This is a genomic window from Planomonospora antibiotica (genome assembly GCF_014647955.1).
GTDB lineage: Bacteria > Actinomycetota > Actinomycetes > Streptosporangiales > Streptosporangiaceae > Planomonospora > Planomonospora parontospora.
Genome location: NZ_BMQE01000022.1, coordinates 55,044 through 109,264, shown reverse-complemented (window position 1 = coordinate 109,264; position 54,221 = coordinate 55,044). Strand labels below are relative to the sequence as shown.

The window sequence follows — 54,221 nt, the reverse complement described above, 5'->3', positions numbered from 1 at the left end:
ATCCTCACCCCGCGCATCCAGCAGACGCTGAACGAGCGGACCGAGGCGATCGAGGGCGGGATCCAGAAGGCCCAGGACGCCCAGGCCGAGGCCCAGGCGCTGCTCGCGCAGTACAAGGAGCAGCTCGCCGAGGCGCGGCACGAGGCGTCCCGCCTGCGCGAGGAGGCTCGCGAGCAGGGCGCGCAGATCAAGGCCGAGCTCCGCGAGGAGGCGCAGGCCGAGGCCCGCCGCCTCATCGAGGCCGCGCACGTCCAGATCGAGGCCGACCGCCAGCAGGCGTTCGCCCAGCTCCGCGCCGAGCTCGGTCGCCTGTCGATCGACCTCGCGGGCCGCATCGTCGGTGAGTCCCTCGAGGACGAGGCGCGCCAGCGCCGCACCGTCGACCGGTTCCTGGAGGAGCTCGAGTCGAGCAACGCGGCGGTCCGCTGATGAGAGGGCTGAGCAGGGCCTCGCTCGCCGAGGTCGAGGAGCACTTCAACGCGGTGGCGGGAAGCGCGGACCTCGGCACGCTGGCCGATGAGCTCTTCGCGATCGCCGACCTGTTCGACCGCGAGCACGGGCTCCGCCGGACCATGTCCGACGCCGCCCGCCCGGCGGCGCAGAAGGCCCAGACCCTCCGGATCCTTCTGGAGGGCAAGGTCGGCGCCGCCGCGCTGGAGACGGCCGTCGGGGCGGTCTCCGCCCGGTGGGCGCGCGCCGGCGACCTGGCCGACGCGCTGGAGCGGCTCGGCGTCATCGCCGCTGCGGCCGAGGCCGAGGCGCAGGGCAGGCTCGACGAGGTCGAGGACGAGCTGTTCCGGTTCGGGCGCATCATCGCCTCGAACCTCGCGCTGCACCGGGCGCTGGCCGATCCGGCCGCGCCCGCGCAGGGCAAGCGGGAACTGCTCGGCTCACTCCTCGGCGGCAAGGCCACCCCCACCACCATCCGCCTGGTCACCCAACTCGCGGTGCATCCGCGAGGACGTAGCCTGGATGGTGGACTGGAGGACGTCGGTCATCTGGTCGCCGCACAGCGGCAGCGTCTCGTCGCGGTGGTGCACAGCGCCGTCGCGCTCTCCGAAGAGCAGAAGCGGCGTCTGGCCACCTGGCTGCGCGCCTCCTACGGCCGCGACGTTCACCTGAACGTCGAGGTGGATCCGCGAGTGCTCGGTGGGTTCTCCGTTCGCATCGGGGACGACCTCATCGACACCACCATCGCGGGACGAATCGAAGAAGTCCGCCGCCGGTTGGCCGGCTAGGCGAATAGGGAGACAGAAGAGAGATGGCGGAGCTTACGATCCGGCCGGATGAGATCCGGGACGCGCTTGAGCGCTTCGTCCAGGCGTACGAGCCGGAAGGCGCCGCGCGCGAGGAGATCGGGACCGTCGTCGACTGCGGCGACGGCATCGCCCATGTCTCCGGCCTTCCCTCGGCGATGGCGAACGAGCTGCTCGAGTTCGAGGACGGCACGCGTGGTCTGGCACTGAACCTGGACACCCGGGAGATCGGTGCCGTTATCCTGGGCGACTTCAGCAAGATCGAGGAGGGCCAGTCGGTCCGCAGGACGGGCGAGGTCCTGTCCGTGCCGGTCGGCAACGCCTTCCTCGGCCGTGTGGTCGACCCGCTGGGCAACCCCCTGGACGGCAAGGGCCCCATCGAGTCCGAGGCGCTGCGCGCCCTCGAACTCCAGGCACCCTCGGTGGTCCAGCGCCAGCCGGTGAAGGAGCCGCTGGCCACCGGCATCAAGGCGATCGACGCCATGACCGCCATCGGCCGGGGCCAGCGCCAGCTGATCATCGGCGACCGCGGCACCGGCAAGACCGCCATCGCCGTGGACACCATCCTCAACCAGCGGGAGAACTGGCTCTCCGGCGACCCGGCCAAGCAGGTCCTCTGCGTCTACGTCGCGGTCGGCCAGAAGGGCTCGACGATCGCCCAGGTCAAGGGCCGCCTCGAGGAGGCGGGCGCGATGGAGTACACCACCATCGTCGCCTCCCCGGCGTCCGACCCGGCCGGTTTCAAGTACCTGGCGCCCTACACCGGCTCGGCCATCGGCCAGCACTGGATGTACCAGGGCAAGCACGTCCTCATCGTCTTCGACGACCTGACCAAGCAGGCCGACGCCTACCGCGCGGTCTCCCTGCTGCTGCGCCGCCCGCCGGGCCGTGAGGCCTACCCCGGCGACGTCTTCTACCTGCACTCCCGTCTGCTGGAGCGCTGCGCCAAGCTCTCCAACGACATGGGCGCGGGCTCGATGACCGGTCTGCCGATCATCGAGACGAAGGGCAACGACGTCTCGGCGTTCATCCCGACCAACGTCATCTCCATCACCGACGGCCAGGTCTTCCTGGAGACCGACCTGTTCAACGCGGGTGTGCGGCCGGCCATCAACGTCGGTGTCTCCGTCTCCCGGGTCGGCGGCTCGGCGCAGACCAAGGCGATGCGGAAGGTCGCCGGCACGCTGCGCCTGTCCCTGTCCCAGTACCGCGACCTGGAGGCATTCGCCTCCTTCGCCTCCGACCTGGACGCGGCCTCCAAGGCTCAGCTGGAGCGCGGCCAGCGCCTGGTCGAGCTGCTCAAGCAGCCGCAGTACAGCCCGTTCTCGCTGGAGCGGGAGGTCGTGTCGATCTGGGCCGGCACCACCGGCGAGCTCGACGAGGTCCCGGTCGAGGACATCCGCCGCTTCGAGACGGAGTTCCTGGACTACCTGGGCCGCGACCACAAGGGCGTCTTCGACGCCATCCGCGAGACCAAGGAACTGTCGGACGACACGGTCACGGCCCTGAAGGACGCGATCACCCAGTTCAAGAAGGGCTTCGAGACCTCGGCGGGCGAGTTGCTGGTCAACGACGAGCCGGTCGCGGCGCTCGGCGCCGACCGGGTCGGCCAGGAGAAGATCATCAAGCACGTCAGTGACGAGAAGAAGTAGCCGATGGGTGCCCAGCTAAGACTGCTGCGGCGGCGGATCAAGTCGGTAAAGTCCACCGCCAAGATCACGCGCGCCCAGGAGCTCATCGCCTCGTCGCGCATCGTGAAGGCGCAGCAGCGGATGCAGGCGGCCGTGCCGTACGAGCGCGAGATCACGCGCGCCGTCACGGGCGTCGTCAGCAACACCACCAGCGTCGACCACCCGCTCACCACGGCGAAGGAGCAGCCCCGCCGGGCCGCAGTGCTCATCGTCACCAGTGACCGCGGGTTCTGCGGCGGCTTCAACGCGAACATCCTGCGTGAGGCCGAGGCCCTCGGCGGCCTGCTGCGGAGCAGGGGCGTCGAGCCCGTGCCCTACGTGGTGGGGCGCAAGGGCATCACCTGGCACAGCTTCCGCGGCCGGGCGATGGGCGGCCAGTGGGGCGGGTTCTCCGACAGCCCCTCCTACGGCAACGCCAAGGAGATCGCGGGTGCGCTCATCGCGGCGTTCTCGGACGAGAACGGGATCGACGAGATCCACGTCGTCTCGACCGAGTTCGTCTCCATGCTGACGCAGGAGGTGGCGGTGAAGCGGATCCTGCCGCTCGAGGTCGTGGAGACCACCGAGAAGCCGGAGACGCCGCTGCCGTACTTCGAGTTCGAGCCCACCGCGGCCGACGTACTCGACTCGTTGCTGCCGCGGTACGTGGAGTCGCGCATCTTCAGCACGCTGCTCCAGTCCGCCGCCTCGGAGCACGCCGCGCGCCGCCGGGCCATGAAGTCGGCGACCGACAACGCCAACGAGCTCATCCGCGTGTTCACCATGCAGATGAACCAGGCTCGTCAGGCCGAGATCACCCAGGAAATCAGCGAGATCGTCGGTGGCGCCAACGCGCTGGCTGACGCCGCAGCGGGGAAAGAGTGAAATGACTGCAGAGACTGTGGAGAACGTCGCGACCGGTGTGGGCCGCGTCGCCCGAGTCACCGGTCCCGTCGTCGACGTGGAGTTCCCCGTCGAGGCGATGCCCGACATCTACAACGCCCTGAACGTCGACGTCACCGTCGGCGGCGAGACCAAGACCCTGACCATGGAGGTCGCCCAGCACCTGGGTGACAACCTGGTCCGGGCCGTCTCGATGCAGCCCACCGACGGCCTGGTCCGCGGTGCGGCGGTCTCCGACTCCGGCGCGCCGATCTCGGTGCCGGTCGGCGACGTCGTCAAGGGTCACGTGTGGAACGCGCTCGGCGAGTCCCTGGACGTGCCGACCGCCTCCCTGAAGGTCACCGAGAAGTGGGGCATCCACCGCCCCTCCCCGGCCTTCGACACCCTCGAGTCGCGCACCGAGATGCTGCCCACCGGCATCAAGGTCATCGACCTGCTCACGCCGTACGTCAAGGGCGGCAAGATCGGTCTGTTCGGCGGCGCGGGCGTCGGCAAGACCGTGCTGATCCAGGAGATGATCCGTCGCGTCGCGCTGAAGTTCTCCGGAACCTCGTGCTTCGCGGGCGTCGGCGAGCGCACCCGTGAGGGCAACGACCTCTGGCTGGAGATGGAGGAGGCGGGCGTCCTCAAGGACACCGCCCTCGTCTTCGGCCAGATGGACGAGCCGCCGGGCACGCGTCTGCGCGTCGCGCTCTCCGCCCTCACCATGGCGGAGTACTTCCGGGACGTGCAGAAGCAGGACGTTCTGCTGTTCATCGACAACATCTTCCGGTTCACCCAGGCCGGCTCCGAGGTGTCCACCCTGCTCGGCCGCATGCCGTCCGCAGTGGGCTACCAGCCGACCCTGGCCGACGAGATGGGCGTGCTCCAGGAGCGCATCACCTCGACCCGCGGCCACTCGATCACCTCGATGCAGGCGATCTACGTCCCCGCGGACGACATCACCGACCCGGCCCCGCACAACGCGTTCGCGCACCTCGACGCGCAGACCGTGCTCTCGCGGCCGATCTCGGAGAAGGGCATCTACCCCGCGGTGGACCCGCTCGACTCCAGCTCCCGGATCCTCGACCCGCAGATCATCGGCGAGGAGCACTACCGGGTGGCCCAGGAGACCAAGCGGATCCTGCAGAAGTACAAGGAGCTGCAGGACATCATCGCGATCCTCGGCATCGACGAGCTCTCCGAGGAGGACCGGGTCACGGTCAACCGGGCCCGCCGCATCGAGCGCTTCCTCTCCCACCCGATGTACGCCGCCGAGGCGTTCACCGGCCAGCCGGGTGAGTTCGTGCCGCTGGACGAGACCATCGCGTCCTTCAAGGGGCTGTGCGCCGGCGAGTACGACCACCTGCCCGAGCAGGCGTTCTTCATGGTCGGTGGCATCGAGCAGGCCATCGCCAAGGCCAAGGAACTCGCCCGCTAGTCGCCTTAGGCGTCGGTACGGCCCTGCGCCGTACCGGCGCCTGGTTCGAAAGGAACTGAGGAGAAAGTGGCGAAGCTGCGAGTAGGGGTCGTCTCACCGGAGCGGGAGATCTGGTCCGGCGAGGCCGACATGGTGATCGCCAAGACCGTCGACGGCGAGATCGGCATCATGCCCAGGCACACGCCGGTGCTCGGCGTCCTCGTCGAGGGCGGCGTGCTGAAGGTGAAGCGCGGCGGTGGCGAGCCCGACCTCGTCGCCGCGGTCCACGGAGGGTTCCTCTCGGTGGCGGACGACGAGGTCTCGGTCCTGGCCGAGGTGGCCGAGCTCGGTTCCGAGGTCGACGTCGCCAGGGCCAAGAACGCCCTGGACCGCGCCCAGGCCTCGGTCGAGGCCGACATGGAGGCGGCGGACGCCGCCGCGCTGAAGCGAGCCCGGGCCCGGTTGCGCGCGGCAGGCGAGGAAGTCGGATAAGTTCTGCTTCTGAGCGGTGCTGGTTCTGGGGGCGGCGGACATGATGGCGCGTGACGTACTCATCGTGGCGGCGCTGATCGTCGCCCTCCTGCTCGTCCGGGTCCTGATCCTGGTCCGCTCCCGGGGCTCGGTGCTGTGCTGCCTGCGCCCGATGCCGGGGGAGCGGGGCTGGCGGGTGGGAGTCGCCCGCTACGCGGAAGGCCGCCTCAAGTGGATTCCGCTCATAGGTCTGCTGCCGAGGCCGCGCCACGTGATCGTGAGGCGCGGCCTCGTGGTTTCCGGACGCCGGAAGGTCGGCTCCGGTGAGTTCTTCGGGTTCCTGGAGGGTGTGACGGCCCTGGAGTGCCGGAGCGGCGCGTTCAGCTTCGAGCTGGCCATGGGCTACCGGGCGCTGACCGGGTTCGTCGCCTGGCTGGAGTCCGCTCCGCCCGGCGCCCACCTCGACGTCGTCTGACGCACGCCGGCCTGACCGGTCCCGGCGCCCGCCCCGACCCCGCCCCTGGCCGCTCCCGCCGGTACGGCCCGGCGCGCGCCTCGGCGCCGCCCGGCCCGCACCGGAAGGTCAGCGGGTGCCGCCGGGCTTCCAGAGGATCTCGTCGCCGCCCGCCGCGATGCGGCAGAGGATGAACATCAGGTCGCTGAGCCGGTTGAGGTACGTCGCGGTGAGCGGGTTGACGTCCTCGTGGGCCTCCAGGGCCGACCAGACGGTGCGCTCGGCCCGCCGGACGACGGTCCGGGCGACGTGCAGCTGGGCGACGGCGGGTGTGCCGCCGGGGAGGATGAAGCTGCGCAGCGGCTTGAGGCGCTCGTTGAACTCGTCGCAGCGGGCCTCCAGCCACTCGACGTAGGACGCCTCGACGCGCAGCGGGGGGAACTCGGGGTCCTCCGTGACCGGGGTGCACAGGTCGGCGCCGACGTCGAACAGCTCGTTCTGGATCCGGGCGAGGACCGCGGCGACGTCGTCGTCGAGCGCTCCGTACGACAGGGCCACGCCCAGCGCCGCGTTGGCCTCCTCCACGTCCGCGTAGGCGGCCAGGCGGGGATCGGTCTTGCGGGTGCGGCTCATGTCGCCGAGCGCGGTGGTGCCGTCGTCTCCGGTACGGGTGTAGATCTTGGACAGCACCACGGGATTGTCTCTGTCGGCTCGCGTCATGGACGCCAGCGTATCGGGCAGAAAAACCCCATGTTCTGTTGCATAGCGGACAATATGATTTAGCGATGTCTTCTGGTTCTTACCTGCGATTTCCCCATCTGTCCGGCGAGCTGCTGACGTTCGTCGCCGACGACGACGTCTGGGCGGCCCCCGCGGACGGCGGCCGGGCGTGGCGCCTCTCCTCCGACCGGGCCCCGGCAGGACATCCCCGCCTCTCGCCCGACGCCACGAAGGTCGCCTGGACGAGCGTCCGCGACGGGGATCCGGAGGTGTTCCTGGCCGACCTGGAGACCGGCTCCGCCGAGCGGCTGACCTACTGGGGCGACGTCCGGACCCGCACCCGCGGCTGGACCCCGGACGGCAGGGTCCTGGTGATCAGCTCGACCGGCCAGCCGTTCGCCTCGCAGACCTGGGCCTACACGCTGGACGGAGGGCGGGCCGAGCGACTGCCGTACGGCCCGGTCACCGACCTGGCGATCAGCGGAGACCCCGGCGGCGCGGGCGCCGGGAGCACCGGAGACACGGTGGCGCTGCTCACCGCGGCGCTGGCCCGCGACCCGGGGACCTGGAAGCGCTACCGCGGCGGTACGGCGGGCCGCCTGTGGATCCGGCGCGGGGACGGCGACTTCACCCGGCTGCTCGCCGACGTGGACGGCCACTTCGCGAACCCGATGCTCGTCGGCGGGCGCCTGGTCTTCCTCTCCGACCACGAGGGCGTCGGGAACCTCTACTCGGTGGCGGCGGACGGCACCGGCCTGCGCCGGCACACCGACCACGACGTCTTCTACGCCCGGCACGCCACCACCGACGGGACCCGGATCGTCTACCAGAACGCCGGGGACCTCTACGTCCTGGACGGCCTGGACGCCGAGACCCGCAGGCTCGACGTCCGGCTCGCCTCCCCGGCCCGGGGACGACAGCCGCGGACGCTGAACGCCCGGCGGCTGCAGGACCTGGCCGTGGACGCGACCGGGCGGGCCAGCGCGGTGGAGATCCGGGGCACGGTGCACTGGGTGACCCACCGGGACGGCCCGGCCCGGCAGCTCAGCTCCTCGCTCGCGGCGGGCAGGCCCCGGATCCTGGGCACCGGCCAGGTGGTCTGGGTCTTCGACGACGGCGGGACGCAGGGCCTGGAGATCGGCCCGGCCGGTGGCGGGGAGAGCCGCAGGATCGCCGCGGGCAAGCTGGGCGAGGTCGGCGACCTGGCCGTCGCGCCCGACGGCCGCACGATCGCGGCGGCGGCCAGGGACGGCCGGCTGCTCCTGGTCGACGTGGCCTCCGGAGAGGTCGTCGAGCTGGCCCGGGCCAACGGGGAGATCGACGGCATGGCCTGGTCGCCGGACTCGGCCTGGCTCGCCTGGTCGCACCCGGAGGCCACGCCGCTGCGCCGGATCCGGCTGGCCCGGGTGGTGGACCGGGCCGTGCACGACGTGACCGACGGCCGCTTCGTGGACGTCTCGCCCGCCTTCACCGGCGACCACCTGGCGTTCCTGTCGCGCCGGGGGTTCGACCCGGTCTACGACGCGCACTCCTTCGACATGTCCTTCCCGTACGGTTACCGCCCCTACCTGGTGCCGCTGGCGGCCTCCACCCCGTCGCCGTTCGCGCCCAGCGTGGACGGGCGGCCGACGGCCGAGCCGGAGGACGACGACAAGAAGGAGGAGGCCGCCGTCACCGTGGACGTGGAGGGGATCGCCGCCCGGGTGGTCCAGGTGCCGGTGCCCGAGGGGCGCTACTCGGCGCTGCGCGCGGTCAAGGGCGGATTCGTCTGGCTGCGCGAGCCGCTGGCCGGGGAGCTCGGCGAGGACCGGGGGGACCTCGACGGCGAACCCCCCAGGCCCGCGCTGGACCGCTACGACCTGGCCAAGCGCACGTGCGAGGAGATCGTCGACAAGCTCGACTGGTACCGGGTGAGCGGCGACGGCACCCGCCTCGTCGTCTCCGACAAGGGCACGCTCACGGTCCGCCCGGTCGACGGCAAGGGCGACGAGGCGACCGTGGACCTGTCGCGGATCCGGGTCACCGTCGACCCGGTGGCCTACCGCCGGCACGCCTACGCCCAGCTGGGCCGCCGGATGCGGGCGGACTTCTGGGTGGAGGACATGGCGGACGTCGACTGGGAGGGCGTGCTGGAGGAGTACCGGCCGCTGGTGGACCGGGTCTCCACCGACGACGACTTCGCCGACCTGCTCTGGGAGGTGGTCGGGGAGCTCGGCAGCTCGCACGCGTACGTCATGCCCGCGCCCTGGGGGGCTGCGGCCGCCGGGCCGGTCGGCCTGCTCGGTGCGGACCTGTCCAGGAACGCCGAGGGCCGCTGGCAGGTGGACCGGGTGCTGCCCGGCGAGTCGTCGGACGTGCACGCCCGCTCCCCGCTGGCCGCGCCGGGCGTGGGGGTGCAGCCGGGGGAGACGCTGCTGGCGGTCGACGGCCGCCCGGTGCCGCCGGAGGGGCCGGACCGGCTCCTGGTGGGCGCCGCGGACAAGCCGGTCGAGCTGACGCTGGGCGGCGGCCGGCGGGTGGCGGTCACCCCGCTCCTCGACGACCGGCGGCTGCGCTACCAGGACTGGGTGGCGGGCCGGCGGGCGCACGTGCGCGAGCTGGGCGGCGGGCGGCTGGGCTACCTGCACATCCCGGACATGGTCGCCGAGGGCTGGGCGCAGTTCCACCGCGACCTGCGCCGGGAGATGGCCTTCGAGGGGCTCGTGGTGGACGTGCGGGGCAACCGCGGCGGCCACACCTCCGAGCTGGTCATCGAGAAGCTGCTGCGCCGGGTGATCGGCTGGGACATGCCCCGGGGCCTGGCACCGATCACCTACCCCGAGGAGGCCCCGCGCGGGCCGCTCGTCGCGGTCACCGACCACAACGCCGGATCCGACGGGGACATCGTCACCGCGGCCTTCAAGATCCACAAGCTCGGCCCGGTGGTCGGCACCCGGACCTGGGGCGGCGTCATCGGCATCGAGGACGACCACCGCCTGGTCGACGGGACCTCCGTCACCGTGCCCCGGTACTCGTTCTGGTTCGAAGGGCTCGGCTGGGGCGTGGAGAACCACGGCGTGGACCCGGACGTCGAGGTGGACATCACCCCGGACGACTGGGCGGCCGGGCGGGACCCGCAGCTCGAGGAGGCCGTACGGCTGGCGCTGGCCGCCCTGGCCGAGCGCCCCGCGGCGACCCCGCCCGACGTCGCGGCCCGTCCCTCGCGGCGCCGCCCCGCCCTGCCGCCCCGGCCGTAGGGTCCGGCCCCGCCCGCCGCCGGACATGACATCTGTCATGCGGATCATCCGTGAGATCCATACTCCTCCGGTGATATCGGCGACTGCACGGGAATCCGCCGGTGGAAGAGGATTTTCCGCATGAGGACACCACAGCTTGCGGACACGGCCGGAGCCGCCCCCCACGGCCTCGACGACGTGATCGAGGTCGGCGGCCTGCGGCAGAAGTACGGCGACTTCGAGGCCGTGCGCGGGATCTCCTTCACCGTCCCCCGGGGGGAGGTCTTCGCCCTGCTCGGCACCAACGGCGCCGGGAAGACCACCACGATGGAGGTCCTGGAGGGCTTCAGGCCGGCCACCGACGGCACTGTGCGGGTCCTCGGCCTCGACCCGGTGCGGCAGCAGCGCGAGCTCCGGCCCCGGGTGGGCATCATGCTGCAGGAGGGCGGGTTCCTCGGCGACCTCACCGTCGCCGAGACGGTGGGCCTGTGGAAGGGGCTGAGCGAGGACGCCGGCCGCCCGGTCACCCTGTCCGGCGGCGCCGAGCTGCCCGGCCGCCTCACCCTCATGGGCCGGGTGCGCGGGGTGGACCGGGCGACCATGGGCGCGCTGGAGCTGGTGGGGCTGGAGAGCAAGGCGCGGGTCAAGGTCAAGCAGCTCTCCGGCGGGCAGAAGCGCCGGCTGGACCTCGCGCTCGCGGTGCTCTCGGCGCCCGAGGTGCTCTTCCTGGACGAGCCGACCACCGGGATGGACCCCGAGGCGCGCCGGACCACGTGGAAGGTGATCCAGGACCTGCGGGACGCGGGCACCTCCGTGCTGCTGACCACGCACTACCTGGAGGAGGCCGAGCGCCTCGCCACCCGGCTCGCGATCATGCACGAGGGCCGGATCCACACCCACGGCACGGTCGAGGAGGTGGTGGCCACCTCCGGCGACCGCATCGCCTTCCGGCTCCCCGGCACCGCCTGGACCTTCGGCGACCTGCCGGTGCTGGACGGCGTCACCCCGGTGCTCACCTACGCCGGCGGCGGCGACGGAACGGCCGCCCGGCCCGTCACCGCACCCTCCGCCGCACCCTCCACCGGGCCCTTCACCGAGGTCGTCTACACCCTGACCGGCGCCGACACCGAGACCCGCGCGCACGCCGCGCTCCGCCCGCTGATGGCCTGGGCCGACGGCCGGGGCGCGGCCCTGGAGCGGCTGGCCGTGCGCCGGGGGACCCTGGAGGACGTCTTCATGCGGGTGGTCGGGGAGCAGCGGTGAGCGCAACGGGCGAGGGACGAGTGGTTCACGTGACGACGAGGAGTGGTGAGTGAGATGAAGACCGACGTTCTGCACGCCGTACGGCTGGCGAGGCTCGACCTGACCCTGGTGGCCAGGAACACCACCGTCCTGTTCAACGTGCTGCTGCTCCCGCTCCTGATGGCCTGGATGTTCACCGGGGCGCAGGGCGGCGCGGAGGTCGCCGGGGTGCCGGGCGGGGCCTTCGTCCTGACCGGGGTGCCCGGCCTGATGCTGGGCTTCGCGGTCTTCATCAACCTGGTGAACTCCTTCACCGCCCGCCGGGAGGAGCTGGTGCTCAAGCGGCTGCGCGGGGGCCAGCCGTCCGCCCTGGCGGTCATGGCGGGCAGCGGGCTCGGGGCGCTGGCGCTCCTCCTCGGCCAGATGGTGCTGCTGGGGATCTGGCTGCACCGGACCGAGGGGGTCCTGCCGGCCAACGTGCCGCTGATCCTGTTCGCCGCGGTCCTGGGCGTCACCGTGTTCGGCCTGCTCGCCGCGGCCTTCTCCGGCCTGACGCCGAACGCCGAGATGGCCCAGATCACCGTGCTGCCGGTGCTGATGGTCATGCTGCTGGGCGCGCCGATCGCCTTCCCGCTCGACGTGCTGCCCGGCCCGCTGGGCACGGTGTCCGGCCTGCTCCCGGTGACCCCGGTCGTGGAGATGATGCGCACCGGCTTCCTGGGCGCGGACCACTTCTCCAGCGGCGGCGAGGCGCTGACCATGGCCGGGCAGTGGGTGGCCGCGCTGCCCTCGATCGGGATCATGGTCGTCTGGATCGGGGTGACCGGGCTGCTGGCCAGGTGGCTGTTCCGGTGGGAACCCCGGCACGGCTAGCCTTGGTCGCCGGATGACGACGAATACGACGGAAGAACAGGGGACGGGGCGCGTGAGGCGCCTCGTCCCCGCGGCGTGGCCCCGGCGCCGCACGCGCTCCCAGGTCGAACGGCTCCGCCGGCTGACCGCCTGGATGCTCGGCATCGGGATCTTCCTGGCCTGGATCGGCCCGCTCGGCTGGTTCGCCGGCGGCACCCGGCCGCTCCCGATCCTGCCCTGGGCCCTCGGCCTGCTGGGGCTGGTGGCCTTCACCGTGCTCCAGGTCCGGGTGATCAGGGCCGCCCTGGAGGGCACCACCGCCCACCGGGAGGTCGCCGCCTCGGGAGCGGTGGCGCTGGCCGTGCTGCTGGTCCAGGACGGGCACCTGCTGGCCTGGGGGCTGATCGCCCCGGCCTGGGCGTCGGGCGCGGCGCTGGTGCTGAACCGGTCCGCCACGTTCGCGGCCACCGTCGTGGCGACGGTGGCCGGGGTGTTCTTCCTGTGGCCGGAGGTGGTCCTGTCCGTCTACCCGGGCGAGGAGGCGTTCGGCGGCGCGATCGGCGGTTACGTGGGAGCGTCCCTGACCGTGCCGTGGATGAACCGGTTCCAGCTCTGGTTCTGGGAGGTGGTCCGGGCCGCGGAGGCCGGCAAGGCGGCGCAGGCGCAGCTGGCCGTGACCGAGGAGCGGCTCCGCTTCGCCCGCGACCTGCACGACCTGGTCGGCCACAGCCTCTCCGCGATCGCGGTCAAGAGCGAGGTGGCGGCCAAGCTGGCCGGCAGCGACACCGGCCGGGCCGCGGCCGAGATGGACGCGGTGCGGGGGCTGGCCCGGGAGGCGCTGAAGGAGATCCGCACGGCGGTGCGCGGCTACCGGACGGTCGACTTCGAGGCCGAGCTGCGCAGCATGGTCGCGGTGCTGGAGGCGGGGGGCGTCCGCTGCACCCTGGAGACGCCGCCGGACGGCGTGCCGGAGGAGGGCGCCGGCCTGCTGGCCTGGGTGGCCCGCGAGGGCACCACCAACGTGCTGCGGCACAGCTCGGCGACCCGCTGCCGGATCTCCGTCGCGGTGCACGGCGGCACGGCGGTGCTGGAGATGGTCAACGACGGCGTGACCGGGACGGACGCCCGCGGCGGCACGGGCCTGATCGGCCTGTCGGAGCGGCTGGCCCCCTCGGGCGGCACGGTCACCGCCGGATCCGGGAGACCCGGGGAGTTCAGGCTGCGGGCGACGGTCCCGCTGGAGGGAGCACGATGATCCGGGTCCTGCTGGCCGACGACGAGCACCTGATCCGGGAGGCGATCGCCACGCTGCTCGGGCTGGAGCCGGACATCGAGGTGGTGGCCCAGGTGGCCAGGGGCGACCACGTGGCGCAGGCCGTACGGGAGCACGCTCCCGACGTGATCGTGCTGGACATCGAGATGCCGGGCATGGACGGGCTGAGCGTGGCCGAGACGCTGCCGGGGCACTCCGTGCTGATGCTGACCAGCTTCGGCCGGCCCGGCTACCTGCGGCGGGCGCTGGCGGCGGGGGTGCGCGGCTTCGTGCCCAAGGACGCCTCCTCCGACGAGCTGGCGGCGGCGATCCGAAAGGTCTGCGCGGGAGGCCGCTACCTCGACCCGGAGATGGCCGCCTCGGCGATGATGGCGGGGGAGAGCCCGCTGACCGACCGGGAGCGGGACGCGCTGGCGCAGGCGGCGCGGGGCGCCTCGGTCGGGGAGATCGCGGCCGCGCTCCACCTCACCGAGGGCACCGTCCGCAACTACCTGTCCAGTGCGATCACCAAGCTGGGCGCCGCCAACCGGATCACCGCCATCCGGGCCGCCCAGGAGAAGGGCTGGCTCTGACCGGCGGTCCCGGGCTCGGCGACCGGCGGTCCCGGGCTCAGCCGACCAGGGACCGGCGGAAGATGTGCACGGCCGTGCCGACCAGACGGTCGACCGGGGGCGGGTCGGCGGCCAGCGTCCACTCGATGAGCAGTTCCTGGACCACGCCGAGCAGGCCGAGCACGACCAGGCGCGGCTCCACCCCGCCCCTCTCCGGCAGTTCGAAGAGGCTGGTCTCCAGGATCTGGCAGAAGGCCGCCGAGGTCTGCCGGCGGGACGCGGTGAAGCCGTCGTGGGCCCGCCGTACCTCCAGGTACATGATCCGGGCGCGGCGCCTGTCCCCGGTGATGAACCGGATGTACTCCGAGATGCCCGCCTCGATCCGGTCGGGCAGCGTGTCGGGAGCCCGATCGACGGCCTTCGCCACCGTCTCCAGGGTCTCCCGCACGCACCGGTCGTACACCACCAGCATCAGCTCGTCGCGGCTCTCGAAGCACTCGTAGAACGCGCGGTTGGAGATGCGCGCGACGGTGCAGAGCTTCTCGATCGTGGTGTCGGGGAAGCCGAGCTCGGAGTAGAGGACGTAGGCCGCCGAGATCAGGCGCTCCCGGCGTTCCGCCAACCGCTCCTCCGCCGACATTCCTCTATAGGATCGACCATTCATGCAAGCCCTCGCCGTGGGGGAGGGCTTGACAAGTCCAGGCATATTCGCTTCCACCTCATGATCTTTGCTCCCCGAACCAACTATTATGGGTGCAAGATCCTTTTCAGGGAAGAGGGAATGCGCTATCTCTTCCGGCGACCGTGCAAGAAAGTCACAACTTTCACCAGTTGGTCAAGCTCCTTCTGCCCGCGGTCGAACGAGGTGAGGTTCATCCCGGGCAGGGCGAAGCGCTGCCGGGCGATCGCCTTGGGCCGGGCGAACTCGCGCAGGCCGTCCGCGCCGTGGATCCGGCCGAAGCCGGAGTCGCCGAGACCGCCGAAGGGCAGGGCGGGCACCGAGGCGAAGGAGATGACCGAGTTGATCGCGGTCATCCCGCTGCGCATCCGGCGCGCGAGCTCCACCGCCCGCCGCGCGTCGCCCGAGAAGACCGTTCCGGCCAGGCCGTACGCGGTGGCGTTGGCCCTCTCCAGCGCCTCCTCCGCGTCGGCGACGCGCTTGACCGTCACCGTCGGGCCGAACGTCTCCTCGCGGACCGCCGGGGAGTCCTCCGGCACGTCCTCCACGATCACCGGGTCCACGTACGGCGCGCGCACCGATTCCGGCCCGCCCACCACGGCGCGGCCGCGCGCGACGGCGTCGTCGATGTGCCGCCGGATGACGTCGAGCTGTGCGGGCATGGTGATCGGGCCGTAGTCCTCACCCGCCCTGATCGCGGCGGCCCGCCCGGTCAGCTCCCGCATGAACGCGTCGTAGACCGCGTCCACCACGTAGACCCGCTCCACCCCGGCGCAGGTCTGCCCGGCGTTGGACATCGCACCCCACAGCGCCGCGTCCGCCGCCGCCCGCACGTCCGCGTCGGCGTCCACGATCAGCGCGTCCTTGCCGCCGCACTCGGCGACCAGCGGCGTCAGGTTCGCCGCGCACGCGGCCATCACCCGCTTGGCGGTGGCGGTGGAACCGGTGAACGCGATCTTCTGCACCCCCGGGTCGCCCGCGAGGGCGGCGCCCGTCTCGCCCAGGCCGGTCACCGTGCGGAACACCGGCTGCTCGGGCACGGACTCGGCGAACAGCTCGGCCAGCAGGACCCCCGTCCCCGGAGTCAGCTCGCTCGGCTTGAACACCACCGCGTTCCCGGCCGCCAGCGCGTAGGCGATCGAGCCCATCGGGGTGAACACCGGGTAGTTCCACGGCCCGATGACCCCCACGACGCCCAGTGGCTGGTATTCCAGCGTGGCCGCGAGGTTGGCGCCGACCAGGCCGGGGAAGACGCGGCGCGGGCCGAGGACCCGGCGCGCGTTGCGGGCCGCCCAGTCGAGGTGGATGACGGTCAGGATCACCTCCAGCACGGCGTCGGCCTTCGGTTTGCCCGTCTCGCGGTGGACCGTCTCGGCGATGCGGGCGAGGTCGCGGGTGACGACCGCCTTGTAGTCGAGCAGCCGCCGCCTGCGCTCGGCCCGGCTCAGCCCGCCCCACCACTGCGCGGCGCGCCCCGCCTCGGCCACGGCCGCGCGCACGGCCGCGGCGTCGTGGACCGGGTGGGTCCCGACGACGGTCCCGGTGGCGGGGTCGAGGGAGTCGAAGGTGCGCTGTCCGGTCGCCGTGGACATCACGGGCCTCCTCGCGTGCGGGGCGGACGCCCGGCGGTGGCGCGCTCCCGGGCTCCCGCACGGGCGCGGCCGGCCGCACGGGCGCGGTGGGCCCACGATAGACCGGGTCCGCCCACGGGGTAAACCATCACTTACCCCTCTTACCGGATGAGGAGTCCCAGGTCCATGGCCGTGGTGACGGCGGCGGTGCGGTCGGAGACGCCGAGCTTGCCGAAGACCCGCAGCAGGTGCGTCTTGACGGTGGTCTCGCTGATGAACAGGGCCCGGCCGATCTCGGCGTTGGTCAGCCCGCGCGCGACCAGGGAGAGCACCTCGGTCTCGCGCGGGGAGAGCGACTCGGCCGCGGGCGCCCGCATGCGCGAGACCAGCCGGGTCGCCACCGACGGCGAGAGCACCGTCTCCCCCCGGGAGGCCGAGACGACCGCGGCCAGCAGGTCGGCCCGGGAGGTGTCCTTGAGCAGGTAACCGGCGGCCCCGGCCTCGACGGCGCGCACGATGTCCTGGTCCGTCTCGTAGGTGGTCAGCACGATCACCCGGCTCCCCGGCCGGTCCGCCAGGATGCGGGGGATCGCGGCCACCCCGTCGCCGCCGGGCATGCGCAGGTCCATCAGGATCACGTCCGGCGCGAGCTCGCGCGCCCGCACGACCGCCTCGTCCCCGGACGCCGCCTCGCCGACCACGGTGAGCCGCGGGTCGGACTCCAGCATCCCGCGCAGCCCCTCCCGGACCACCGGGTGGTCGTCGACGATCATCAGACGCAGCATGCGGTCACACTCCCTGCTCTGCGGGGGCGGCGGCTTCCGGGGAAGCGCCGTCCGGTCCCGCGGTCCCGGCGGTCCCCCGGGCCGGGTCCTCCGGGGAGGACTCCGGGCCGGTGGGAACGGTCACGGCCAGGACGGTCCCCGCACCGGGCGCACCGGCCAGGGTGAGCGTCCCGCCGACCTGCTCCGCCCGGGCGCGCATCCCGCGCAGGCCGTACCCGCCGGCGGCCTCCGGATCGAGGCCGATCCCGTCGTCGCGGACCTCCAGCGTCACGGTCCCCGGCCCGTAGACCGCGCGGACGTCCACCCTGCTCGCCCCCGCGTGCTTGCGCACGTTCGCCAGGGCCTCCTGCGCGGCGCGGATGAGGACCACCTCGGCGGGCGGCGGCAGCGGGCGCGACCGCCCGCCGACGGCGGCGACGGCCTCGATCCCCGTCTCCTCGCCCAGCCGCGCGGTGAGCCTGCGCAGGGCCTCGTCCAGCGTCGAGCCGTCCAGCGGGGCGGGGGACAGGGCCGCGATCAGCCCCCGGGCCTCGGCCAGGTTCTCCCGCGCGGTCCGTACGGCCAGCGCCAGGTGCCGGGCCGGGTCCGGCTGCGCCTCGGCGGCCTGGAGCAGCATGATGATGCTGGTGAACCCCTGGGCCAGGGTGTCGTGGATCTCCCCGGCCAGCCGCTCCCGCTCGGCCAGCGCGCCGCGCTCGGCCGAGAGCCGGGCCACCTCGGCCCGCTGGTCCTCCAGCTCCGCGATGAGCGCGGCCCGCTCCTCGCTCTGCTCCATGATCCGCTCCAGCCAGACCCCGAAGACGGCGGAGAAGAAGACCACGATCGTGGTGACGGTCAGGAAGTTGAACGTCCCGGCCCAGCCGTCGTCGGACAGGGCGAAACGGAGCGCGGGCCCGAGGTTGAACACGACGACCCCCGCCACCGCGGGCCTGGCCCGCAGCACCATGAAGCACTGCGGGCACAGGCCGAAGAGCGCGAACGTGGCCGTGGGGGCGATGAGCGCGGCCGGGGTGAACAGCGCGGCGAGCAGGACGATGTAGACGAGCCCGCGGGGCCGGTCCTCCCGCACGATCGCGGGCCGGCCGAGCAGGAGGTAGACCGCCGGGACCGCGGCCAGCAGGCCCGCGGCGAGCAGGTGCTCCGGGGTGCGGGGGCCCTCCAGCACGATGAACGCGGCGGGCAGGAGCGTCGTGGCGGCGAGCAGCAGCTCCCAGCCGCGCAGCGACTCCCAGGCGTTCGGCCCGTCGGGGCCGGCGGGCCGCCGGCCCCGGCGCAGCAGCGGGAACGCGGGCCGCGCGGCCGGTCCGCGCCGGGCGGAAGCCCCGTCCGGGTCGTCGCTCATCCGTCGCGGCGGCCCTTCCAGCGGAAGGTCGTCAGGCACAGCACCAGCCCTCCGACGACCCAGGCGCCCAGGATCAGGGCGACCCGGTCGAGTTCGTATGATTTCGCCAGTTCGAGTGTGGCACCTCCGTCGCCCAGGAACACCGACCGGAAGCCCTGGCACATCCACTTGAGCGGGAAGAGCGAGGCGACCCGGGTCACCCACTCGGGGAGCTGGCTGATCGGGATGAACACGCCGGAGATGAACTGCAGGACCACGAACGGCATCGCGATCACGGCGCTCGCGCTCTTGGCCGACCGGGGCAGGCTGCTGACCGCGATGCCGAGCAGGGACGACCCGAGCACGCCGAGCACGAACACCCAGGCGAAGGTCAGCCAGTCGGAGAGCGCCGAGGGCAGCTCCAGCTCGAACATCGCCACCCCGATGGCCAGCAGGATCGCCACCTGGACGGCGGAGACGAGCAGCGTGTTCAGCGCCTTGCCGACGAAGTAGGCGGCGGGCGGCATCGGCGTCCCGGCCAGCCGCTTCAGCGTGCCGTCGTCGCGGTCCCCCGCGATGCCGATGCCGAGGTTCTGGAAGCCGGTCATGGCCGCCGAGCCGATCAGGCCGGCCACGTACAGCTGGGAGACGTTCAGGCCGGTGCCCTCCAGCTCGGCCTTGAAGATCGATCCGAAGATCACCAGCAGCACGATCGGGAAGGAGAAGGTGAAGATCACCGCGTCCTTCTCTCGGAAGAACATCCGGGTCTCGAAGGCCGCCCGGGACAGCCCCACCCTGATCACGGAGGGCGGCCCGGCGGATGCGGGCACTGGTGCGGGTGCGGGTGCGGGTGCGGGTGCGGCGGAGGAGGGGGCGACGGTCTCGCTCATGGGAATCGGTTCTCCATCGTCTGCGTACGGGGGTCGCCGGATGCGTCCGGCGGGGGAGTCTGCGGGGTGCTCGTCCGGCGGGGGAGTCTGCGGGGCGCTCGTCCGGGGAGCGGGGCGCCCGTCCGGGGAGGAGCCGGAGGTCAGCCTCCGATGAGGCTGAGGTAGACGTCCTCCAGGGACGGCCGGGTCACGGTCAGCTCCGGGACCTCGCCGTCGAACCGCTCGCTCAGCTCCCGTACGGCCCGGGTGGGGGTGTCGGTCTCCAGCGACCCGCCCGCCCAGCGGACCGTGGCCTTGGCGGTGGCCCGGCCGCCCAGGGTCGCGGGCTCGCCCTCGGCCACGATCCGGCCCCCCGCGATCACCGCCACCCGGTCGGCGAGCGCCTCGGCCTCGTCCAGGTAGTGGGTGGTCAGCACGATCGTGGTGCCCCGGTGGGCCAGGCCCCGGATCAGGTCCCAGAACCGCCGCCGCGCCTCGGGGTCGAAGCCGGTGGTCGGCTCGTCCAGGAAGAGCAGTTCCGGACGGCCGATCACGCCGAGCGCCACGTCCACCCGGCGGCGCTGGCCGCCGGAGAGCTCGCGGACCCGCCTGCCGGCCTTGTCCGTCAGGCCGACCTGCTCGATCACCTCGTCCGGGTCCTCGGGGTCCGGGTAGTAGCCGGCGAAGTGCCGGACGGTCTCCCGCACCGTGGCCTCGGTCATGTCGTTCGCCGTCTGCAGCACGATCCCGACCCGGGAGCGCCACTCGCGGGTCGGCCGGCCCGGGTCCGTCCCCAGGACGCTGACCTCGCCGGCGTCCCGCCGCCGGTGGCCCTCCAGGATCTCCACCGTGGTGGACTTCCCGGCCCCGTTGGGACCGAGGATCGCGAACACCTCACCCGCGTGGATGTCGAGGTCGACGCCCCCGACCGCCTGCACGTCGCCGTACCGCTTGGCCAGGCCGCGCACTCGCACCGCTGTCGTCGTCATGCCCCAAGCCTCGCCGGGGCAGGGGTCCGGCGGTACCGACGGCCGGTGGAACGTCGTGTCCTCCGTTCGGTGGACACGGCCGCCCGCCCGGAACGCCGTACGGTTCCCAGAGCCGGGCAGGCCGCGGACGGGGAGCACGCCGTACGGAGGAACCGGGGGACCGGCCGGGCCGTACCGGCTAGAACAGCGTCGGGTTCTCCGGCTCGATGCCGCGCAGCGCGGCGTAGTCGAGGGTGACGCAGTCGATGCCGCGGTCGGCGGCCAGCACGCGGGCCTGCGGCTTGATCTCCTGGGCGGCGAAGACGCCCCGCACCGGCGCCAGCAGCGGGTCGCGGTTGAGCAGTTCCAGGTATCTGGTGAGCTGCTCGACGCCGTCGATCTCGCCGCGCCGCTTGATCTCCACGGCCACGGTGGCGCCGCTCGCGTCACGGCAGAGGATGTCCACCGGGCCGATCGCCGTCATGTACTCCCGGCGGATCAGCGTGTAGCCCGCGCCCAGCGTGGTGATGTGCTCGGCCAGCAACTCCTGCAGGTGCGCCTCGACGCCGTCCTTGATCAGGCCGGGGTCCACGCCCAGCTCGTGGCTGGAGTCGTGGAGGATCTCCTCCATCGTCAGCACCAGCTTCTCGCCGGTCTTGCCGTGGGTGACCGTCCAGGTGCCGTCCTCCTCGCGGAGCTTGCACGGCGGGTTCATCCAGTTGAGCGGCTTGAAGGCGCGGTCGTCGGCGTGGATCGACACGCTGCTGTCCGCCTTTATGAGGATCAAACGGGGCGCCATCGGGAGATGGGCCGTCAGCTTCCCTACGTAATCCACGCTGCAACGCGCGATGACCAGCCGCATGGGCCCCAACCCTACCGGCCGGGCGGGGGCGGCCGCCCGGCGAAGCGGACGGCCGCAGGGAACCCCGGCGGACCGGCGCTCCACCGGGAGACCCGGCCACCCGGAGCGCCGCCGTACGGCCCGCAGGAGGCTCCGGCCGGTCGGAGGCGAGGTACGGCCCGCCGGGAGTCCCGGCGGGCCGTACCGCGCACGTCCTCAGGGGAAGCCGGTCAGCGCACCGAAGCCGGTCGGCGCACCACCTCCGCGAGCTTGACCCGCGCGCCCGTGCGCAGGACCGCGCGCTCGTAGATGCGGGCGCCGACGGCGAGCATGCCCGCCGTCGCGACGAGCATCAGCGCCGCCGCCAGGCCGATCTCCCAGAGCGGCACCTCGCCGCCCGCCATGCGGACCGGCATGACCATGGAGGAGAACGGCGGGACGAGCGACATGACCCGGGCCAGCGTGGTGCCGGGATCCATGGTGGCGAAGAAGGCCGCGAAGTAGGAGACCATGATCAGCATCTGCAGCGGGGTCAGGACGCTGCTCACCTCCTCCTGCCGGGAGACCAGGGAGCTCAGCGCCGCCGCCATCACCGAGAAGAAGGCGTAGCCGAGCAGGAACCAGAACAGGGTGCCCAGTACGATGCCGGCCATCCCCGGGGGCAGGTCGACGGCGAAGCCGGTCGCGGCGGCGGCGCCGAGGCCGACCACCATGATCACGACAAGGTTGGCCAGCGCGAGCACGCCCAGGCCCAGGACCTTGCCGCCGAGCAGCTGCCAGGGGCGGATGGAGGTCAGCAGGATCTCCACGATGCGGCTGCCCTTCTCCTCGACCACGCCCATGGCGACGAACATGGCCGACTGGAAGATCAGGAAGAACAGCACGAAGACCACGATGGTCGCGATGCCCGTGCGCGCGGCCGCATAGCGGGTGTCGGCGCCGACGGAGACCTGCTCCAGGGGGGCGACCTGCATCGCCTGGCCGACCTTGGCCGGGTCGAGGCCCGCGTCGGTGAGCTGCTTCTGGGTCTGCACGGTCCGGTGCGCGCTCTCCAGCAGCGCGCCGAGCTCCCGGTCGACCTCGCCGTCGGCGAGCACCCGGCGGTCGTCCACCACGGCCGCGTCCACGTCGCCGTCGAGGACCGCCTGGCGCGCGGCCGCCTCGTCGGCGAACGGCCTGGTGGTGACCTCCGTCTCCCCGGCCGCTCCGGTGAGCGCGGGCTGCAGGGCGGAGGAGCCGACGACGCCCACCGTGTAGGAGTCGGGCCCGTCGAAGACCTTGGGCAGGAAGGCGAACGCGCCGACCAGCACCGCGCTCACCACCAGCCCGGCGATGAACCCCTTCGTACGGCCGCGCGTGACGATCTCCCGCCACGCGACCAGCCACAGTCCGCTCATCAGTGCACCGTCCTCAAGTCGTCGTGGGGGAGGCTCATGCGACGGCCTCGCGGAAGATCTCGGTGAGCGAGGGCCGCTCCCAGCCGAAGTGCTCGACCCTGCCCGCCGCCGCGGCGGCCCGCAGGATCTCCTGGCCGTCGTCTTCCACGCCGGTGAAGAGCACCTCGTCGCCGTTCGCGGTGAGGTCGCCGGGCAGGCCGGCCGTCCAGCCGGGGGCGGCCTCCCGGACGACCACCTTCAGCACGCCGCGTCCCTCCCCGGCCCGCAGCTCCCCGACCGTGCCGCTGGCCACCATGCGCCCGGCGGAGATGATGCCGACCGCGTCGCACAGCCGCTCGACCAGGTCCAGCTGGTGGCTGGAGAACAGCACCGGCGCGCCGGCGCGGCGCCGCTCGACGAGCACCTCGGCGAGCGCGTCGACGGCGATGGGGTCGAGACCGGAGAAGGGCTCGTCCAGGACCAGCGCCTCGGGCTCGTGCACCAGCGCGACGGCGAGCTGGACGCGCTGCTGGTTGCCCAGGGAGAGCGCGCCCACCTCGTCGCCGGCCCGCTCGGTGAGCGAGAGCCGTTCGAGCAGGTCCGCGGTCGCCTTCCGGGCCGCGGCCGGGGCCAGGCCGTTGAGGCGGCCGAAGTACTCGACCTGCTCGGCGACCTTCATCTTCTGGTACAGCCCGCGCTCCTCCGGCATGTAGCCGAACCTGCGCCGGTCGGCGAAGGCCAGCGGCCCGCCGTTCCACCGCACCTGGCCGGAGTCGGCGGACAGCACGCCCATGAGGATGCGCATCGTGGTGGTCTTGCCCGCGCCGTTGGCGCCCACGAAACCGAACATCTCACCCGGTTTCACGGAGAAGGACACGCCCGCCAGCGCCGTCTTGTCCCCGTAGCGTTTGTGCAGGTCGTCAATCTCGATCATGAGGGGATCCTTCCACCAGCCGTCCCGGTACCGGAAGGCGGGCGCCCGTACCCGGGTTTTGGGTCGGGTCGCACCTCTCTGGGAGACTGGAGGGCACGGGGCGACCGAGCCCCGCCGGTGAGCGGTCCGCGGGCGTGATGGGGAGAGGGATGGCGAACACCTTTGAGACGGTCGGCGTGGTCGGCCTCGGCACGATGGGGGCGGGGATCGCCGAGGTGTTCGCCCGCGCCGGGATCGCGGTCGTCGGCGTGGAGACCGACCCCGGGGCGCTGGAGCGCGGCCGGGGCCACCTGGAGGGCTCCACGGGCAGGGCGCTGGAACGCGGCAGGCTGACCGAGGCCGAGCGGGCGGAGATCCTCGGCCGGGTGGCCTTCACCACCTCCCTGGAGGACCTGTCGGACTGCGACCTGGTCGTCGAGGCGATCCCCGAGGTCATGGACTTCAAGCGGGCCCTGTTCACCGACCTCGACCGGGTCTGCAAGCCGTCCGCGGTGCTCGCCACCAACACCTCCTCGCTCTCCGTCACCGCGATCGCGGCCACCACCACCCGGCCCGGCCGGGTGGTCGGCATGCACTTCTTCAACCCGGCGCCGGTCATGCGGCTGGTCGAGGTGGTCCGCACCGTGAGCACCGAGGACGGGCTGGCCGAGGAGGTGGCCGGGCTCGCGCACCGCCTCGGCAAGACGCCGGTGACCGTCGCGGACCGCGCCGGATTCGTGGTGAACCGGCTCCTGCTGCCCTACCTCAACCACGCGGCCGCGCTGCTGGAGCACGGCCTGTCCACCCGCGACGACATCGACACCGCGATGCGGCTCGGGGCGGGTTTCCCGATGGGCCCCTTCGCCCTGCTCGACCTGATCGGGCTGGACACCTCGTACGAGATCTGCGAGGCGCTGTTCCGGGAGAGCCGCGAGCGCCGCCACGCCCCGGCCCCGGTCCTGCGCGAGCTCGTCACCGCCGGGCTGCTCGGCCGCAAGTCCGGGCGCGGTTTCCACGGTGAGGAACCGCCCGCGAACCCCTCCGCCGAGGAGAAACCGTCGGCGAGCACCGTCGCGGTCGTCGGCGCGACGGCCCCGAACGGGACGGGCGCGGCGGACGGAGCCGCGGAGGCGTTCGCCGAGCGGCTCTCCGAGGCGGGCTTCAAGACCACCCCCGTCGAGGAGGCCGACCTGGTCGTCGCCGTCTCCCGCACCCCCGTGATCGAGCAGGCCGTACGGCTCCCGCACCCGGCCCGCCTGGTCGGCCTCAACCTGGTCGGCGACCAGGTCGCGGAGGTCGCCTCCACCGTGCTCACCTCGCCCGGCGCCGCCCAGGTGGCCCGGGGGCTGCTGCGCATCCTGGGCCGGACGCCCGTGTCCTGCCGGGACCGGGCCGGGTTCGTGGTCGGGGCGCTGCTCCATCCCCACCTGAACGACGCCGTGCGGATGTACGAATCGGGCTACGCCTCGATGGAGGACATCGACACGGCGATGCGGCTGGGCTGCGGCTATCCGGCCGGCCCCTTCGAGATGCTCGACCGGCTGGGCCCGGAGACCGTCCGCGACGGCCTGCGCGCCCTCTACGCCGAGTACCGCGACCCCTCCTTCGCCCCCGCGCCGCTCCTCGACCAGCTCGTCACGGCCGGTGTGCGGAGCATCCGCGACCTGTCGTCGTGAGCCCGCGCAAGGCACGGCGGATGGACCCCTTCGACCGCGGCGGAAACCGGGGCGGAGCCCGTCCCGTCGGAGGCTTCGTGCCCGGAGTCGACCAGGTGGAGGAGTGGCCGGACGGCGACTGGCACGTGCGCCGGGTCACCGGCGCGGCGGCCGGCAAGGTCTACCGGTGCCCCGGGTGCGACCAGGAGATCCGGGCGGGGCTTCCGCACCTGGTGAGCTGGCCCGCCTGGGCGGGCGGAGAGGACGAGCGCAGGCACTGGCACACCGCCTGCTGGCGCAACCGGACCAGGCGCGGCCCCGGCCGGAGCCGATACTGAGGGCCGGCGGGCGCCGGACGCGTCCCGGGTCCACCGGTCGCGGAGTCCTGCGCCCACCGGCGGTGAAGAAGGAGAACGATGGAGATCCGGGCCTCTACGGTCCTGCCCGCGCGGCGCGAGCCGATCGAGCTGCACACCGGTGACGGGCTGACCCTCGTCGGCGAGCTGGCCCTCCCGCCGGAGCGCCCTCCGGTGGCCACGCTCGTCTGCCTGCACCCGCTGCCCACGCACGGCGGCATGATGGACAGCCACCTGTACAAGAAGGCCGCCAACCGGCTGCCCGCCCTGGCGGACCTGGCGGTGCTGCGTTTCAACACCCGCGGTACGGCCTCCGAGCGGGGCACCTCCGAGGGGGCCTTCGCCGACGGGGAGGGCGAGCGGTTCGACGTCGCGGCCGCGCTGGAGTACGCCGAGTTCCACGACCTGCCCCGGCCGTGGCTGGTCGGCTGGTCCTTCGGCACCGAGCTGACGCTCAAGTGGGGGCACGACCCGGCGGTGCAGGGGGCGATCCTGCTCTCGCCGCCGCTGCACCGGGCCACCGACGCCGACCTCGACGCGTGGGCGGCGTTCGGCCGCCCGCTCACCGCCCTGGTCCCGGAGCTCGACGACTACCTCCGGCCGGAGGAGGCGCGTCGGCGCTTCGCCCGGGTCCCGCAGGCCGAGGTCGTCGGCGTGGACGGCGCCAAGCACCTGTGGGTCGGCGAGCCGTACGTGCGGATCGTGTTCGACGAGATCGTCCGCCGGGTGAACCCCGCCGCCCACCCCCTGCCCACCGAGGTCGCCGGGGCGTAGGCCCCCGCCGACCCCCCGCCTGCCGAGGCCGCCGGGGCGCGGGGCCCGCCCGCCCTCCCGTCCGGGGGCGTGCCGCGGGGCCCGTCCGTCCTCCCGTCCGGGGAGGTGCCGCGGTGGCCCCGGGCGGGTGGCCGCCGACGGCCGCCCGTGCGACCCGTCAAGCGTCAGGGGGTGCCAGAGCGGCGGTCCCGGATTACGGTGGACGGCGTGCGCCTGTACACCCGGTCGGCGGGCGAGGGACTCCCGGTCGTCCTTCTCCACGCGTTCCCGATGTCATCGACGATGTGGCTGGCCCAGCGCGAGGGCCTCGCCGCCACCTGCAAGGTGATCACTCCGGACCTGCGCGGCTTCGGCGGCTCGCCGCTCGGAGACGACGAGCCCTCGGTCGACGTGATGGCCGACGACGTCGTGCGCCTCCTCGACGAGGAGGGGATCGACCGCGCCGTCGTCGGCGGCCAGTCCATGGGCGGCTACGTCACCATGGCCCTGTGCCGACGGCATCCGGACCGGGTCCTGGGGGCGGTCCTCGCCGACACCAAGGCGACGGCCGATTCCGAGGCGGCCAGGGCGGGCCGGGAGCGCATCGCCGCCGCCGTCCTGGAGCGGGGCACCTCGGTCCTGGTGGACGAGGTGCTTCCGGGACTGGTCGGATCGACCACCCGGCAGCGCCGGGCGATGGTCTTCGGCCGGGTCCGCGGCCTGGTCCAGTCGGCCCCGCCCGCCGCGGTGGCCTGGGCCCAGCGGGCCATGGCCGCCCGCCCCGACTCCTTCGGCACCCTGCGCGGGCTCAAGGTGCCGGTGCTGGTGATCGTCGGGGAGGAGGACGGGCTCTCCCCGCGGTCCGACGCCGAGGCGATGGCGGAGGCGGTGCCGGACGGCCGCCTGGCGGTGATCGAGAAGGCCGGCCACCTCAGTGCGATCGAGCAGCCCGAGGCCTTCAACCGCGCGGTGGCGGCCTTCCTGGAGGACCGGATCCGCTGAGCGGCCCGGTCCCGCGGGAGCCGTACGGGAGGCGGAGGACAGCAGGAGAGCCTGGCGACCGCGAAGGTCGCCAGGCTCTCCCGTAGCCGTCGTCGATGCCCCGTAGCCGGGGGTGGTGCTACTCCTGCCACCACTCCGCGTCGTCCTCGGCCTTCTCGGCCTTGGCGGGGGGAGCGGGGACCGGCTTGTCGGCGCTGCCGTTGGAGGAGGCGGCGATGGCCGGCTTGACGGGGGCCGCGGTGACCGCGGGCTCCGGCTCCACGGCCGGGAGCGGCGCGCCGCCGAGCAGCTGGCGGAGCTGCGCCAGGTGGCTGGTGATGCTGTCGCGCTGACGGGTCAGCTCGTCGACCTGGCGCTGGGCGACCGAGCGGCTCCGCTCCGCCTCGGCCTTGGCCTCGGAGACGATCGACTCGGCGCTGGCCTTGGCCTCGGAGACGACCTGGTCGGCGTTCTTGCGGGCGTTGGCCAGCAGCTGCTTGGCGTGCGTGTCGGCCTCGCGGCGGGTCTGCTCGGCCTGCTGGGTGGCCTTGGTGGCGCGCTGCTCGGCGGTGGCCGCCCGCTGCTCGGCCTCGGCGACCAGCTTCTGGGTGGCGGCCTGCGCGGTGGCGTGGCGCTCGGCCTCCTGGCGCTCGGCCTCCTCTCGGCGGGCGGCGAGCTGGATCTCGAACTCGGCCTCGTCCTGGGCCCGCTTGGCCTCGGACTCCTCCAGGACCCGCTGGGCCTGGGCCCGCATCTCGTCGGCCTGGCGCTTGGCGGTGGTGAGGATCTCGTCGCGCTCGCGCTTGGTCGAGGCGCGCAGCTGGGCGACCTCGCGCTCGGTGGTGGTGCGCAGCTTGGCGATCTCGCGCTCGGCGTCGGCGCGCTTCTCGGCGACCTCGTGGTCGGCGGTGGCGCGGAGCTTGGCGACCTCGCGCTCGGTGGTGGAGGTCAGCTCGTCGGCCTCGCGGCGGGCGGTCGAGCGGATCTCCTCGGCCTCGCGCTCCGCGGTGCCGCGCATGTCGTCGGCCTCGCGGGTGGCCAGGGCGCGCTTCTCGGCCGCCTCGTTCTCGGCGGCGGCGCGCATGTCGGCGGCGTCCACCTTGGCCGCGGCCTTGATCTCGTTGGCCTCGGCGCGGGCGGCCTGGACGAGCTCCGTGGCCTGCTCCTCGGCGAGGCGGAGCAGCTGCTCGATCCGGGCGCCGAGCCCGGAGTAGGTCGGGCGCTCCTGCTCCTGGAGCTGGCGCTGGGAGTCGGCCAGATCCCGCTGCAGGCCCTGGACCTGCTCCCGGGCCTGGCGCAACTCCCCGTCGATCTGCTTCAGGTGGTCGTGGACCTGGTGCCGGTCATAGCCACGGAGCACCACGTCGAATTCCCGAGCGGGGGCGTCTTCAAAGAAGTTGTTGAGCTGGGCGTCGATGTCGGACTGCATGGAGGCTCGATCCTGGGTTGTCGAGACGGCTACACGGGCCGGACGGGGGGTTTCGGACATCCGAGGCGGGAGCCGGGGCGGGATCCACGTCCGGTGGTACGCCAGCGTACTCCGCCGCTGCCGCGTTGGCCTCCTCCTCCGACTATCTGCGTGACTTGTTACGTATGAGCCTTTCTTGTGTTCCGCGTGGTCAAGGTCGCCGCGGGCGGAGCCGCCGGGGTGCGGTCAGGGCCGCTGAGGGCGGAGCCGCCCGGGCGGGGTCAGGGCCGCCGCGGCGGGGCCTGGACGAGCTCGGTGAGCATCCCGCCCACGTCCTTGGGGTGGAGGAAGGCGATGGAGGAGCCCATGGAACCGTGGCGCGGCTTCTCGTCCAGCAGCCGGACCCCCCGGCCGCCGATCTCACCCAGGGCCGCCTCGACGTCCGGCACGCCGAACGCGACGTGGTGCACCCCCTCCCCGCGCTTGGCCAGGAACCTGCCCACGGGGGTGTCGGGGCCGAGCGGTTCGAGGAGCTGGATGTAGGAGCCGCCGCCCTCGCCGTCGGCGATGTGCAGCATCGCCTCCTTGACCCCCTGCTCCTCGTTGACCTCCCTGGCCACCACCGTGAGCTCGAAGGTCCGCTCGAAGAAAGCGATCTTCTCCTCCAGGTCGTGGCAGGCGATTCCCACATGATCGATGCGCATGAACATAGGACCATCCTCCATGGCGGGTGTCCGGGTACTCATGGGTATCGTGGCAAACGCGTCACGTCCTCCGCGAGGGCGCGCCGGTGAACGGGACCGAGGAGCCGAGATCTCCGAGGGGCCGAGCGCGGGGATCCGGCCGCTTCTCCGTCCGGGCCGTGACGCGCAGCGTCGCCATCGACACAGGAAGGCCCCTCCTATGCCTGGTTCCGTCATCGTCGCCGGAGCTCGTACCCCCATCGGCCGCCTTCTCGGCTCACTGTCCGGCCTGTCGGCCGCGGAGCTCGGAGGGATCGCGATCAAGGCCGCGCTGGAGCGCTCCGGAGTCGCCCCCGAGGCCGTGCAGTACGTGATCATGGGCCAGGTGCTCCAGGCCGGGGCGGGGCAGATCCCCTCCCGGCAGGCGGCCGTGAAGGCCGGGATCCCGATGTCCGTGCCGTCGCTGACGATCAACAAGGTCTGCCTGTCCGGGATGGACGCCATCGCCCTGGCCGACCAGCTCATCCGGGCCGGCGAGTTCGACGTCGTGGTCGCCGGCGGCATGGAGTCCATGTCGAACGCCCCGCACCTGCTGCCCGGCCTGCGCCGGGGGGTCAAGTACGGCGACGCCGGCATCGTGGACTCGATGGCGCACGACGGCCTGACCGACGCCTACGACCAGGTGTCCATGGGCGAGTCCACCGAGCGGCACAACGCCCGCCTGGGCCTGACCCGCGAGGAGCAGGACGCGTTCTCCGCCCGCTCCCACCAGCTCGCCGCCGCCGCGATCAAGAACGGCGTGTTCGACGACGAGATCGTCCCGGTCGCGATCCCGCAGCGCAAGGGCGACCCGGTGGTCTTCTCCGCCGACGAGGGCGTGCGCGGTGACACCACCGCCGAGACCCTGAGCCGGCTGCGCCCCGCCTTCAGCAAGGACGGCACGATCACCGCGGGCTCCGCCTCGCAGATCTCCGACGGCGCCTGCGCCGTGGTGGTGATGTCGAAGGCCAGGGCCGAGGAGCTGGGCCTGCCGTGGCTGGCCGAGATCGGCGCCCACGGCAACGTGGCCGGACCGGACAACTCGCTGCAGTCGCAGCCGGCCAACGCGATCAAGCACGCCCTCGGCAAGCAGGGGCTCTCGGTGGACGACCTCGACCTGCTGGAGATCAACGAGGCCTTCGCCCAGGTCGTCCTGCAGTCCGCCAAGGAGCTCGGCGTCCCCCTCGACAAGGTCAACGTCAACGGCGGCGGCATCGCCCTCGGCCACCCGATCGGGGCCTCCGGTGCCCGCATCGTCCTGGCTCTGGCCCACGAGCTCCGGCGCCGGGGCGGCGGGCTCGGCGCGGCGGGCCTGTGCGGCGGCGGCGGCCAGGGCGACGCCCTGATCATCCGCGTCCCCTCGGCCTGAGGGCCGGGATGGGAGACCGGGCGGCCGCCCCGGCCGCGCCGGCGTCAGGGCACCGCGACCGGGCGGCCGCTCCGGCGGCGTCAGGGCACCACGATCGGCGGGACGGAGGCGGCATGGATCTGGACGTCCTGGTCGAGGGCGTCCGCCAGGGGCGGCCCCGGGCGGTGGCCCGGCTGATCACCCTGGTGGAGAACGGCTCGCCGCTGCTGCGGGAGATCTCCGCCGAGCTCGTGCGGCTCTGCGCCGCCCGGCCGGAGCGGGCCCGGATCATCGGGCTCACGGGCTCGCCCGGCGTGGGCAAGTCCACCTCCACCGCGATGCTGGTCCGGACGTTCCGCGAGCGCGGCCGGAAGGTCGGCGTGCTGGCGGTCGACCCGTCCTCGCCGTTCACCGGCGGGGCGCTGCTGGGCGACCGGGTGCGGATGCAGGACCACGCCACCGACTCCGGCGTGTTCATCCGCTCCATGGCCAGCCGCGGCCACCTGGGCGGCCTGTCCTGGGCCGCGCCGCAGGCGCTGCGCGTGCTGGAGGCCGCCGGGTGCGAGGTCATCCTCGTCGAGACGGTCGGGGTCGGCCAGGCCGAGGTGGACATCGCCTCCCTGGCCGACAGCACCATCGTGCTGCTCGCCCCGGGCATGGGCGACGGAGTCCAGGCCGCCAAGGCGGGCATCCTGGAGATCGCGGACGTGTTCGTGGTCAACAAGGCCGACCGCGACGGCGCCCAGGCGACGGTCCGCGAGCTGCGCAACATGCTCGCCCTGGTCGAGCGGTCCTGGCGGCCGCCGATCGTGCCGACGGTGGCCTACCGCGGCGAGGGCGGCGAGGACGTGGCCGGCGCGCTGGACGCCCACCTGGCGCACCTGGAGGAGTCGGGGGAGCTGGAGCGCCGCCGCCGGGCCAGGGCGCGGGACGAGATCGAGGCGGTCGCCCTGGCCGCACTCCGCTCGCGCTTCGCCCACCTGCACGGGGACCGGCGCCTGGACGCGCTCGCCGCGCGCGTCCTGGACGCCGAGCTCGACCCCTACACGGCGGCGGACGAACTGCTCGCCTCACTCGGCTGACGGGCCCCGCCGGCGGACCGCCGGCGGGGCTCCGCCGCCCCCGGGGGCGGCGGTGGATCAGGGCTCGTCGGAGAACTTCACCGTGACCTTCGTGAAGCCGAGGCCGTTCAGCATGCCCTGCAGCATCGCCCTGGTGTTCTGGTCGGCGCGGTTGCGCAGGTCGCTGGCGAGGGCCGCCTCGGCGATCTTCTTCTCGGCCAGCACGTAGAGCTCCTGCTGGTCGGCCGGGGAGGAGGACAGGAACTCCCCGACCCGGTCGAACAGGCCGCGCTGCTGGTCGTAGACGTAGGAGCGCCGGTTGTCGAGGTTGGGCTTCTCCAGCTGGGAGCGCGGCAGCCGTACGGTGACCTCGGTGCGGTCGGGGGAGACGGTGAGCGCGTCCTTGGCCAGGCCGCCGAAGTCGACGTAGGCGTCGACGCCGCCCGCGCCGACGAAGAGGGTCCGGGTGCCCTTGATGGCGTCCGGCAGGAAGTCGGCGTCCTTCTCCAGGTCCACGATGACCTGGAAGTTGCCGGTGGCCGCCTCGAACCGGCTGAGGTCGTGGATGGACTGCAGCAGGGCGGGCTGGCTGCGGTCGACCGTGGTCTCGCCGAAGGGGTCCAGCCACGACCAGGCGACCCTGGCCCCCACGGCCAGGAGGACCACGGCGACGAGGAACCCGGCCAGGAAGCGCCAGCGGCGCCGGCGCGGGGCCGGGGGGGCGACCTCGGGGGGTGCTTCCGGGGGAGCGTTCACAGCCCGTGTCCTTCCCTCGGGGGCCGCTTTCTCACCTGGACCCTACGCGGATCCCGTCACCGCCGCGGCAGGCGCCCGGAGGCCGCGTCCCGCAGGCGCCACCGGAGCGCGTCGTGGACGCTCCCGAGCGGGGAGGCGTCCGCCCGCGGGCGAGGCTCACCGCCGTGGCGGTCCCCGGTCCCGCCGCCCGCGGGTCGGCGGGATCTGCCGCCGTGGTGGTCCCTGGGCCCGCCGTCCCCGCGGCCGCGCGGCTCCCCGTCCCCGGGGCCCCCGTGGCGGGGGAGGGAGCGGTCTCCGGGGGCGGGGCCGTCCGGGCCGCGCCGTCCGTGCGGCGGGGCGGGCTCCTCGGGGGCGGGTGAGACGGCCGGGCGGGCGAACAGCACGTCCTCGGGCGCCTGGTAGAGCTGGCCTGCGCGGGGCGTCCCCTCCGCGAGGCCCGTCCCCCCGAGGCCTGCGGTCTCCTCCCCGGCCCGCTCCCGCCTGGACCCGCCGTGCCCCTTCGGCTCACCGGTCCGCCGCGCGCCGGAGGTCTGGCGGTTCCCGGTCTCCCGGGGCTCCGGCGCCTCCTGCTGCGATCGGCGGGTCTGCTCGCTCTGGGCCGCCTGGGCGCCGAAGTGGGTGCTCTGCAGGCGGCAGCCGGTGAAGTCGGAGTAGTAGAGCCGCAGCCAGCCGCGCCGCTGGGCCTCGGTCAGGCCGGAGAACCAGGCGGCGGCGTACTGGTGCTCGGGCAGCGGGCCGCCGGGCAGCGGTTCGCCGCGCAGCCAGGCCGTCACGATGTCGCGGTATCCGTCCGCCACCGTGCCCTCGCACTCTTCGGCGAGGCCCTCCACGAACTCGTCGGCCGCCCGGTCGGCGAACCCGGCCGACAGGTCGTCGACGTGGACGGGGACCACGCCCGGTGGCAGGACGGCGTCGTCGCGCCGCGGGCGCTGCTCGACCCGGGAGAACTCGCCCGGCGTCCCCGCCAGCCGGGAGGCGATCTTGACGAACGCCGAGCCCAGCTCGTCCAGCCCGGCGCGCATCCCCGGATGCACGCAGACCATGATCGGCCATTCCTGGCAGCTGTAGACCACCCGCTGGATGGCGATCGGCTTCGGTTCGGAGAGCAGGCGGGCGACGCCGGTGCCGGCGGCCAGCACCGCGAGCAGCGCGGCGGCCAGCACGAGCGCCTGGCGGGTCACGATGGCGGCCCAGCCCAGCAGGAGCGCGGCGCTGACGCCCAGCAGCCAGAGGGTCTGGTCGGTGAAGGCCGCCGCGCTCAGCCCCTGGAAGAGGTCGTACGGCTCCCGCGTGGCGGGGGCGAGCCGGTCGGCCCAGGTCGAGCCGTCGGCCAGCCAGCTGAACAGGGCGTAGCAGCCGAGGCCGGCGAGCGCCGGGGTGATCGTCCAGGGCAGCAGCCACCCGGTCACCCAGCCGATGGTGACGTACAGGGCGAGCCCCGACACGCCCATGATCAGGCCGCTGGGCAGCAGCCGCCCCGCCTGCTCGCTGAGCATGGTCTTGACCGCCAGGACCAGCACCGTGGCGGTGTAGGAGCCCACGACGACCACCAGGATCGCCAGCGGGGCGCGCACCGCCTGCCACGTCGTCAGAGCCCTGCCGCCGGTCGCGCGCCGCCTGCGCACCGCCACCCAGGCGGCGAACGCGGCGGCGACCGGTCCGGTGATCCGCAGGGAGCCGATGAGCGCGACGATGATGTTCTCCCAGGCGCTGACACCGGGAATGAGGACGCTCCACGCCGCGACCACGCCGAGCACGAGCAGGACGGCGACCGCCACCAACGCGCTCTGCTGGAGTTCCTCGCGTGAAACGCCCCTGTGCTCACGCACGGGAGGGCGCGGGCCGGGCCCGCGCCGCATCCACCGCCGCGTCCACCGCGCCGGAGCCCGGACCGGAGTCCGGGCCGCAGCCGGCATGGCGTGCGAACGCCTTCGAATCGTCGTCCATCAAGCACCCCCCGTGCGGTGAATGTGCGGAGCCGGTCCCCTCGGCGTCCGGTCCCGCCCGCTTCCCCCGCGGGCCGGACTTGAGTCCCCGTCGCCACTTGGCTGCGGCCTCACCATTCGATGTGGGAACCATAACTGAGTGTGACGTTTCACGTCCGGGTTCTTGGCCAAGCCGCCAATCTGATCACTCTACGTATATGGGCGAACCGGGACGAGGCCGCGCTACCGTAGCCTGCGTGGCTACCGACCAGCTGAACCTGCCGTTCGACCCCATCGAGCGTGCCGCGGAGACATGGCGCACCCGCTTCGGGCCGTCGTCGGCGATGGCCGCGGTTACCTCGATCATGAGAGCGCACCAGATCCTGCTGTCGCAACTGGACACGCTGCTCAAGCCGTATGACTTGACCTTTGCCCGGTACGAGGCACTGGTTTTGCTCACCTTCAGCAGGGCCGGGGCGCTGCCGCTGTCGCGGATCGGCGAGCGGCTGATGGTGCACCCGACGAGCGTCACCAACACCGTGGACCGGCTGGAGCGGGCCGGGCTGGTCCGGCGCAGGCGCAACCCCAGGGACGGCCGCGGGGTGCTGGCGGAGATCACCGACCACGGCCGGGAGGTCGTGGCCCGGGCCACGGAGGCGCTGATGGGCGCCGACTTCGCCATGCCGATGTACGGCGAGGCGGAGCTGGAGCAGATGTTCGGCCTGCTCAGGACCCTCAGGGTGGCCGCTGGCGACTTCGCGGCCGATCAGGGCGCCGGGCGCGGCGCCGATCACGATGTCGATCACGGCGTCGGGCGCGAGGCCGGGCGTGCCGCTCCCGGCCTGGCGAACAAATACTAGGACGTCCTAGTATTTTCCGTAGGGCCCCTTCCGGGATCCGGCCGCCCACAGGCGGGCGCGGACCGCAGGAGGAGGGGCCGGGGCCACGAGCCGGACGGAAGAGGTGGGGCATGAACGCCGAGGAGATCGAGGCGGGCAGGGCGCGCTGGCAGGCGCGGTTCGACCGGGCCGCCAGGCGCGAGTCGGAGTTCCGGACGCTCTCCGGCATGGAGGTGGAGCCGGTCTACGGCCCGCCCGGGGACGACCCGCGCTTCGAGCGCATCGGCTGGCCCGGGGAGTACCCCTTCACCCGGGGGCTGCACGCCACCGGCTACCGCGGCAAGACGTGGACCATCCGGCAGTTCGCCGGATTCGGCAACGCCAGGCAGACCAACGAGCGCTACAAGATGATCCTGGGGGCCGGCGGCGGCGGGCTGAGCGTGGCCTTCGACATGCCGACGCTCATGGGCCGCGACTCCGACGACCCGCGCTCGCTCGGCGAGGTCGGCCACTGCGGCGTGGCGATCGACTCCGCCCAGGACATGGAGCTGCTGTTCGACGGCATCCCGCTGGGCGACATCACGACCTCCATGACGATCAGCGGTCCCGCCGTGCCGATCTTCTGCATGTACGTCGTCGCGGCCGAGCGGCAGGGGGTGCCGGTCGGCAGGCTCAACGGCACGCTGCAGACCGACATCTTCAAGGAGTACATCGCGCAGAAGGAGTGGCTGTTCGCCCCCGAGCCGCACCTGCGGCTGATCGGCGACCTGATGGAGTTCTGCGCCGCGGAGATCCCGGCCTACAAGCCGCTCAGCGTCTCCGGCTACCACATCCGCGAGGCGGGCTCCACGGCCGCGCAGGAGCTGGCGTTCACGCTGGCCGACGGCTTCGGCTACGTGGAGCTCGGCCTGTCCCGCGGCCTCGACATCGACGTCTTCGCCCCCGGCCTGTCGTTCTTCTTCGACGCGCACATCGACTTCTTCGAGGAGATCGCCAAGTTCCGGGCCGCCCGGCGGATCTGGGCCCGCTGGCTGCGCGACGTCTACGGGGCCAGGACCGACAAGGCCCAGTGGCTGCGCTTCCACACCCAGACGGCAGGGGTCTCGCTGACCGCGCAGCAGCCGTACAACAACGTGGTCCGCACCGCGGTCGAGGCGCTCGCGGCCGTGCTCGGCGGCACCAACTCGCTGCACACCAACGCGCTGGACGAGGTGCTGGCGCTGCCCACGCAGAAGGCCGCCGAGATCGCGCTGCGCACCCAGCAGGTGATCATGGAGGAGACCGAGGTCGTCAACGTCGCCGACCCGCTCGGCGGATCCTGGTACGTCGAGGCGCTCACCGACCGCATCGAGGCCGAGGCCGAGGCGATCTTCGCGAAGATCCGGGACATGGGCTCCGACGGCTCGATGACCTCGGGCATCCTGCGCGGCATCGAGGACGGCTGGTTCATGTCGGAGATCGCCGAGGCCGCCTTCGACTACCAGCGCAAGCTGGAGAAGGGCGAGAAGCGGATCGTCGGGGTGAACTGCCACACGGCCTCCGCCGAGGAGCCACTGGAGATCCTGCGGGTCAGCCACGAGGTCGAGCGGGAGCAGAACCGGGTCCTGGCCGCCCGCCGCGCCGCCCGCGACCAGGGCGCCGCCGACGCCGCGCTGGCCGCGATGGTCCGGGCCGCCGAGGGCGAGGGCAACATGATCCCGGCCATGCTCGACGCCGTCCGCGCCGAGGCCACCCTCGGTGAGATCTGCGACGCCCTGCGCGGGGTGTGGGGGGTCTACACCGAGCCCGCGCGCTTCTGACGGCGCCTCCGGCCGACTCCGGGCGCTCTCCGGCCGCGCGGAGTACGGCCGGGCCCTCCTGATGCGGCAGGATTGGAGGTATGAGCCCAGCGGATTTCACTCCTCGACCCGGATCGCTCTACGGTGCCGTCGACCTCGGCGCGCGCAAGCAGGCGCTGGAGGCGCAGGCGCGCAGGGAGACCACCGCGCAGCAGACCGGAGGCGTCCCGGCGCAGGTCATCGATGTCGACGACGCCAGCTTCGCGACGGAGGTCGTCGAACGCTCCATGAACAGCCTGGTGCTGCTGGAGCTCACCGTCACCCGGGCCGAGCAGGCCAGGGACTACAGCCTCCTGCTGGAGAAGCTGGCCGCGGAGAACGCCGGCCGGTGGGTGCTGGCCCGGGTGGACGTCGAGGTCAGCAGGCAGATCGCGCAGGCGCTCCGGGTGCAGAACGTGCCCGCCCTGTACGCCATCTTCCAGGGGCAGCCGGTGGCCGTCGTCCCGGGCATCGCCACCGAGCCGCAGCTGCGCGACTGGCTCACCCAGCTCATGGAGGCCCTCGCGCAGTACCTCCCGCCGCCCGCCGAGGGGCAGGAGGGCGAGCCCGCCTCCCAGGAGCCCCCCGTGGACCCGGACGTCCTCGCGGCGGAGCAGGCCATCGACGCCGGCGACCTCGACGGGGCGACGGCGGCCTACGAGCGGCTGCTGGCCCGCTCCCCGAACAACGAGGACGCCAAGCTGGGACTGGCCGGGCTGGGCCTGATCCGCCGGACCACCGGCGTCGACCCGGCCGACGTGGAGCGCCGCCTGGCCGACCCCGCCGACGTCGCGGCCCAGCTCCTGGCCGCCGACTTCGAGATGCTCTCCGGTGAGGTGGACGCCGCCTTCGACCGCCTCGTCGGGGTCGTCCGCCGGACCTCCGGCGACGACCGCGACAAGGCCAGGGTGCACCTGCTCGGCCTGTTCGAGACGCTCCCCGGCGACGACCCGTCCGTCGTCAAGGCCCGCAGGAACCTCGCCTCCGCGCTGTTCTGAGCCGCGCCCGGAAGCCCGCGTACACCCGATCGTGACCGTGCCCGCGGACCCCGGCAGGCGGTCCGCGGCACGGACACCCGTCCGTTGGTGGCACGATGGAGGCATCCCGAACCGGGCTTGTCGCGAAGGAGCGGATTGACCGTGGCCACCGTGCCGAGTGTGTCGTACTCCATCACCGTGCGCCTCGAGGTGCCCGCCGGCGGCAAGGCCGTCAGCCAGCTCACCCACGCCGTGGAGTCCGCCGGGGGCGTGGTCACCGCGCTCGACGTGACCACCGCCGGGCACGAGACCCTGCGCATCGACGTCACCTGCGCCGCCCGCGACACCGACCACGCGCAGGCGATCGTGGACCAGCTCGACGCCGTCGAGGGCGTCGTCCTGCACAAGGTCTCCGACCGGACCTTCCTCATGCACCTCGGCGGCAAGATCGAGATGCAGTCCAAGGTGCCGCTGCGCACCCGTGACGAGCTCTCCATGGCCTACACGCCCGGCGTCGCCCGGGTCTCCATGGCGATCGCCCGCAACCCCGAGGACGCCCGCCGCCTGACCATCAAGCGCAACAGCGTCGCGGTGGTCACCGACGGCTCGGCCGTGCTCGGCCTGGGCAACATCGGCCCGGCCGCCGCGCTCCCCGTCATGGAGGGCAAGGCCGCGCTGTTCAAGCGGTTCGCGGGCATCGACGCCTGGCCGATCTGCCTGGACACCCAGGACGTCGACGAGATCGTCCAGATCGTCCGCGCCATCGCCCCCGGCTTCGGCGGCATCAACCTGGAGGACATCTCGGCGCCGCGCTGCTTCGAGGTGGAGCGGCGGCTGCGCGACCTGCTGGACATCCCGGTCTTCCACGACGACCAGCACGGCACCGCGATCTGCGTGCTGGCCGCGCTGACCAACGCGCTGCGCGTGGTCGGCAAGGAGCTGAGCGGGGTCCGCGTCACCCTCGCCGGCGCCGGCGCCGCAGGCACGGCCGTGCTCCGCCTGCTGCTCGCGGCCGGAGTCCGCGACGTGGTCGTCTGCGACTACCTGGGCGCCGTGCACCTGGGACGCGACGACCTGGACGACTCGCTCCGCTGGATCGCCGAGCACACCAACGCCGAGGGCTACTCCGGCGACCTGCGCGGCGCGGTCAAGGGCGCGGACGTGTTCGTCGGCGTGTCGGCCCCCGGCATCCTCAACGGCGACGACATCGCCACGATGGCCGAGGACGCCGTGGTCTTCGCCCTGGCCAACCCCGAGCCCGAGGTCTCGCCCGACGACGCCCGCGAGCACGCCGCCGTGGTCGCCACCGGCCGGTCGGACTACCCCAACCAGATCAACAACGTGCTGGCCTTCCCCGGCGTCTTCCGCGGCCTGCTCGACGCGCAGGCCAGCGTGGTGACCGAGGAGATGCTGCTGGCCGCCGCCCGGGCACTGGCCGCGGTGGTCACCGACGAGGAGCTCGGCCCCAACTACATCATCCCCAGCGTCTTCCACCCGGACGTGGCGGGCACGGTCGCGGCGGCGGTGCGCGAGTCGGCCGGCGGCCGGGCGCGCACGGGCATGACCGAGGCGTAGCCCCCTCCCGGCGCCTCCGGACCCGCCCTGCCACGCCGGGCCGTACCGATCGCGCCGGCCGAGCCGTACGGCGGGCGGGACCGGAGCCGATTCCGGGCCACGGCGGGGCAAGGCGGGGGGTAAGGCGGCACGATCCGCGTCCAGCCATCATGATGGGTGTGTGACTCCTCCGCTCCCTGAAGGGAGCGGCTTCTCGCTAAGCCGCTTCCGCAGCCTCACGAAGGGCAAGCCCTGCCCTGAGGATGTTGATCGCCGCGTTCACGTCGGCGTGCGCGGCATGCCCGCACGCCGTGCACCGGAACGCGGCCTGGGTGAGGCGGTTCTCCTTCGCCACATGCCTGCATTCGGCGCACGTGCGGGAGGTGCCGGCGGGGTTCACCGCGATCAGCTCTCGACCGGCGCTTTCAGCCTTGTACGCGAGGATCGTCAGGAACACCCCCCAACCCGCGTCGAGAATCGAACGGTTCAGCCCGGATTTGGCCGCGACGTTGAGGCCGGGTGCGTCGATCGTGCCGGACGCGCTACGGGTCATGTTCGCGACCTTCAGCGCCTCGTGCACGATGACGTCATAGGCGCGGACCAGCGCCGAAGCAGCCTTGTGCGCGCCGTCGAGACGCTGCCTGCGCACCTGGGCGTGCAGCGCCGCGACCCGGGCCACGGCCTCGCGGCGGCGCCTGGAGCCGCGCTGCTTGCGGGCCAGATCCCGCTGAGCCGCCGCCAGGCGTTCGGCGGACGCGGCCAGGTGACGCGGGTTGACGACGTGCTCGCCGCCGCTCGTGGTCACCAGCGAGGCCACGCCCAGGTCGATGCCGACCTCCGCGCCCGCGGCGGGCAGCGGCTCGGCCGGTACGTCGTCGCACGACAGCACCACGTACCAGCGGCAACCCTCCCGCTTCACGCTGACCGTCTTCACCCGGCCCTTGACCGGGCGGTGCCGGTGGACCCGCACGTGCCCGATGCCGAGCAGGTGGACACGCGTCTGTGTCTCGTGCGGTACCGAATCCCACGTCGCGCCGTTCTTCAGCGCGGGCCACTCGACCGTGTCGAAGCGGCCCTTGCCCTTGAACCGCGGGAACCCCGGCGTGCGTCCGGCCGTGACGCGAGCGAAGAACGCTTTGAACGCCTTGTCCAGACGACGCAGCGTCTGCTGCTGGGATCCGGCGGACCACCGGCCCTGACCGTCCGGGTCTGCTCGACGGATCTCTTTCAGCTCCGCCGACTGGTCGCCGTAGCCGACGCTCACTTTCGCCTTGCGGTAGGCGGTGCGCCGGTGCTCCAAGGCGGCGTTGTAGAGCTGCCGGTGATCCTCCAGGCACGCCGCGAGCGCGGCGGCCTGCCTGCTGGTGGGGCGCAGCAGGAACTTGTAGGACCTACGCACGGCCACCGCACTGGGGGACGCGCTCGTCCTGCGCGATGTAGCGCTGCGCCGTCTCGGCAGGCGTCGCGATCGGCCGGCCGTGCTCGCTCGCCTCGGCGCGGATCAACTCCTCCGGGTGGGCCTTCACCTGCCCGCCGAGGACCGAGCGGCGGTCCTTCGGGCACCACACGACGTGGCATTCGAGGTCGTACGCCGCGCCGGGGGAGGTACGCGCCTGACGAGTCACCCGATCACTATGCCAATGCCGCACCTCTACCGCACGACGAACGGAGATCTCCGATGTGCAGACCAGCCAGGTCACTGCACGCTCAGGTCTGGGCGGCCCTCCCGCTCCCGATTCCCCCGTCGCCTGAAGTCGACAGTCCCCTCAGGAGGGCTTGATGGCGGAGGCGATCTATGTCGGCGGGCTGCTGGTGGCGACACCTCAGCTGGAGGATCCCAACTTCCGGCGTTCCGTGGTCCTGATCCTGGAACACGACATCGACGGGGGCACTCTCGGGGTGGTGCTCAACCGCCCGAGCGACGTCTCGGTGACGCAGGTGCTGCCCAGCTGGGACGCCCTGGTCACCGGCCCGCCCGTGCTGTTCCAGGGCGGGCCGGTGCAGACCGACAGCGCGCTGGCGCTGGCCGCGGTCCCGAGCGGGCAGGAGCCGCTGGGCTGGCGGAGGCTGCACACGGGAGCCGCCGCGGTGTCGCGGCTGGGCACCGTCGACCTCGACGCCCCGCCGGAGATCCTCGCGGGGGAGATCGCCCAGATGCGGATCTTCGCCGGTTACGCCGGGTGGACCGGCGGACAGCTGGAGGCCGAGATCGGCGAGGGCGCGTGGTACGTCGTGGACGCGGAACCCGGCGACACCTTCCACGCGGCCCCCGAGATGCTGTGGCGCGCGGTCCTGCGCCGCCAGCGCGGCGAGCTGGCCTACGTGGCGACCTGTCCCGACGACCCGTCGATGAACTGACCTGCACTGACCTGCAGGGCCGCGCGGTGGCCTGTCCCGGCGGTCCCTCGATGAACCGACCTGCGGAGCGGCCCGGCCGGACGGCCGCCGCCGGCCTCGACCGGCTCCCCGGTGCCCCCGCCGCGGTCCTTCGCCGGCCTCGGCCGGGCGCGCCGCTCAGGCCGGTGACGGGGCCTGCCGCGAGGGGCGGTCCCAGCCGGGGCGCAGGGAGCGCTCGGCCAGGGCGAGTATCTGCTCCAGGCGTTCGGTGAGGGCGCTCAGGTCATCGGCGCTCCGGGCCGTGCAGTGCTCGAGGCCGACCCGTGCCACGGTGGTGAACAGGGTGACCACGAAGTGGGGGAGGTGGACGTCGGCGGGCTCCCCCTCCCTCAGTTCGGCGACGACGGCGCGCATGGCGTGGCCGAGCGCGGTGAACGGCGGTTCCCCGGCGGGGCGCGCGGCCAGTTCCCTCAGCATCACCTCATGCCCGTCGACGGGAAGGGAGAGCGCGACGTCCTCGCCCTGCTCCGCGCGGCCTTCCCGGCCGGGAAGCTCAACATGGCGATCGGCGTCTAGGGCGCCACGATCGGCCTGTCCAGCGCGGCCGGCCCCATCGTCGGCGGCCTGCTGGTGGAGAACGTCAACTGGCAGTCGGTCTTCTTCATCAACGTCCCGGTCGGGATCATCGCGCTGGTCGTCGGCCTGCTCGTCATCAGGGAGAGCCGGGCCGACTCCCTGTCCAGGGTCGGCTGGCTCGGCGTCGTGCTGCTCTCCGGCGCCATGTTCTGCCTGATCTGGGCGATCATCAAGGCTCCGGAGGACGGCTGGGGCGACACCCGCACGCTCGCGTTCCTCGCCGGGGCCGCGGTGCTCGGCGCCTCTCCGCTGGCGGGCTCGGCGATCAGCAGGTTCGGCCCGAAGGTCCCGATCGCGGTGGGCATGCTGATCACCGCCTCCGCGATGTTCCTCCTGTCCCGCCTGGGCCTGGAGGACGGCTACGTGGCCAGCGCGATCCCGTTCGTGCTGCTCGCCGGTCATGCCTCCAGCCGCTCCCCCCGGAGCAGATGGAGCTCGTCAAGCAGGGCGCGTCCTTCGCCGAGGCCGGTGCGCCCCCCGGCGCGCCCGAGCCGGTGGTCCAGGCGATCACCGGTGTGGTGAACTCGTCCTTCCTGGACGGCATGCACCTCGGCTTCCAGGTCAGCACGGGCGTCGCGGTGCTCGCGGCCCTGCTCGCGCTGCTGGTCAAGGCCGGCCGCAAGACCGAGGGCGCCCCGGTCCACCTGGGCTGACCGCCCCGCCCGCCGTACGGCCCCCGCCCCCGGATCCGTCCCGGGACGGGGGCCGTATCCGTTGCCCGGAGGTGGCGGACGGGTTGCGGAACCCGGATCGGCGCGGGACCCGCCGGAAGGGGGACATAAAATCGACAGGGTGAGCACGAAGATCCTTCCTGAGAGCGACGTCCGGCCGAACCTGTCGCACGGCGACGGCGACCACGAGCGGTTCGCCCACTACGTCGAGAAGAACAAGATCATGGAGAGCGCGGTCACCGGGACCCCGGTGCGCGCGCTCTGCGGCAAGGTCTGGGTGCCGAACCGCGATCCCCAGAAGTTCCCGGTCTGTCCCGAGTGCAAGGAGATCTACGAAGGGCTGCCGAAGGGGGAGGACGACAGCGGCAAGGAGTGAGTGTCACTCCCGGTCGATCGCTCCCGATGAGGTTACGGTCAGGATGGCACTGGAGACCATCCGGCCAGGTCAGACCACTCATCGGGGGAGTGCATGGTTGCGCGTGCGATCGCCGTCGTTTCGGCATGCCTGTTGACGGCGGGCGCCGTTCCCGCCTCCGCCCCGCCACCGTCGCGCCTCGCGCCCGCGGCGGTACCGGACGGATGCGAGACCGGCGCGCGGACCGCGCACCCGGCGGCCCGGACTGCTCCGGCGGGCCCGGCGGCCCCCGACGTCCCGGGCCGGGGGATCGAACCGCACGCTCCCGGTCCGGAGCAGGTCGCCGAGATGCTCGCCGACCTGGACCGGCACCGGCCGGCGCAGCGCCGCGCGCCCGCGGAGACGGTCACGGTGCCCGTCTGGGTGCACGTGATCACCAGCGGCCGGTCGGGCGCGTCCGACAGCGCGGTGCGCAGCCAGATCGCCACGCTGAACGCCGCCTACGGCGGCCGGCTCGGCGGGGCCGACACCGGCATCAGGTTCCGGCTCGCCGGGATCACCAGGACGAACAACCCGGCCTGGTTCACCAACCCGATCGCCCACGAGGACTCGGTGAAGCGGCTGCGCAGGGGCGGCGCGGAGACCCTCAACCTCTACGTCGCGCAGCTCAGCCGGCTGGTGCTCGGCTACTCCACCTACCCCTACTGGTACATGAACGAGCCCCGCGCGGACGGCGTCGTCGTCGACTGGCGCAGCCTGCCCGGCGGGACGCTGCGCAACTTCGACCGGGGGTTCACCGCGGTCCACGAGATCGGCCACTGGCTCGGGCTGCTGCACACCTTCGAGAACGGCTGCCAGACGCCGGGCGACGGGGTGGCCGACACCCCGCCCCAGGCGGCGGCGACCGAGGGCTGTCCGGCGGGCAAGGACACCTGCCCCGGAGACGGGCCCGACGCGGTCCACAACTTCATGGACTACTCCTACGACACCTGCATGTCCCAGTTCACCGCGGGACAGGGGCTCAGGATGAGGGAGGCGTGGAGGCTGTACCGGGCGACGGGCCCGGACATTAACCTTGACAGGTGACAGCACCGAAGACTCTCGACACTCCGTACGCCCCTCCCCGGATCTTCGGCCCGCGCTACCGGACCGCGACCCTCGGCATCCTGCTCGTCGTCACCCTGATCGCCTTCGAGGGCATGTCCATCGGCGCGGTCATGCCCGACGTCTCGAAGGACCTCGACGCGCTCGACCTGTACGGCATGAGCTTCTCGGCGTTCCTCATCGCCGGGCTGTTCGCCAACGTGGCCGCCGGGCTCTGGTCCGACCGGCGCGGCCACGCCGTACCGTTCCTGCTCGGCGTGGCCCTGTTCGTGACCGGCATGGTGATGGCGGGCGCCGCCGGGTCGAAGGAGATCTTCATCGCGGCCCGCGCGGTCCAGGGGCTGGGCGGCGGCGCGGTCATCGTCGCGATCTACGTCATGATCGTGCGGGTCTACCCGCCGGAGGCCCGGCCCAGGGTCTTCGCCGGGCTCTCGTCGGCCTGGGTGCTGCCCGCGCTGGTCGGGCCCGGTCTCGGCGGGCTCATCGCCGACACCGTCGGCTGGCGCTGGGTCTTCTACGGGATCGTCCCGCTGGTGGTCCCGGCCCTGGTGATGCTGCTGCCCGCGCTGCGCGGCGGCGACGGCGACACCCCGCAGCCGGGCACCGGACCCCGCTCCCGGCCGCTGCGGATGACCCTCGCGGCGCTGGCGACGGCCGCCGGCGGCGGCACACTGCTCTACGGGGTGGAGCGGCTGGACACCGCCCCGCTGCCCGGCGGGGCCGCCACCGCCGCGGGACTGGTCCTGCTCGCCGCGGGGCTGCCCCGGCTGCTGCCCCCGAAGGCGCTGCGGTTCGGCCGGGGACTGCCGACCACGGTGATGATGCGCGGCGTCCTCGCCTCGGCCTTCTTCGGGGTCAACGCCTTCATCCCGCTGGTGCTCAAGGAGGAGTTCGGCTTCACCACCACCCAGGCCGGGGTCGCGCTCACCATCGGCGCCCTGGGCTGGAGCGGCGGCTCCTACCTGCAGACCCGGCGCGAGTTCGACCGGCCCACCCTGGTACGGCTCGGCGCCACGGCGGTCACCGCGGGCATCCTGCTGACGACGCTCGCCCTCGTCCCCGGCATGACCGGATGGATCATGGCGCCCGCCTGGATGGTCGCCGGGTTCGGCATGGGCATCGGCACCACCAGCGTGAGCATCACCACCATGCGCCAGTCGCCCGACGACGAGCAGGGCGCCAACTCCGCCGCGCTCCAGGTCGTCGACACCCTGGGCGGCGCGCTCACCATCGGGTTCGGCGGCGTGCTGGTGAACCTGATCGGCCACGACGACATCGCCACCGGCTACACCGCGATCATCGCCATGACGGCGGCCATCGGGGTGCTCGGCACGGCCGTCGCCGGCCGCATGCGCGACCTCCCCTGACCGGGCCGGCCCGTCCCATATCGGAGATCGCCTATGGCCGGACCGCGGCGGGCGAGGCATGGTAGGACGGAAGGCCGGGACCACCGGGAGGAGGAGGCGTGGGCGAACCCCCCCACCGGGCGTGGCCGCCGGAGGAACCCCCGCGGCGGGCCCGCGACCCCCGCCGGGCACGGCCGTACGGGGCCCCGGTGGACAGGGGCGCGCCGCCCGTGCCCCCCGCACCGCCCGACCTGGAGGCTCTGCGGCCCGGCCAGTCGCGGCCGCCCCGGCAGAGCGGGTGGAGCCCCGGCCGGCCCGGCAGCGCGGGACCGCCCGGCCCGGACGGCGAGGACCAGGACCTGCCGCCCTCGGCCCGCCGGTACGGCATGCCCGCGACGCCGTCCGGCCCCCGGATCCCGCGCCGCCTGCGACGCCTCCTGCCCGGCCTCCTCGCGCTGGCGGCCTGCGCCGTGATCACCGCGGGCGTCGTGGCGGCGGTGCTCCGGGCGCTGCCCGCCCCGGAGCCCGCCCGGGTGACGGACCGGGCCGCGGGTGTCGGCTACCCGCTGCCCGAGGGGTGGCGGACCGGAACGGCGCCCCCGGTCACCGGGTTCACCTCGGCGGCCGGAGACGGCCGGACGGCGACGGTGCTGGTCCGGCCGGGCGGCCGGGTCACCGACGCCCGTGAGGCCGCGGTCACCCTCGCCGACCTGTACGGCAGGCTCCTGCTCCACGGTGACGAGGTGAAGGTCGAGGACGACCGGGCGGTCACCGTGGGCGGGCGGACCGGGCACAGCCGGACCCTCCGGGCCGAGTACCGCGACGTGGTGAACCGTCCCGCCTACCTGCGTGTGGTGTTCCTCACGGCGAGCGCGGGCCGGCCTCCCGTGGTCGTGCTGGCGGTCGCCAAGCCGGACGGCCCCCGGACGCGTGCCGAGATCGACGCCGTGCTCGCCGGGGTCCGCTGAGCCCGGCCGGCCCGGCCGCGGCGCGGCGGGAGGACGACCGCGGGGGAGCGCTCCGGGCCCCGCCGGACGGGAGGGGGATTCCCGGCGTGTCCGCGCGGATCGGGGCCGATCGGCGCGCCCGGCCGGTGACGCAGATTAGTCTGTTGAGATTGTGAGTGAGCCAAGCGAGCGGACCATCAGACACGGCAGGCCCGTCGACGCCCCGACCGGCCGTCAGGCGAGGAGGGGCGCATGAGCACTTTCGCCGCCTCCCACCTGCCTCCCTCCTACCCCGAGAGGGCAGCCTGGGGCACCGCGCCGAAGCTCCGCGCCTGGCAGCAGGAGGCCTTCGACCTCTACCTCAGGCGCGAGCCGCGCGACTTCCTCGCGGTCGCCACGCCGGGCGCGGGCAAGACGACCTTCGCACTGCGCATCGCCAGCGACCTGCTGTCGCGGGGGATCGTCCGGGCGGTGACGATCGTCACCCCCACCGAGCACCTCAAGCAGCAGTGGGCCGACGCGGCCGGCCGGGTCGGCATCGCCATCGACCCCGAGTTCAAGAACAGCCAGGGCGCGACCTCCCGTGACTACACCGGGGTGGCCGTCACCTACGCCCAGGTCTCGATGCACCCGGCCCTGCACCGCGCTCGGACCGAGGCGCGCAAGACGCTCGTCATCTTCGACGAGATCCACCACGCGGGCGACGCCAAGTCCTGGGGCGACGGCGTGCGCGAGGCCTTCGAGCCCGCCGCCCGGCGCCTGGCCCTGACCGGCACCCCCTTTCGGTCCGACGTGAACCCGATCCCGTTCGTCACCTACGCCGAGGACGGCGAGGGCGTGCGGCGGAGCGTCTCCGACTACTCCTACGGGTACGGCCCGGCACTCGCCGACGGCGTCGTCCGGCCGGTCATCTTCCTCGCCTACGCCGGCGAGATGCGCTGGCGGACCCGCGCGGGCGACGAGATCGCCGCGACGCTCGGCACCCCCCTCACCAAGGACCAGCTCGGCCAGGCGTGGAAGGCGGCGCTCGACCCGAAGGGCGACTGGATCCGGCAGGTCCTCCAGGCCGCCGACCGGCGGCTGACCGAGGTCCGCCGGGGCGTGCCCGACGCGGGCGGCCTGGTGATCGCCACCGACCACGAGACGGCCCGCGCCTACGCCCGGCACATCCGCGCCATCACCGGCGAGGGCGCCACGGTCGTGCTCTCCGACGACCCCGAGGCGTCCAAGAAGATCAAGCAGTTCTCGGCGTCGAAGGACCGCTGGCTGGTGGCGGTCCGCATGGTCTCCGAGGGCGTCGACATCCCGCGCCTGGCCGTCGGCGTCTACGCCACCAGCACCTCGACGCCGCTGTTCTTCGCCCAGGCCGTCGGCCGCTTCGTCCGGGCCCGCAAACGCGGCGAGACGGCCTCGGTGTTCCTCCCCTCGGTGCCGACCCTGATGGGCCTGGCCGGGGAGATGGAGGCCGAGCGCGACCACGTGCTCGACCGCAAGCTGCCGGAGGAGGGGCTCGACGACTTCCTCGTCGAGGACGCCAACCGCAAGAAGGACAATCCCGACGTCCTGGGCGACGAACTGCCGTTCGAGACCCTGGAGGCGGTCGCCACCTTCGACCGGGTGCTCTTCGACGGCGGCGAGTTCGGCACGGCCGCCGAACCCGGCTCACCCGAGGAGGAGGACTTCCTCGGGCTGCCCGGCCTGCTGGAGCCCGACCAGGTGCGGACTCTGCTCAGCAAGCGTCAGTCGGAGCAGCTCAAGACCGGCCGGAGCAGGCCCGAGCCGAAGGAGCCGCAGCTCGCCCCGCACGAGCTGATCGCCAACCTCCGCAAGGAGCTCAACGGCCTGGTCGGCGCGTGGAACCACCGCACCGGGCAGCCCCACGGGGTCATCCACGCCGAACTCCGGCGTGCCTGCGGTGGCCCGGCCATCGCCCAGGCGACCGCCGAGCAGGTCCAGGCACGGATCGACAAGATCCGCCAGTGGGCCACCCAGCGGTCGCGCTAGACCGCGCCGGCGACCGTCCGACGCACGGGGCGGCCGCCCGGGGCCCGCGATGCCGGCCGGCGCGGCGCGACCGTCCGGCACCCGCGCGGGTCAGCGCAGGGCGATCGGCCGGCCGGTGCGGCCGTCGACCGCGGTGAGACCCGGCCTGCCGGGCAGCGGCGGGACGAGGCGGACCTGCATGGAGGCCGTACCGCCGGTGACGCTCACCGGGAGCGTGCGGGCGCCGGCGGGATGGTCCGGCACCGCCGTGCCCCCGTGCAGCCACACCCGGAGCGTGCCGCCGCGGCGGCGCACGACGACGGTCGCGGTGTCGCATCCGCCCGCCGGAGCCGCCCAGGAGAGCGCCACCGCGCGGAGCGCGCCCCGGCGCGTGATCAGCCGGGCCTCTTCGGGCACCAGGGGGGAGGCGGAGCAGACCGCCGGGTGCGCGATCACGTTTCCCGGCCGGGTGGGGGCCGGCGCCATGGGCCGGGGGGACGCGGTCGCGGCGGGCCGAGGGGACGGAGAGGACGTGGAGGCGGGCCGGGAGACCTCGGGCACCGCGGGCCCGGAGACCTCGGGCACCGCGGGCCGCAGAGCCGAGGGCCGGGCGGCCGGCGCCCGGGACGGGATCCCCGCGTCGAGCCAGAGGGTGGCCGCCTCCAGCGCGGCGAGTGCCAGAACGGCGGTCACCCGCGCCCAGGCCCGGCCGCGGAGCAGCAGCCATAGGCACACGGGGGCCAGGAGCAGCCACGAGACACCGAGCACGAACATGTGGTCACCACCGCGAGGTATGAGGATTTCAACTCTCCGTCATACTCCTGTCGCAACAGGTGATGGAGGTGTTTACCGCTTCCTTGCCGATCGGTGATCGTCCGCATCCGAAGCGTGAGGATTCCGATAGCGTGTCCTCGTCCTCGTCGCCACACCCCCTCCCCTGGTGGCCACTACGCTTCCCCCAGAAGGAAACATGCACATGCTGCAGCTGCAGAAAGCCCTCCGAGCCGAGATCAGGGAGTACACGGCGCCCATGTTCGAGCAGCTCATGGTGAGGATGGACGACTTCGCCACGAAGAAGGACCTGGAGCGGTTCGCCACCAAGGAGGACCTGGAGCGGTTCGCCACGAAGAAGGACCTGGAGCGGTTCGCCACCAAGGAGGACCTGGAGCGGTTCGCCACGAAGAAGGACCTGGAGCGGTTCGCCACCAAGGAGGACCTGGCCGAGGTCAAGCAGGATGTGGAGGTCCTGAAGACGGACGTGGCGGTCCTGAAGACGGACGTGGCGGTCCTGAAGACGGACGTGGCGGTCCTGAAGACGGACGTGGCCGACCTCAAGCACGACGTCGCAGGACTCAAGCAGGACGTGGCCGGGCTCAAGCACGACGTCGCAGGACTCAAGGCAGACGTGGCCGGGCTCAAGACGGACTTCCGCAGGATGGACGGGAAGATCGACCGGATCATCGACTTCCTGGGGATGCCGGCCGCCTGAGGGCGGGTCAGGGCGTGTGGACCACCGGGGCGCCGGTGAGGACCACTCCGGCCGAGTCGAGCTCGGCCAGGGCGGCCTCGGTGGTCTGGCGGGCGACCCCGGCGGTGAGGCCCAGCGGCACGTGCACGGCCAGACCGTTCTCGACGGCGTCCAGCGCCGTGGCGCGCACGCAGTGGTCGGTGGCGATGCCGACCACGTCCACCGCGTGGACGTGGCGCTCGGCGAGCCAGTCGGCCAGCCTGGTGCCGTCGGCCGAGGTCCCCTCGAAACCGCTGTAGGCGGCTGAGCGGGCGCCCTTGCTGAACACCTCCTCCACCCGCCCGGTGTCGAGGGCGGGGTGGAAGTCGGCGCCGGGGGTCCCGGCCACGCAGTGCGCCGGCCACGAGGTCACGAAATCGGGCTCCGCGGCGAAGTGGCCGCCGGGATCGACGTGGAAGTCGCGGGTGGCCACGACGTGGTCGTAGCCATGCGAGGCCGCGTGCCGGGAGATGGCGGCGGCGACCTCGGCGCCCCCGTCCACGGCGAGGCTGCCGCCCTCGCAGAAGTCGTTCTGGACATCGACGATGATCAGCGCGGTTGCCATGGAATCTAGTCAAACACGGTGGGAAGCGCGGTGTCGCCCCGGGACAGCTGGTGCGCGGTGACGGGGAGCTCGCAGAAGGCCTCGCGGTGCCTGGCGCGGGCCTCCTCCAGCTTCTCCCGCACGACGACCTCGCCGCCCCGGACCAGCGGGGTCTGCAACGGGCGCGCGCCGGGCGGCCGCCGTCCCCCGGTCGTGACCAGCTCGGCGACCGCCGTGCCCGACTCGTCGAGCTGCCGGAAGGCCTCCTTGCGCCCGCCCCGGCTGGGCTTGCCGACGGATCTCTTGGCCACCGCTTCGAGGACGCCCGCGGAGTCCTCCCGGGCGACGAGCTTGTAGACCAGGGCGGCGGTGGGTGAACCCGAACCGGTGACCAGGGAGGTCCCGACGCCGTAGCCGTCCACCGGGGCGGCGGCCAGCGCCGCGATGGCGTACTCGTCGAGGTCGCTGGTGACCAGGATCCGGGTGCCGTGCGCGCCCAGCGCGTCGAGCTGCGCGCGGACCTCGTGGGCGGCCTCGGTCAGGTCGCCCGAGTCGATGCGGACCGCTCCCAGCCCGGGACCGGCGAGCTCGACCGCGGTCCGTACGGCCCGCGCCACGTCGTAGGTGTCCACCAGCAGTGTGGTGCCCGTGCCGAGGGAGGCGAGCTGGGCGGCGAACGCCTGCTCCTCGGAGTCGTGCAGCAGCGTGAACGCGTGGGCCGCGGTCCCCGCGGTCGGCACGCCGTACACCCGGCCGGCCATCAGGTTGGAGGTGGCGGCGAACCCGCACAGGTAGGCGGCGCGGGCCGCGGCCACGGCGGACATCTCGTGGGTGCGCCGCGAGCCCATCTCGATGAGGGGCCGCGAGCCGGCGGCGCAGACCATCCGGGAGGCGGCGGTGGCGATCGCGCAGTCGTGGTTGAGGACGGACAGGATCAGCGTCTCCAGCAGCACGGCCTCGGCGAACGTGCCCTCCACGGTCATGATCGGGGAGCCGGGGAAGTAGCACTCGCCCTCGCGGTAGCCGTGCACGTCGCCGCGGAAGCGGTAACCCGCCAGGAACTCCAGGGTGGCGTCGTCCACCACCCGGTTGCCGGCCAGGAACGCGAGCTCGTCCTCGCCGAACCGGAAGTGCTCCAGTGCGTCGAGCACCCGCCCGGTCCCGGCGACCACCCCGTAGCGCCGCCCGCCCGGCAACTGCCGGGCGAACACCTCGAACACGGCGCGCCGGGAGGCCGCTCCGCTGCGCAGGGCCGCCTGCAGCATCGTCAGCTCGTAGTGATCCGTCAGCAACGCCCCGCTCATGCTCATCGTCACGAGTCGAAGACTAAGCCCGGGATAGGGCAGACTGGTGGACGTGGGTACCACAGCTCCGATGGAGGTCGAGCGTCCGTCGATCGACAGCCGGCCGGATCTGCCCTGGCTGACGATCGTCTGGAACGACCCGGTCAACCTGATGTCGTACGTCACGTACGTCTTCCAGTCCGTCTTCGGCTACTCGCGGGAGAAGGCGGAGAAACTGATGCTGGACGTGCACCACAAGGGCCGGGCGGTGGTCTCCAGCGGCACCCGCGAGGAGATGGAGCGCGACGTGCAGATCATGCACTCCTACGGCCTGTGGGCGACCGTGCAGCAGGACGCATGAGCAGTGGGTTCGCCGCGGGGCGCGGCGGCGGGGTGACCGCCCGGTTCGACGCCGCGGAGATAGCGGTGCTGCGGTCGCTGGTCTCCCAGGTCCTCGATCTGGTCGAGCCCGGCGCGACGGGCGACGACCCGCTGGAGCGCGCCCTGGGGATCGGTTCGCCCGAGGAGCCCACCGACCCGGTGCTGGCCCGGCTGTTCCCCTCGGCCTACGCCGACGACGACCTGTCGGCGGAGTTCCGCCGCTACACCGAGGCGACCCTGCGGGACGGCAAGCGCTCCGACGCGCGGACCATGCTGGAGACCGCGGCGCCCGGCCGGGTGGAGCTCACCGCGGAGCAGGCGCAGGCGTGGATGCGGGCGCTGAACGACGTGCGGCTGGCGCTCGGCACCCGGCTGGAGGTGACCGAGGAGGTGCACGACGAGATCGCCGGGATGGGTGAGGACGACCCCCGCTATCCGGCGTACGTGACCTACGACTGGCTGACCTACCTCCAGGACAGCCTGGTCCGCGCCCTTTGGTAGCTTGCCAGGCATGCTCAGGATCTCCCAGGAACTGGTCGACAAGATGATCGCGCACGCCCGGGCCGACCACCCGGACGAGGCCTGCGGTGTGATCGCGGGCCCCGAGGGCTCCGACACCCCGGCGCGCTTCGTCCCGATGGAGAACGCCGAGCGGTCGCCGACGTTCTACCGCTTCGACTCCATGGAGCAGCTGCGGGTCTGGCGCGAGATGGACGACCGCGACGAGGAGCCGGTGGTCATCTACCACTCCCACACCTCGACCGAGGCCTACCCCTCGCGCACCGACGTCTCCTACGCCGCCGAGCCGAACGCCCACTACGTGCTGGTCTCCACCCGCGAGGAGCTGGGGGAGGAGGCGGAGGTGCGCTCCTACCGCATCGTCGAGGGCGTGGTGACCGAGGAAGAGGTCGTCATCGTGGCGTCGTGACGTCCACCACGTGACACGGCCGTGGGGTCGGGCGCCCCTTTTGGGTAAACTGGACGGCATGCCGACCGTTGACCCGAGCCCCGAGGACGTCGTGCGCTCGCGTCCCGGCGTTCGCGTGCGGCATGCGGGTCTCGCGCCCGTGCAGAACTTCCTCTTCGGGCACACGCCCTTCTCCGTCGTCTACGACTGTCGCTGACCGGTCCCGCCGGAAATCCCCCCGGCCCCACCGGTGTTCCCATCCGGTGGGCGTTCCCATGACGACACGAGTTCCCACGACGACACGAGGAGACCGATTCACGATGGCCATCGAGGTCCGCATCCCCACCATCCTGCGCACGTACACCGACGGCGCCAAGGCCGTGGACGCCAAGGGCGCCACCCTGGAGGAGCTGATCGGCGACCTGGAGTCCCGGCACCCGGGCCTGCAGGCCCGCCTGGTCGACCAGGGCGCGCTGCGCCGCTTCGTCAACGTCTACCTGAACGACGAGGATGTCCGCTTCCTCGGCGGCCTGGAGACGCCGGTGGCCGACGGCGACACCGTCACCGTGCTGCCCGCCGTGGCCGGCGGCTCCCGCTGACCCGCGCCGTGCCGCCGGGACCGCCTCCGGGCCCGGCGGCACGATCCGACGTCTCTCGTCCACCGACACGGAGCGGAAACCCGCACTCATGCGTTTTGACTCGCTGATCGACTCGGTCGGCCGCACTCCCCTGGTCGGGC

57 protein-coding genes (2 of these 57 cut by a window edge) are annotated in these 54,221 nt (G+C 73.0%); 37 read left to right on the top strand and 20 right to left on the bottom strand.

All coding sequences use genetic code 11. The annotated features are described in order from the left end of the window. From IEZ06_RS20630 to IEZ06_RS20600, 7 genes are all read left to right on the top strand, one after another. Positions 1-429, top strand: partial view of a F0F1 ATP synthase subunit B gene (locus IEZ06_RS20630; protein ID WP_068894837.1) — the 3' portion only. The gene continues 117 nt to the left of window position 1, outside the view; only the last 429 of its 546 coding nucleotides appear in the window; its start codon lies beyond the left edge, outside the window; its stop codon occupies positions 427-429. Next, positions 429-1,238, top strand: a complete 810-nt coding sequence (locus tag IEZ06_RS20625) for a F0F1 ATP synthase subunit delta (RefSeq protein ID WP_189238339.1) — start codon at positions 429-431, stop codon at positions 1,236-1,238. The genes IEZ06_RS20630 and IEZ06_RS20625 overlap by 1 nt, the downstream gene beginning before the upstream one ends. 23 nt (positions 1,239-1,261) lie before the next feature. Beyond that, positions 1,262-2,908, top strand: a complete 1,647-nt coding sequence (gene atpA, locus IEZ06_RS20620; protein WP_189238338.1) for a F0F1 ATP synthase subunit alpha — start codon at positions 1,262-1,264, stop codon at positions 2,906-2,908. Positions 2,909-2,911: 3 nt separating this feature from the next. Then, entirely contained in the window at positions 2,912-3,811 is a 900-nt protein-coding gene (locus IEZ06_RS20615; RefSeq protein ID WP_189238337.1) for a F0F1 ATP synthase subunit gamma, read from the top strand. 1 nt (position 3,812) lies between these two features. Continuing rightward, positions 3,813-5,249 carry a F0F1 ATP synthase subunit beta gene (gene atpD, locus IEZ06_RS20610; protein WP_189238336.1) on the top strand — a complete coding sequence of 479 codons (1,437 nt, stop codon included), beginning with the start codon at positions 3,813-3,815 and terminating at the stop codon, positions 5,247-5,249. A gap of 66 nt (positions 5,250-5,315) precedes the next feature. Further along, the gene (locus IEZ06_RS20605) at positions 5,316-5,720 is read left to right on the top strand and encodes a F0F1 ATP synthase subunit epsilon (RefSeq protein ID WP_189238335.1); all 405 of its coding nucleotides are present in this window, start codon (positions 5,316-5,318) and stop codon (positions 5,718-5,720) included. A 16-nt stretch (positions 5,721-5,736) separates the two neighbouring features. Beyond that, positions 5,737-6,174 carry a DUF2550 domain-containing protein gene (locus IEZ06_RS20600; protein WP_229798453.1) on the top strand — a complete coding sequence of 146 codons (438 nt, stop codon included), beginning with the start codon at positions 5,737-5,739 and terminating at the stop codon, positions 6,172-6,174. A gap of 108 nt (positions 6,175-6,282) precedes the next feature. Here IEZ06_RS20600 and IEZ06_RS20595 read toward each other — a convergent pair whose 3' ends face one another. After that, a complete protein-coding gene (locus tag IEZ06_RS20595) occupies positions 6,283-6,873 on the bottom strand; it encodes a cob(I)yrinic acid a,c-diamide adenosyltransferase (RefSeq protein ID WP_189238334.1) in 591 nt (196 codons plus the stop codon). Between the two features lie 65 nt (positions 6,874-6,938). Here IEZ06_RS20595 and IEZ06_RS20590 point away from each other — a divergent pair, with 65 nt between their 5' ends. From IEZ06_RS20590 to IEZ06_RS20570, 5 genes are all read left to right on the top strand, one after another. Next, complete coding sequence (locus IEZ06_RS20590) at positions 6,939-10,109, top strand: S41 family peptidase (protein ID WP_189238333.1); 3,171 nt, start codon at positions 6,939-6,941, stop codon at positions 10,107-10,109. A 120-nt stretch (positions 10,110-10,229) separates the two neighbouring features. Continuing rightward, entirely contained in the window at positions 10,230-11,351 is a 1,122-nt protein-coding gene (locus IEZ06_RS20585; protein ID WP_189238332.1) for an ABC transporter ATP-binding protein, read from the top strand. A gap of 54 nt (positions 11,352-11,405) precedes the next feature. Continuing rightward, positions 11,406-12,203 (top strand): ABC transporter permease, encoded by a 798-nt coding sequence (locus IEZ06_RS20580; protein ID WP_189238331.1) that lies wholly within the window; start codon positions 11,406-11,408, stop codon positions 12,201-12,203. A gap of 52 nt (positions 12,204-12,255) precedes the next feature. Then, complete coding sequence (locus tag IEZ06_RS20575) at positions 12,256-13,437, top strand: sensor histidine kinase (protein WP_189238330.1); 1,182 nt, start codon at positions 12,256-12,258, stop codon at positions 13,435-13,437. Next, the gene (locus IEZ06_RS20570) at positions 13,434-14,027 is read left to right on the top strand and encodes a response regulator transcription factor (RefSeq protein WP_189238329.1); all 594 of its coding nucleotides are present in this window, start codon (positions 13,434-13,436) and stop codon (positions 14,025-14,027) included. The genes IEZ06_RS20575 and IEZ06_RS20570 overlap by 4 nt, the downstream gene beginning before the upstream one ends. 37 nt (positions 14,028-14,064) lie before the next feature. Here the strand turns inward: IEZ06_RS20570 and IEZ06_RS20565 are convergent, their stop codons facing one another. The 9 genes from IEZ06_RS20565 to IEZ06_RS20525 all read right to left on the bottom strand — a co-directional run bounded on the left by IEZ06_RS20565 (position 14,065) and on the right by IEZ06_RS20525 (position 23,350). Continuing rightward, entirely contained in the window at positions 14,065-14,628 is a 564-nt protein-coding gene (locus IEZ06_RS20565; protein ID WP_229798451.1) for a TetR/AcrR family transcriptional regulator, read from the bottom strand. Positions 14,629-14,792: 164 nt separating this feature from the next. Then, positions 14,793-16,277, bottom strand: a complete 1,485-nt coding sequence (locus IEZ06_RS20560) for an aldehyde dehydrogenase family protein (RefSeq protein ID WP_189238327.1) — start codon at positions 16,275-16,277, stop codon at positions 14,793-14,795. A gap of 140 nt (positions 16,278-16,417) precedes the next feature. Beyond that, complete coding sequence (locus tag IEZ06_RS20555) at positions 16,418-17,041, bottom strand: response regulator (RefSeq protein WP_189238326.1); 624 nt, start codon at positions 17,039-17,041, stop codon at positions 16,418-16,420. A gap of 4 nt (positions 17,042-17,045) precedes the next feature. Beyond that, on the bottom strand, positions 17,046-18,383 hold the full coding sequence (locus IEZ06_RS20550) for a sensor histidine kinase (protein WP_189238325.1): 1,338 nt from the start codon (positions 18,381-18,383) through the stop codon (positions 17,046-17,048). Further along, entirely contained in the window at positions 18,380-19,252 is an 873-nt protein-coding gene (locus tag IEZ06_RS20545) for an ABC transporter permease (RefSeq protein WP_189238324.1), read from the bottom strand. Before IEZ06_RS20545 ends, IEZ06_RS20550 begins: the two co-directional genes overlap by 4 nt. Before the next feature lie 140 nt (positions 19,253-19,392). Beyond that, positions 19,393-20,220, bottom strand: a complete 828-nt coding sequence (locus IEZ06_RS20540) for an ABC transporter ATP-binding protein (protein WP_189238323.1) — start codon at positions 20,218-20,220, stop codon at positions 19,393-19,395. A 178-nt stretch (positions 20,221-20,398) separates the two neighbouring features. Further along, on the bottom strand, positions 20,399-21,061 hold the full coding sequence (gene nucS, locus IEZ06_RS20535) for an endonuclease NucS (protein WP_189238322.1): 663 nt from the start codon (positions 21,059-21,061) through the stop codon (positions 20,399-20,401). Positions 21,062-21,270: 209 nt separating this feature from the next. Next, positions 21,271-22,437: an ABC transporter permease gene (locus IEZ06_RS20530; RefSeq protein WP_189238321.1), complete on the bottom strand. Its 1,167-nt coding sequence runs from the start codon at positions 22,435-22,437 to the stop codon at positions 21,271-21,273. Between the two features lie 34 nt (positions 22,438-22,471). After that, entirely contained in the window at positions 22,472-23,350 is an 879-nt protein-coding gene (locus tag IEZ06_RS20525; RefSeq protein WP_189238320.1) for an ABC transporter ATP-binding protein, read from the bottom strand. Positions 23,351-23,499: 149 nt separating this feature from the next. On the opposite strand from IEZ06_RS20525, the gene IEZ06_RS20520 reads away from it, so the two are divergent. The 4 genes from IEZ06_RS20520 (at position 23,500) to IEZ06_RS20505 (ending at position 27,095) form a co-directional block, all read left to right on the top strand. Then, positions 23,500-25,005: a 3-hydroxyacyl-CoA dehydrogenase family protein gene (locus tag IEZ06_RS20520; protein ID WP_189238319.1), complete on the top strand. Its 1,506-nt coding sequence runs from the start codon at positions 23,500-23,502 to the stop codon at positions 25,003-25,005. Positions 25,006-25,082: 77 nt separating this feature from the next. Next, entirely contained in the window at positions 25,083-25,322 is a 240-nt protein-coding gene (locus IEZ06_RS20515) for an Rv1322 family protein (RefSeq protein ID WP_307827350.1), read from the top strand. A 78-nt stretch (positions 25,323-25,400) separates the two neighbouring features. Next, complete coding sequence (locus tag IEZ06_RS20510; RefSeq protein WP_189238317.1) at positions 25,401-26,114, top strand: alpha/beta hydrolase; 714 nt, start codon at positions 25,401-25,403, stop codon at positions 26,112-26,114. A 207-nt stretch (positions 26,115-26,321) separates the two neighbouring features. Beyond that, positions 26,322-27,095, top strand: a complete 774-nt coding sequence (locus IEZ06_RS20505; RefSeq protein ID WP_189238316.1) for an alpha/beta fold hydrolase — start codon at positions 26,322-26,324, stop codon at positions 27,093-27,095. A 118-nt stretch (positions 27,096-27,213) separates the two neighbouring features. Here the strand turns inward: IEZ06_RS20505 and IEZ06_RS20500 are convergent, their stop codons facing one another. Next, positions 27,214-28,503, bottom strand: coding sequence for a DivIVA domain-containing protein (locus IEZ06_RS20500; protein ID WP_189238315.1), 1,290 nt, complete (start codon positions 28,501-28,503; stop codon positions 27,214-27,216). 260 nt (positions 28,504-28,763) lie between these two features. Then, complete coding sequence (gene mce, locus IEZ06_RS20495; protein ID WP_189238314.1) at positions 28,764-29,192, bottom strand: methylmalonyl-CoA epimerase; 429 nt, start codon at positions 29,190-29,192, stop codon at positions 28,764-28,766. A 193-nt stretch (positions 29,193-29,385) separates the two neighbouring features. Between mce and IEZ06_RS20490 the strand changes: the two genes are divergently transcribed. Together IEZ06_RS20490 and meaB are read left to right on the top strand one after the other, a co-directional pair. Beyond that, the gene (locus tag IEZ06_RS20490) at positions 29,386-30,573 is read left to right on the top strand and encodes an acetyl-CoA C-acetyltransferase (protein ID WP_189238313.1); all 1,188 of its coding nucleotides are present in this window, start codon (positions 29,386-29,388) and stop codon (positions 30,571-30,573) included. Positions 30,574-30,686: 113 nt separating this feature from the next. Continuing rightward, positions 30,687-31,634 carry a methylmalonyl Co-A mutase-associated GTPase MeaB gene (meaB, locus tag IEZ06_RS20485; RefSeq protein WP_189238312.1) on the top strand — a complete coding sequence of 316 codons (948 nt, stop codon included), beginning with the start codon at positions 30,687-30,689 and terminating at the stop codon, positions 31,632-31,634. A gap of 57 nt (positions 31,635-31,691) precedes the next feature. Here the strand turns inward: meaB and IEZ06_RS20480 are convergent, their stop codons facing one another. Then, positions 31,692-32,369, bottom strand: coding sequence for a DUF4230 domain-containing protein (locus IEZ06_RS20480; protein WP_189238311.1), 678 nt, complete (start codon positions 32,367-32,369; stop codon positions 31,692-31,694). A 56-nt stretch (positions 32,370-32,425) separates the two neighbouring features. Next, positions 32,426-34,198 carry a hypothetical protein gene (locus IEZ06_RS20475; RefSeq protein ID WP_189238310.1) on the bottom strand — a complete coding sequence of 591 codons (1,773 nt, stop codon included), beginning with the start codon at positions 34,196-34,198 and terminating at the stop codon, positions 32,426-32,428. A gap of 353 nt (positions 34,199-34,551) precedes the next feature. On the opposite strand from IEZ06_RS20475, the gene IEZ06_RS20470 reads away from it, so the two are divergent. The 4 genes from IEZ06_RS20470 (at position 34,552) to IEZ06_RS20455 (ending at position 39,502) form a co-directional block, all read left to right on the top strand. Continuing rightward, entirely contained in the window at positions 34,552-35,154 is a 603-nt protein-coding gene (locus IEZ06_RS20470; protein WP_373293894.1) for a MarR family winged helix-turn-helix transcriptional regulator, read from the top strand. Positions 35,155-35,264: 110 nt separating this feature from the next. Further along, entirely contained in the window at positions 35,265-36,932 is a 1,668-nt protein-coding gene (gene icmA, locus IEZ06_RS20465; protein WP_189238308.1) for a coenzyme B12-dependent isobutyryl-CoA mutase large subunit, read from the top strand. An 80-nt stretch (positions 36,933-37,012) separates the two neighbouring features. Continuing rightward, positions 37,013-37,948: a co-chaperone YbbN gene (locus IEZ06_RS20460; protein WP_189238307.1), complete on the top strand. Its 936-nt coding sequence runs from the start codon at positions 37,013-37,015 to the stop codon at positions 37,946-37,948. A gap of 141 nt (positions 37,949-38,089) precedes the next feature. Further along, positions 38,090-39,502, top strand: a complete 1,413-nt coding sequence (locus tag IEZ06_RS20455) for an NAD-dependent malic enzyme (RefSeq protein ID WP_189238306.1) — start codon at positions 38,090-38,092, stop codon at positions 39,500-39,502. Between the two features lie 196 nt (positions 39,503-39,698). Here IEZ06_RS20455 and IEZ06_RS20450 read toward each other — a convergent pair whose 3' ends face one another. Beyond that, positions 39,699-40,880 (bottom strand): RNA-guided endonuclease InsQ/TnpB family protein, encoded by a 1,182-nt coding sequence (locus IEZ06_RS20450; RefSeq protein ID WP_229798449.1) that lies wholly within the window; start codon positions 40,878-40,880, stop codon positions 39,699-39,701. Next, positions 40,873-41,106 (bottom strand): transposase, encoded by a 234-nt coding sequence (locus IEZ06_RS36490; RefSeq protein WP_229798447.1) that lies wholly within the window; start codon positions 41,104-41,106, stop codon positions 40,873-40,875. The genes IEZ06_RS20450 and IEZ06_RS36490 overlap by 8 nt, the downstream gene beginning before the upstream one ends. Before the next feature lie 154 nt (positions 41,107-41,260). Here IEZ06_RS36490 and IEZ06_RS20440 point away from each other — a divergent pair, with 154 nt between their 5' ends. Then, positions 41,261-41,839 carry a YqgE/AlgH family protein gene (locus IEZ06_RS20440; RefSeq protein WP_189238304.1) on the top strand — a complete coding sequence of 193 codons (579 nt, stop codon included), beginning with the start codon at positions 41,261-41,263 and terminating at the stop codon, positions 41,837-41,839. 156 nt (positions 41,840-41,995) lie between these two features. On the opposite strand, the gene IEZ06_RS20435 is transcribed toward IEZ06_RS20440, so the two are convergent. Continuing rightward, positions 41,996-42,295 (bottom strand): hypothetical protein, encoded by a 300-nt coding sequence (locus IEZ06_RS20435; RefSeq protein ID WP_189238303.1) that lies wholly within the window; start codon positions 42,293-42,295, stop codon positions 41,996-41,998. 153 nt (positions 42,296-42,448) lie between these two features. Between IEZ06_RS20435 and IEZ06_RS20430 the strand changes: the two genes are divergently transcribed. The 7 genes from IEZ06_RS20430 (at position 42,449) to IEZ06_RS20405 (ending at position 48,881) form a co-directional block, all read left to right on the top strand. Further along, positions 42,449-42,976, top strand: coding sequence for an MFS transporter (locus tag IEZ06_RS20430; RefSeq protein ID WP_229798445.1), 528 nt, complete (start codon positions 42,449-42,451; stop codon positions 42,974-42,976). Continuing rightward, positions 42,973-43,107, top strand: a complete 135-nt coding sequence (locus tag IEZ06_RS37250; RefSeq protein ID WP_268245616.1) for a hypothetical protein — start codon at positions 42,973-42,975, stop codon at positions 43,105-43,107. The genes IEZ06_RS20430 and IEZ06_RS37250 overlap by 4 nt, the downstream gene beginning before the upstream one ends. Before the next feature lie 139 nt (positions 43,108-43,246). Beyond that, positions 43,247-43,501 carry a DUF3039 domain-containing protein gene (locus tag IEZ06_RS20425; protein WP_068894900.1) on the top strand — a complete coding sequence of 85 codons (255 nt, stop codon included), beginning with the start codon at positions 43,247-43,249 and terminating at the stop codon, positions 43,499-43,501. Positions 43,502-43,828: 327 nt separating this feature from the next. Next, positions 43,829-44,566 (top strand): zinc metalloprotease, encoded by a 738-nt coding sequence (locus IEZ06_RS20420; RefSeq protein WP_229798443.1) that lies wholly within the window; start codon positions 43,829-43,831, stop codon positions 44,564-44,566. Further along, a complete protein-coding gene (locus IEZ06_RS20415) occupies positions 44,563-45,951 on the top strand; it encodes an MFS transporter (RefSeq protein WP_189238301.1) in 1,389 nt (462 codons plus the stop codon). The genes IEZ06_RS20420 and IEZ06_RS20415 overlap by 4 nt, the downstream gene beginning before the upstream one ends. A gap of 98 nt (positions 45,952-46,049) precedes the next feature. After that, positions 46,050-46,898: a hypothetical protein gene (locus IEZ06_RS20410; RefSeq protein ID WP_189238300.1), complete on the top strand. Its 849-nt coding sequence runs from the start codon at positions 46,050-46,052 to the stop codon at positions 46,896-46,898. Between the two features lie 231 nt (positions 46,899-47,129). After that, entirely contained in the window at positions 47,130-48,881 is a 1,752-nt protein-coding gene (locus IEZ06_RS20405) for a DEAD/DEAH box helicase (protein WP_189238299.1), read from the top strand. A gap of 90 nt (positions 48,882-48,971) precedes the next feature. Here IEZ06_RS20405 and IEZ06_RS20400 read toward each other — a convergent pair whose 3' ends face one another. Then, positions 48,972-49,634: a hypothetical protein gene (locus tag IEZ06_RS20400; RefSeq protein ID WP_189238298.1), complete on the bottom strand. Its 663-nt coding sequence runs from the start codon at positions 49,632-49,634 to the stop codon at positions 48,972-48,974. A 202-nt stretch (positions 49,635-49,836) separates the two neighbouring features. On the opposite strand from IEZ06_RS20400, the gene IEZ06_RS20395 reads away from it, so the two are divergent. After that, complete coding sequence (locus tag IEZ06_RS20395; RefSeq protein ID WP_189238297.1) at positions 49,837-50,349, top strand: hypothetical protein; 513 nt, start codon at positions 49,837-49,839, stop codon at positions 50,347-50,349. Positions 50,350-50,356: 7 nt separating this feature from the next. Here the strand turns inward: IEZ06_RS20395 and IEZ06_RS20390 are convergent, their stop codons facing one another. Next, positions 50,357-50,932 carry an isochorismatase family protein gene (locus IEZ06_RS20390; RefSeq protein WP_189238296.1) on the bottom strand — a complete coding sequence of 192 codons (576 nt, stop codon included), beginning with the start codon at positions 50,930-50,932 and terminating at the stop codon, positions 50,357-50,359. Between the two features lie 5 nt (positions 50,933-50,937). After that, positions 50,938-52,221 carry a nicotinate phosphoribosyltransferase gene (locus IEZ06_RS20385; protein ID WP_189238353.1) on the bottom strand — a complete coding sequence of 428 codons (1,284 nt, stop codon included), beginning with the start codon at positions 52,219-52,221 and terminating at the stop codon, positions 50,938-50,940. A gap of 46 nt (positions 52,222-52,267) precedes the next feature. On the opposite strand from IEZ06_RS20385, the gene clpS reads away from it, so the two are divergent. From clpS to IEZ06_RS20355, 6 genes are all read left to right on the top strand, one after another. Beyond that, entirely contained in the window at positions 52,268-52,555 is a 288-nt protein-coding gene (clpS, locus tag IEZ06_RS20380; RefSeq protein WP_068895294.1) for an ATP-dependent Clp protease adapter ClpS, read from the top strand. After that, positions 52,552-53,076 (top strand): DUF2017 domain-containing protein, encoded by a 525-nt coding sequence (locus IEZ06_RS20375; RefSeq protein WP_189238295.1) that lies wholly within the window; start codon positions 52,552-52,554, stop codon positions 53,074-53,076. The genes clpS and IEZ06_RS20375 overlap by 4 nt, the downstream gene beginning before the upstream one ends. Positions 53,077-53,086: 10 nt before the next feature. Beyond that, complete coding sequence (locus IEZ06_RS20370) at positions 53,087-53,503, top strand: M67 family metallopeptidase (protein ID WP_189238294.1); 417 nt, start codon at positions 53,087-53,089, stop codon at positions 53,501-53,503. A 58-nt stretch (positions 53,504-53,561) separates the two neighbouring features. Next, positions 53,562-53,699, top strand: a complete 138-nt coding sequence (locus IEZ06_RS20365) for a hypothetical protein (protein WP_189238293.1) — start codon at positions 53,562-53,564, stop codon at positions 53,697-53,699. Between the two features lie 103 nt (positions 53,700-53,802). Further along, the gene (locus IEZ06_RS20360; RefSeq protein ID WP_068894917.1) at positions 53,803-54,081 is read left to right on the top strand and encodes a MoaD/ThiS family protein; all 279 of its coding nucleotides are present in this window, start codon (positions 53,803-53,805) and stop codon (positions 54,079-54,081) included. A gap of 88 nt (positions 54,082-54,169) precedes the next feature. Next, a protein-coding gene (locus IEZ06_RS20355; protein WP_068894919.1) for a PLP-dependent cysteine synthase family protein crosses the window boundary here: on the top strand, positions 54,170-54,221 show its beginning. It continues 896 nt past the right edge of the window; 52 of the gene's 948 nt are visible here — the first part of the coding sequence; it begins with the start codon at positions 54,170-54,172; the stop codon falls past the right edge of the window.

What these genes read in the sequence shown, in the direction of transcription:
- icmA (WP_189238308.1), top strand. Translation starts at nt 35,265, where the DNA reads ATGAACGCCGAGGAGATCGAGGCGGGCAGGGCGCGCTGGCAGGCGCGG.
- IEZ06_RS20405 (WP_189238299.1), top strand. Translation starts at nt 47,130, where the DNA reads ATGAGCACTTTCGCCGCCTCCCACCTGCCTCCCTCCTACCCCGAGAGG.
- IEZ06_RS20440 (WP_189238304.1), top strand. Translation starts at nt 41,261, where the DNA reads ATGGCGGAGGCGATCTATGTCGGCGGGCTGCTGGTGGCGACACCTCAG.
- IEZ06_RS20395 (WP_189238297.1), top strand. Translation starts at nt 49,837, where the DNA reads ATGCTGCAGCTGCAGAAAGCCCTCCGAGCCGAGATCAGGGAGTACACG.
- IEZ06_RS20530 (WP_189238321.1), bottom strand. Translation starts at nt 22,437, where the DNA reads ATGAGCGGACTGTGGCTGGTCGCGTGGCGGGAGATCGTCACGCGCGGC.
- meaB (WP_189238312.1), top strand. Translation starts at nt 30,687, where the DNA reads ATGGATCTGGACGTCCTGGTCGAGGGCGTCCGCCAGGGGCGGCCCCGG.
- IEZ06_RS20390 (WP_189238296.1), bottom strand. Translation starts at nt 50,932, where the DNA reads ATGGCAACCGCGCTGATCATCGTCGATGTCCAGAACGACTTCTGCGAG.
- IEZ06_RS20580 (WP_189238331.1), top strand. Translation starts at nt 11,406, where the DNA reads ATGAAGACCGACGTTCTGCACGCCGTACGGCTGGCGAGGCTCGACCTG.
- IEZ06_RS20550 (WP_189238325.1), bottom strand. Translation starts at nt 18,383, where the DNA reads ATGAGCGACGACCCGGACGGGGCTTCCGCCCGGCGCGGACCGGCCGCG.
- IEZ06_RS20360 (WP_068894917.1), top strand. Translation starts at nt 53,803, where the DNA reads ATGGCCATCGAGGTCCGCATCCCCACCATCCTGCGCACGTACACCGAC.
- nucS (WP_189238322.1), bottom strand. Translation starts at nt 21,061, where the DNA reads ATGCGGCTGGTCATCGCGCGTTGCAGCGTGGATTACGTAGGGAAGCTG.
- IEZ06_RS20615 (WP_189238337.1), top strand. Translation starts at nt 2,912, where the DNA reads ATGGGTGCCCAGCTAAGACTGCTGCGGCGGCGGATCAAGTCGGTAAAG.
- IEZ06_RS20460 (WP_189238307.1), top strand. Translation starts at nt 37,013, where the DNA reads ATGAGCCCAGCGGATTTCACTCCTCGACCCGGATCGCTCTACGGTGCC.
- atpA (WP_189238338.1), top strand. Translation starts at nt 1,262, where the DNA reads ATGGCGGAGCTTACGATCCGGCCGGATGAGATCCGGGACGCGCTTGAG.
- IEZ06_RS20590 (WP_189238333.1), top strand. Translation starts at nt 6,939, where the DNA reads ATGTCTTCTGGTTCTTACCTGCGATTTCCCCATCTGTCCGGCGAGCTG.
- IEZ06_RS20570 (WP_189238329.1), top strand. Translation starts at nt 13,434, where the DNA reads ATGATCCGGGTCCTGCTGGCCGACGACGAGCACCTGATCCGGGAGGCG.
- IEZ06_RS20560 (WP_189238327.1), bottom strand. Translation starts at nt 16,277, where the DNA reads ATGTCCACGGCGACCGGACAGCGCACCTTCGACTCCCTCGACCCCGCC.
- IEZ06_RS20525 (WP_189238320.1), bottom strand. Translation starts at nt 23,350, where the DNA reads ATGATCGAGATTGACGACCTGCACAAACGCTACGGGGACAAGACGGCG.
- IEZ06_RS20435 (WP_189238303.1), bottom strand. Translation starts at nt 42,295, where the DNA reads ATGCTGAGGGAACTGGCCGCGCGCCCCGCCGGGGAACCGCCGTTCACC.
- IEZ06_RS20500 (WP_189238315.1), bottom strand. Translation starts at nt 28,503, where the DNA reads ATGCAGTCCGACATCGACGCCCAGCTCAACAACTTCTTTGAAGACGCC.
- IEZ06_RS20595 (WP_189238334.1), bottom strand. Translation starts at nt 6,873, where the DNA reads ATGACGCGAGCCGACAGAGACAATCCCGTGGTGCTGTCCAAGATCTAC.
- IEZ06_RS20540 (WP_189238323.1), bottom strand. Translation starts at nt 20,220, where the DNA reads ATGACGACGACAGCGGTGCGAGTGCGCGGCCTGGCCAAGCGGTACGGC.
- IEZ06_RS20375 (WP_189238295.1), top strand. Translation starts at nt 52,552, where the DNA reads ATGAGCAGTGGGTTCGCCGCGGGGCGCGGCGGCGGGGTGACCGCCCGG.
- IEZ06_RS20585 (WP_189238332.1), top strand. Translation starts at nt 10,230, where the DNA reads ATGAGGACACCACAGCTTGCGGACACGGCCGGAGCCGCCCCCCACGGC.
- IEZ06_RS20490 (WP_189238313.1), top strand. Translation starts at nt 29,386, where the DNA reads ATGCCTGGTTCCGTCATCGTCGCCGGAGCTCGTACCCCCATCGGCCGC.
- IEZ06_RS20370 (WP_189238294.1), top strand. Translation starts at nt 53,087, where the DNA reads ATGCTCAGGATCTCCCAGGAACTGGTCGACAAGATGATCGCGCACGCC.
- IEZ06_RS20625 (WP_189238339.1), top strand. Translation starts at nt 429, where the DNA reads ATGAGAGGGCTGAGCAGGGCCTCGCTCGCCGAGGTCGAGGAGCACTTC.
- IEZ06_RS20545 (WP_189238324.1), bottom strand. Translation starts at nt 19,252, where the DNA reads ATGAGCGAGACCGTCGCCCCCTCCTCCGCCGCACCCGCACCCGCACCC.
- IEZ06_RS20385 (WP_189238353.1), bottom strand. Translation starts at nt 52,221, where the DNA reads ATGAGCATGAGCGGGGCGTTGCTGACGGATCACTACGAGCTGACGATG.
- mce (WP_189238314.1), bottom strand. Translation starts at nt 29,192, where the DNA reads ATGTTCATGCGCATCGATCATGTGGGAATCGCCTGCCACGACCTGGAG.
- IEZ06_RS20555 (WP_189238326.1), bottom strand. Translation starts at nt 17,041, where the DNA reads ATGCTGCGTCTGATGATCGTCGACGACCACCCGGTGGTCCGGGAGGGG.
- IEZ06_RS20420 (WP_229798443.1), top strand. Translation starts at nt 43,829, where the DNA reads ATGCTCGCCGACCTGGACCGGCACCGGCCGGCGCAGCGCCGCGCGCCC.
- atpD (WP_189238336.1), top strand. Translation starts at nt 3,813, where the DNA reads ATGACTGCAGAGACTGTGGAGAACGTCGCGACCGGTGTGGGCCGCGTC.
- IEZ06_RS20365 (WP_189238293.1), top strand. Translation starts at nt 53,562, where the DNA reads ATGCCGACCGTTGACCCGAGCCCCGAGGACGTCGTGCGCTCGCGTCCC.
- IEZ06_RS20510 (WP_189238317.1), top strand. Translation starts at nt 25,401, where the DNA reads ATGGAGATCCGGGCCTCTACGGTCCTGCCCGCGCGGCGCGAGCCGATC.
- IEZ06_RS20400 (WP_189238298.1), bottom strand. Translation starts at nt 49,634, where the DNA reads ATGTTCGTGCTCGGTGTCTCGTGGCTGCTCCTGGCCCCCGTGTGCCTA.
- IEZ06_RS20520 (WP_189238319.1), top strand. Translation starts at nt 23,500, where the DNA reads ATGGCGAACACCTTTGAGACGGTCGGCGTGGTCGGCCTCGGCACGATG.